Below are 57,671 nucleotides of genomic sequence, written 5' to 3'. Positions count from 1 at the left end.
CGGCGCTATTAATCGACAGTTTACGACCGACCAACTGCCGCTGAGACTCAAACTCAGATTGTCCAAGTAATTTGGCATTTTCGGCCAATGCATTACTTGATAATACCAACTGACGCGCCGCCTCTGATGCTGGTAGTGCTTTATCGTAAAGGTATTTATCGGCTTGCTGTACCCAGTGCAAACTTAAGCTGCCTAACGTCACCAGCAGCAATAACAGCAGTGCCAATAAACTAAAGGCCAGCATTAGGCGACCTATAAGGCTCTTTCTTGATAAAGATAGTCTGGGTCGCGATGATGGAGTCAAATACAAAGCACTCACTCTTTTACGTTATGCTGTTACAATATTGACTCACACATTAATACCAATTGCATTAAATAGGTAGTCAATTCAGAAACACTCAAGCTTTTCAATTCAAGACGCCTTGACCAGATAATGGTTAATCCTTTGTGAGCCGACGAAAGCAGAAGTGCAATGTCTGAACGCTCCCCATAGGCTGGATTTCAACGCTGACTTAATGCAATTGATATAACATGAATCAAGGGTATGTTAATTATGGCAAAACCATTCCAATTGTGGGTAAAAGTATTACTCGCACTATTGCTTGCCAGTCCATTTGCGGAAGCGGCCATATCGGTGCCCTCTTGGTCACTTGAACAAAGATTGCCTTTCGATAACAAAATCCAACACAGCACAGAGGTGCAATATACGCCGCTGACTAACGCTAAAAAAGACTGGCGTATTTGTGTGTTAATGCCTCATCTAAAAGACAGTTATTGGACCGGTATTAACTATGGCCTAGTACAACAAGCAAAGAAGTTAAAACTGCATGTAGAACTATTTGAAGCAGGTAGCTATTACGGCTTAGATAAACAATTAAGCCAACTCGATAACTGCATGAAGCACAATTTTGATGCCATATTACTCGGGGGAGTTCGCCCTGATCTACTTGAATTTTACAAGCCACCTATTAACAAACCTATTATTGCGCTGGTCAATCGCCTTGACCATAAACAGGTCACCACACGGGTAGGCGTTAACTGGTATCAAATGGGCTTTCAAGCAGGGCAATTTATTCGCCAGCAAACAGATAAAACCACCCAAGTCAGTTCCCAAGTCGCGCTACTTGCCGGCCCCGATAAACAAGGTGGCAGTGGTTTGGTTGAGCAAGGGTTAACAGCGGCTCTAATCGGCAGTAAAGTCAGTATATCAGCAGTACGTCACGCTGATAACAATCGCAACTTATATCGCGATGAAATGGAGGCGTTATTAAAGACACAAACGCCGCAGTATATTCTGGGTAGCGCAGTCGCTATCGAGGCGGGCGTTTCAATTTTAAAGCAGTACCAGCTTGAACATAAGGTCAAATTAGTCAGCAGCTATCTGTCCCCCGCAATACTCAGAGGGATCTATCGGGAGCGGGTTGAGTTCAGTAACGATGATTTGGTCGTCGTGCAAGGCATGCTTGCCATTGACGTTGTAGTGAGGGAACTGCAAGGTGCTAAACCCTTTGGCGATATTGGTCCCAAAATACAAAGCCAAGTCATTGGAAATATTCATCCACAGGTGTTAAAAACCAGCTTAGCTCCGGCCGACTATTACCCTATCTATCGAGTAAACCCAGAAAATTAATACCTAACGGAGCCTATAAACTGCGGCAAGTAAAACCGTGAAATATTAACAGCCCCTAGTCTTTCACCTTCGCGGCAAACAGATAACCTTCGCCATGTACGGTGACAAATAACTCTGGAGATAACTTGTTGCGCAGGCGTCTGATAATCACATCGATAGTGCGATCATTAACGTCCTGATTACGGTGACTGGTTTGCTGCATTAATCGGTCGCGCGACAACACTTGCTGTGGGTGAAGAGCAAAAGCAGTCAATAGTTCAAACTCTGCTTTAGTGAGTTTAATAATCTCACCACTGCAAATCAGTTTTCGGCTATTGAGCTCTAATACATAGTCATTAAAGGCAATAATATTGTCATTGGGATCAGCTTGTGCGCTACTCTCAGTAATCGCTTTTTGAACCAAAGAGATACGCCACAATAAGTTTTTAACCCGCACCAGCAACTCCCTTAACTCAAAGGGTTTGGTCACGTAGTCATCGGCGCCCATCTCTAAACCAACAATTTTATCGATGGTCTCATCACGGCCAGTCACCAGTATGATCCCTACATCGCCGCGACTGCGTAGTTCACGCGCCAAGCTTAGGCCATCGGTTCCGGGCAAGTTAATGTCGAGCATCACTAAATCAATATGCTGGCGATTAAATTCATACCACATCTGCTCACCATCTTGAGCTTCAAGGACTTGATAGCCCTCTTTCTCAAAATAGCCTTTTAATCTAGCCCGAATGACCGCTTCGTCATCGACAACTAGCACTCTGTAGCCCATACATCACCTCAACCAACACGCATTTATTTATCTAACAGCGGCATGCGAATAACCGCTTTATCGCTCTTAACGCCACATCATATACATAATTAGCCGCTAATACACTTACAGCGATCTCAATCTGCCGCAAGAGGTCTTGGTTTCAGCTTCAATAACAAAAAAGCCGATTCTGTAGAATCGGCTTTTCAATATAGGTTCGGTAGGCTTAGAAACTCTTACTTAAGCCAAAGACAACGCGATCATCAAAGATCTCAGTTTGTGTGCCATAGACTAAGTGTGACTTATCAACTGAACTTCCGTGGTAACGAAGATCAAAGACTAAACCGACATAGCTCGCTTCGACACCCAAGTTCCAGTGTGTCCAACCTTCAGCACCTTCACCGTCTAGGTCTTGGTAGCCCATTGATCCAGATACTTTAATGCCGTTATTAAAGTCATAACTTGGATGCACGGCGTAGTTAACCCCTTGCCAACCATCAACACCAAACCAATCATCAAGAGTGGGAGTCACTTCTAGCGTGACATTCGCTTGACCAAATTGCTTACCGACTTTAATCCATAATTCGGTGTAGTTAGAATATGATGCACCGGGATAAAGATATGAAAACACCATCACGTCGTAAGTAAAACCGCTATCACCGAAGCCACCAGCTTTACCGATGTAAGGCGCAGTGACAATCTCTAGGTTAGGATCGGCAAACTTGACGTTTGATGCAAAAACACCGGTATACCAACCCTCATCACTGCCCCAACCTAACGTGCCTTGCACTACGGGAACATCGCCATCCATCGTTTCAGACTCACCGCGGAAAACATAATCAGAGGCAAACTTAACGTTACCACTGAGCTGGCCACCAAACAGGTCATTATTGTCAGCAGCAAATGCAGTTCCCATGGTCGTAGCCGCTAAGCTTACAAACATTAAAGCGTGTGCAGTTTTCATATTCATCATCTCGTTATGTTATTTGAGACAAAGGTTACTCCCAAGTTATTAATAACTTTGGCAGTAGTTGTTAACCAAAAAATTAACTATATGAAAAAATATGAACGGCGAAGTTAGCCCGCCCTCTGCAATAGTAAGCATTTCAGCTCTTCGATTTGTACTTTAAGCTCAGCGACGTCCGCAACACTAGCAGGCTTTTCATCATCGCTTAACTCTGCTTCTTCTTCAGCGCGCATGGCTGCGGTTTCTTGCGTCATCACATCCAGCACCGCGCCCACCATCATATTCAAAAAAACAAATGCAGTCAGAAAGATAAAGCTTAAATAATAGATCCAACTCAGTGGGTAGACCGCCATGGTTTCGTACATCACCGACGTCCAAGACTCAAAAGTCGATACCCTAAACAGGGTTAACATCGCCACTGACACATCGCCCCATAAGAAGTCGTTGATATCCGCAAACAACATGCTACCGATAGCGCCGTAGATATAAAAAATCACGAACATCAAGAGTGCGATGTAACCCATTCTCGGTATAGCTTTAAACAATGCATTCACCAGCATTCTAAGCTCTGGGATCATCGACACTAAGCGTAATACTCTGAAAATACGCAGTAGTCTTGCCAGCAAGATGGCCGAACCACCAGCCGGAATTAAACTACCTATAACAATAATGGTATCGAAGATGTTCCAGCCGCTACTGAAAAAACGTTTCGGGCCATCACTGGCGAGAAAACGGATGATAATTTCAATCGCAAAGAACACCGTGATGCCAATATCTAGCAGCAGTAATCCCTTCTCCATCCAATTTGGCAGGTGATATGTGTGCGCGCCAATCGACAATGCTGACACTAAGATGACGAAAATAACAAAGCCCTGAAACGCTTTGCTGTTATCAATTAATTTTAACTTTGATTGTAAAACGGAGACATTGGCGAGCACTTACAGTTCCCTCAAGTAGAACGAAAATAGATGTGTAAAAGAAGCTGATTATCCCTTAATGCACAAGGATCGCGAAGTTTAATCAGTAACAGTTAATTTGACCTTAATTAATCGCAGTTAATTTTGCACTAGCTGTGCGCTGGCAAAACGTTAATTACCACGTATTGGTTACCGCGGTTAGTACAGAGTTGAAGTGTTAACCGTAAAATGTTGTGTGCCACTGCAGTGGTGAAATATTGAATGCTTGCTTAAAGGGCTTCCGATAAACGCTCTCCGAACCAGATAGAAAGCAAAAAAGGTACAATTCAGCGATTAATCAACCATTAATCACTGAATTGTACCTTTTGTGAGGCTTAACCAAGCCACTCAGTGTTGAGCACTGTCGCCAGCATAATTTTGAAGTAAAGTTACCCCAGTTCGGCTTCAATTAACGCCAAGTGTTCGCCAACCCAAACTCGGTTGATCGGCCCCCAGTCATTAATTCGGTAGTAGCCAGCGTTATTACGCTCACCATCTTGTACAAATTCACACTCGATACCCAGATCGGTAAAAGCCGCGATGGCATCTTGCAGGGTTCTGCGGGGCATACTTGTCAGCTTATGCAGCGACAGTAAATTGTGCTGCTCATGCTCAATCTGATAAGCGATGTAGAGCTTTCGATAAAAGGCTATTTGCTGTTTTGACGCCACTTTTTCAGTGTTCATGTATATCGCTCAAGCAGTAAGGTAATTAATTTGTATTATATGGCCTTTGATCTCTAAAACAAAATGTAGCCAAATATGTCTCAGGCTGGTGATTTATCACCGCATACTGATATAGTCGATTGAGGAACTGCGTCTTACATACGTCATATAATGAGTAATGAAATGGAAAATTCACACTTGGCTACTGATACAACATCTTCAGCAGCTAAAGCTGATACTGCAACAGCTGATCTCCAAAACCAACAAATGAGCGCTTTGAATCAACAGCACTCAGATTACCAGCAGCATAACACTGTCAGCCAAGCACAGTGGCAAGGGTTCGACCAAATCCCACTGCAGCCCATTGATGAGCGTCACTATACACAGGTGCTTTATGAGTCCTTATTTGTCGCGGTAATTATCTTTAGTGGTGCAACCTTAGGCATTATTTTACCTGCTGCATTGAGTGTCGTAATGGCTGTTGTGGTGTTAACCACGCTATTACTGTTACTTAGCAGTATTACCTACCTGAGGTATTTACAAGCAAAAAAGCTTAGCTACGCGGTTTGTGAGCATGAGTTTATTATGGAGCAAGGTTTGTGGTGGCAACAACGTACGTCCTTACCCTACTCTCGGCTGCAACACGTCAGCCTTTCTCAAGGCCCACTAGAGAGACACTTTAACCTGTTCACCTTAAAGTGCTTTAGTGCTGGCAGTGGCAGTGCTGAAATAGAACTCCCAGGTATTGAGCAACATACTGCTGAACATCTGCGCCAACACCTACTTGCTCAAGCGGCGAAGGTACATTTAGCCGATCCTCAGACCTCTGACGTTGAGACGATTACCGCTGGTTCTGAAGCGACTGATGTTGAAAATGTGAGTGTTGAGGCTGATGCTGTAACAGCAGATGCTATAAGCCCAGAGGCCACCGCTAAACAAGCAGAGGCTCATCATGACCAATAAGTTTTCACAGTGGTCATCGCTGTCGGCTTGGTCTGTTATTAGCTTTACCCTGTTTGCTATTAAACAAGTCTTTAGCAGTGGCTATGCATTAATCCCTGTGGTTTACACTGGTTGGAATCAAGGATTCAGTAGCCCCTGGGTGATTGTGGTCGCCGTACTGAGTGTTTTGAGTATTCTTATTTATAGTGTGCTGCAATGGCTAAAGTTTAGATTTAAAATTGACAAGGATAAGCTCAATATTAAACACGGTGTCATCTTTAAAAAAGTCGATGAGATCCCCTTCAATAAAATTCAAAATGTGCGCTTACAGCAGCCATTATATTTTCGCCCAATGGGGCTTTATAGCATTGTGGTTGAAACAGCAGGCTCAAAAGGCAATGAAGCTGAGCTTTCAGCACTCGATTACAAAGAGGCATTAGCGTTAAAAAAGCGCTTAATGGCAGAGCAGGATCAGCACAGCCAAACCGCTAACACAGAGGCTATCTCCAATGAAGATTCAGAGAATCAACACAATATCGTTGCTCGTAAAAGCCTAAAAGAGTTAGTGCTATTTGGCCTATATCAAAATAACGCAATTTGGTTGGCCGTTATTCTTGGGCCTATTTTTGGCCAACTAGATTGGGAGTCGATGGAAAACCTGCAATCGATGCAATCATTTTGGGCTTGGTATGATACCAATATAGCCGTTAGCATGGTGTTGCAGTTGGCATTCGCGATGTTTGCGTTGACGCTATTCTACTTACTGTTTTCATTGCTCTCTATAGCGTCCGCAGTCCTTAAATACTCTCCTTATCGCTTAACCCGCAGTGGCAATACGTTACATCGCACTGGTGGCATCATCGCCAAACAAAACGATGCATTGGCTATAAAGCGTATTCAGGTGGTTAAGTTTTATCAGCCACTAGTGGGTCGACTTTTTAAATTATGGACCGTGTATTTTCAACAAGTAAAAGGTCATGAAGTTGAGCATCGAGGCAGTAACAATATGTTAGTGCCATCAATGAATCGCAATAATATTCTTGAGCTACTCCCCAAGCTTAAAGGTATTGAAGCGACATCAACCCAGTTACCCCATCGCTATCAACATATCAACCTAGGTTGGTTTTGGCGCCGTGGCTGGTTGCCTTTATTAGTTCCGGCCATCAATACTTATTTCCACGGTTTGGATATTTTCGCTGAGATATTGTGGGTCGGTGCAAGTATTTTTTGCTTAGGGATCTACCTTAGATATCGCCAATATGGCTATGTAATAGAAGGTGATAATCTTTGGTTCCATTCTGGTCTATTGGGCCATAGCTGGCAACTTATCGCATTAACCAAAGTGCAGCATGTCGCCATTACCCAAAGCCCGAATCAAAAACGTAGTCAGCTGGCTAATTTAGAAATTGGGCTGGCCAGTGGCAATATTAAGCTACCCTATATAACAGTAGAAGATGCCCGCCATATCGCCGAGCGCTCTCTTACGCTTATTCACAATGATCACCGCAACTGGATATAATTATGAGCCCACAAAACAGTCATCCATTAGCAGAGCAGACGCCTGTGACACCCAATACCATCCTGACCTTTTGGTTTGAAGAAATTGAGCCGAAACTATGGTGGGTAAAAGACACAGAGTTTGACGCTTTGATTAAGCAGCGATTCGAAGGTGTTCTAACTCAAGCCATGGCCGGTGAACTCTACCATTGGCGAGCGACTCCAGAGGGGCGTCTTGCCGAGATTATCGTGTTAGATCAATTCTCGCGTAATATCTACCGAGACACACCGCAATCTTTTGCCGCGGACCCTATTGCTCTAGTATTAGCACAAGAGGCAGTCGCCTTAAATAGTGATAGCGAACTGAAAGCCAAGCAAGTGCCGTTTTTATTAATGCCATATATGCACAGTGAGTCACTGCCGATACATGAGGTTGCGATGCGATTATTCAGTCGTGAAGCTGCGCAAGGCAATCTCGAATTTGAGCGTCGACATAAGGCTATTATTGAGCAGTTTGGTCGCTATCCACATCGTAATGCAATTTTAGAACGCAGCTCTACTGAAGCCGAAATAGCCTTTTTAACTCAGCCAGGATCGAGCTTTTAAGCGCTAAATAGCATACGTTCTAATCCACGCAAAAGGGCTTATTTAACCACTAATACTGGGCACTTTGCTTTATAAGCTAAAGCTTCGCCGATATTGGGATTGAGCAGATGCGAAATCCCCTGTCGTCCATGACTCGCAATAACAATCATACCAATCTCGCCTTCCTCCGCTTCTGCCAGAATTTCTCTTAGTACCAGTCCACTGCGAATAACGGTTTTAACGGTCAGCCCTGCATTAAGCTCTTGCTGCACTTCGAGCTGAATTTTCATTAAGCTTTCAGTCGCAAACGAGGTTATCTGTTGCTCAAGTTCAGCAGCAGATTCTACCGCTAGCCCATAATGATGATCACTGAATGGTTCACTCACTACGTGTAACAACCGAACACCAACCCCATATAAATTAGCCATTTCCACCGCATAACTTAGCGCATGCGACGCCGTGATAGAAAAGTCTGTAGGACATAATATTTGACGAGATCGCATAGCGACTCCTTAATCGAATTTAACACCTTAGCCGCAATGCTAACCTTATTAGTTACTTCACCACCAACACCGGGCATATAGCGCCATTAGCCACCGCTTCAGCCACATTAGTATGTAGAAAGTGTGCCAGCCCTGAACGACCATGGCTAGCAATAACTATCATGCCAGCTTCTGACACATCCGCCTCTTTAAGGATCTGCTCGGACGCTACGCCATGGCGTATAACACTTTCCACTGACAGCTCACTCTTAAGATCTGACAGCAACGAATGCATTTTCGCTGCAGCAGATTCCTCCATACTTTGAGCTAGCTCTTCTGGTGTAACAGTGAGTATTTGGTAGTTCTCTAAGCCTACAGGCTGATCAATGACATGAACAAGTCGCAATCCGACATGGTAAAGGTTAGCCATTTCAATCGCATATTTAAGCGCATGAGAGGCCGTTTCAGAAAAGTCTGTTGGGCATAATATTTGACGAGTACGCATAACTAATTCCTCCAAACGTTGTTTAGTCCGTTAGCACAGATGCAGCACGCCTAACGATAACAAGGTTAATCTTAGTCTTTTAACCACTGATGTGCTTCAGTAGTGCTCTCAAAAAACTTAGCATCATAAGGGGTAAACCAATCTGCAATTTTCGCCATCCATTGTTGCAAATTTCCCTCTCCGACAATCGCTATCTTTTTAAAAGCACGTCCATGGGCCAAGCCTAGCTTAAGATCATCCCATGCCGCTCTTAATTCCCAGCCATCGAGTTCGGTCAAATCGGCGAGGACATTGATTTCAGGATGTTCAACCCCCGCTAAAGCGGATTCAAGCAGTGGCACCATATATTGATAGTCTTGATGTGTAAGCTTGCCTTTCGCAACCAAGTTCAAATAGAACTGGTTATCTAAGCGCTCAATTCCAATTGATATTCCGTGTCTTTTATCACTCACCTTAATCTCCTTAGAGGTTAGCTATTAAAGAGGGCTTTTAACGATAGCGTTAAAGAGCAATCTTCAAAACAGTCCATATTTCATTCTAGTGAAGTTTAGCGAAGCCGAGTTGATCTCGCTCACAAAGTAAACGAATATTTGACCTTTTCACAAAAGTGGATTACCATCAGACCGACTAATCAGTCGGTTAATTAACATACTCTCAGGAGCTTCGTAAATGAACATGCCTATTCAAGCCCAAACAGCATTGCCTCTGTCTCAAGTCTTAGTCAATCAGCGTACCCACTACCTTGCAGACCCTTCTCCCTCTTATGAAGCAAGAATCGAGCACCTGAAAAGTCTTAAAAAAGCAATTTTGAGCTATCAAGAGCAGCTAGTACAAGCATTGAATCGGGACTATGGTCATCGCTCAGTGGATGACAGCATTATTTCTGACATCATGCCCTGTGTTAACAATATCAATTACAGCATAAAGCATCTGAAAAAGTGGATGAAACCAAGCCGCCGTCATGCGGGATTATTACTGGCTCCAGCCAGTATTAAAGTGCAATACCAGCCACTTGGCGTTGTCGGTATTATTGTACCGTGGAATTTTCCTATCATGTTGTCTGTCGGCCCGCTTATCACTGCACTTGCTGCCGGTAACAGAGCGATGATAAAACTGTCTGAATTTACCCCAGAAACCAATACCGTTCTCACCGCAATGCTTGCCAGTATTTTTGATCAAAACCATGTTGCCTGCATTGAAGGTGAAGCCGATGTCGCCGCCGAGTTTTCATCGCTGCCGTTTGACCACCTACTATTTACCGGTTCAACCACCGTCGGCCGCCACGTAATGCGCAGTGCGGCACAACACCTGACGCCAGTGACCCTTGAACTTGGCGGAAAGTCACCGGTGATTGTTGCCGATGATATCGACATGGACACTGCGGTAGAGCGGATGATCTATGGTAAGTGTCTCAACTCTGGGCAGATATGTGTTGCGCCTGATTACGTATTGGTTCCAAGCGAAAAACTTAACGATTTTGTGCGAGCCTACAAACGTAAATTCATCAAAATGTATGGCCAAGTCAGTGACAACAAAGACTACGGCAGCATTATTAACCAACGCCAATTTGACCGGATAATGCTGGTTCTCGAAGACGCTAAAGCCAAAGGTGCTACCGTGATGAGTGCCAATGATGAAGCGATTAACATCGAACATCAAAAAGTGCCAACTCAGCTTATCACTGACGCAACCGATGACATGCTGTTACTGCAAGATGAGATATTCGGCCCACTATTACCCGTTATCCCTTATAACAATTTGCAAGAAGCAATTAGCTACATCAATCAACGTCCGCGTCCCTTAGCGCTGTACTTGATGAGTTTCGATAAAAATACCCAGCAACAAGTCATGACCCATACCCATTCGGGAGGTGTTTGTATCAATGAAACGGTATTTCATGTTGCTGCAGAAGATGCCCCCTTTGGCGGTGTTGGTCCTTCAGGTATGGGGCATTACCATGGTAAAGAAGGCTTTCAAACATTTAGCCATGCTAAAACCATCCTTAAACGCGGTAAGTATTTTAATACCGGTAAACTGATCCACCCTCCTTATGGCGGCTGGTTACAAACCCTATTAGTAAAATTCTTCTTGCGTTAAACACCAAGGTAATCGCTTTTATGAGCCGAATAGATAAAAAACAAGCCATATTAGACACTGCGCTGACACTGTTTGTCAGCCAGGGGTTTTATGCGACGTCTACCGCCTCAATAGCCAAAACGGCAGGGGTCGCTACCGGGACGCTTTTTCACCATTTTGCGTCAAAAGATGTATTGATGAACCATCTTTTTATCTCAATAAAACAAGAGTTTGCTTCTGCAATCAAGTCAAAAATGAGCAGTGAAGGGGATCTAAAGCTTGATGCAGAACACCTGTGGCAAGTTGCTATTGATTGGGCAATAGAAAACCCGCTAAAGCAGGAGTTTTTTCAGCAGTATTCAATGTCTCCCTCCATCGCTTCAGAGATAAGACAACAAGCGATGAACGGCATCCTTAGCTTTATGGGTGAGCTAATAATTCAAGGTCAAAAATTAGGCGTTTTAGCTAATTATCCACTACCATTAATGTTAGAAGGTTGTCACGGACAATACTTGGCCGCGACAAGGTACTTTCTAGACCACCCTGATAGGTGGAAAGATGTAGTCCACAAACAGGCGAGCTTTTCCATGTTTTGGAATGCCATGAGAGCCTAAATATTATGTGACAAGCTCATGGAAGAGATAAACCCTTGTTACCACCGCTGTAGATTTAAACTTAAAGACGTTATTCAAGGGAGTGAATTTATGTTAAGAATGAAGACTGAGTGCGAACACTGTAAAACCAAGCTAGCCCGAAAAGAGATCGCTTATATCTGCTCATTCGAATGTACTTACTGTAAGAGCTGTAGTGAAAAAATGCATTTCATCTGCAGTAATTGCCAAGGCGCCTTAGTCATTAGGCCGCCGAGATTAATAGAACCGTTTAAGATCCCCGCAGCCGAGCTTAAAAACACCCTCTTTAGCTAGCGAACGTTAGAAACATAAAGGTCAGCACATGCTGACCTTTATTGTATCTGGGCTTTAAAATATAAACGTTCATTTTTATGCTGTAAAAATACACACTCAAGATTAAGTATTTATTTTTAAGCTACTTATATAAAGTGCCGATATATTCATGAGTGGGCTGTTCAAGAAGGTCTTGAGGGTGATCTCCGCCGAATGTTAACCATTTACTTTTACCAGAGTAGGTCGTGTTACCAATTTCTTTTTTTGTTTTAGTATCATAAGTAATGATTTGAATTTCTACTTTATCAGCCTTCCCAGACCACTCAGTCGCTCTATCTTCCCAATGCAAAATAATGGGCTCGACATAGTAGCCATACTGACTCGAATCTATAGAATCTAAACAATTTTTCCCTTTGCAATCTGCAGTGATAGCGACTTTTCTAGTATTTTTAGAAAACGCACTTCTAATAGCATTAGCAGTCATTTGTCCCGAATGTTTATATTCAGTTTCACCGTACCAACCATTCTCAGGAGTTGAAATTAGTACAGCAAAATTTTGATCTAATTTAACTTCTGGTGATTGAAATTCATTGTGTTTATATGAAGAGCTACAACCAGCAAGAAAAACAATTGCAGCTCCAAACATCATTAAATTGCGGTTCATTTGTTTACTCCTGTAATACAGTTAACGTGACATTTTCTTCTATCGGTAGAGTATCTTCATTACTAGAATAAAAAAACTCTTTGCAGAAAGTATCGACTTCTTATGAGTAAGCTCAATTAAACATCTGAACTCTAGGAGGGGAGGCAATGCCAAATTCTGTCCGTAACATAATTGGCCTGTTTTCGAAGGCCTCAGCCGCATCTACACTGGATTAGAAAAGCGCAAACTCTCAGCATTTGTGCTTTTAATTTAAAGACACAAGCCTTAAATTAAACGATATTATCAAACAGAATAAACTGTAATCACAGAATCAAATCTCCCCCGTTGGAAATTTTGCTTTTTAAATTTCGCCGGGGCGCTGAGGGATTGCCAAGGGGCGCAAGCGCTTTGACCCTTGGCTTGGGTGTGGGCGAAGCGCCACGACTTTGACTTTTCTTACGGTAAAAAGCTAAGTCTAATAAATCGACTAGCAAGCATTGTAGCGTAAGTGAGTTAGCTTCGGCCCATAGTGGTTCCAATGACCTGCGGTCGGCGCATGTGCAGACGCAACTGAGGCTCGCTGCTGCTCTTTATAAAAGAAAGGGTCCTTGTAAGCTCAACGAAAACATCAATCAGCAAACCAAAGCCTAACTCGATAGTTAACGTTGTTTAGGTAACCACAACCTAACGCAAAGCCCTTTTTTATCGCGATTTTGCAAGCTTATACGCCCATCGTGAGCTTCTACAATTTCACGGCATAATGGCAAGCCTAAGCCCGTGCCTGATTGCTTAGTGGAATAGAAAGGGAGTAGAGCTTGGCGCAGCACTTCTGGTGGCATTCCAGAGCCTTCATCCTTTACCTCAATGTACACACCTTCGGTGCCATCCGACAGGCTAGAATCAACAATCGACAAACTGACTTTATCGACAGCAGAAGCTGATTCATGCGCATTTTTCAACAGATTAAGCAGCACTTGCTCCATCTGAATCAAATCAAGCTCCACAACTGAGTTAGGTAATTCATTTTCAAGAAAAAACGAGTAATGCTGCTTCAATTGTTCGGTTAATTTAAGCCAGTCTACGGGACTTTTCTTGGGTAACGGCAACTTGGCAAAACGAGCATAATTGAAAATAAACTGACTCAAGTGGCTGGTACGATCTTCGATGGTATCAAAAATAAGTTTGAGTTTAGGATCATCAAGATCTTTAGTTATTATCCGACCAGAATTGACCATTGAGGCTATTGGCGCCACGGAGTTATTAAGCTCATGGCTAATAATTCGGATCACTTTTTTCCATACTGCGACCTCTTGACGATTGAGTTCCCGCGTCATCTGTTTAAGTAAAACAAGATGATGAAACTGGCCGTTCAGTAGAAATTGTCCCCGCGACAGATGCCACGTTTCGAGCTCATCTTCACTGTCTTTGGCGCTCAGTGAAAACAAACCATCCTTGGGGTTTTCAAGTGCGGCCCCTAATTCATCGGCAACCTGCTCCACCAGCTCACTGAGCGGTATCCCTTCAATTCTCTGCCCATGATTAAACAAGTGCCTTGCGGCATCGTTGGCGTAGATGACGCGCTTGTCATCATCGAGCAACAACATGACATTAGGCGAACTTTGGATCACTTTATCGAGCAGTAATTCACGTTGGTAAATATATTGGCGCTCTTTTCTCAGCGCTTCTGCCGAGTCATTAAACAATACCGCCAACGCCTGCAATTGCTTATCTCCGCCCACTGGAAGAGTGACACTAAAGTCGTTGTCTTTAAAATTAAGTAGGCCAACTTCAAGCGCCATTAAACTTGTGGCTAGATGCCGAGAAGACACATAACTCACTGTAATCGTCAGGCCTATTGCAGCAAAAAAGATCATCAACAACAGATTAAACTGCTTAGCAATCGCCTGCGATAAATCCGCATCAGCAAACCATAATAGCAAGCTAAGCGACAGCATTAGCCCGATAGCCGTCGCCAATGCACTGCCAACAATCAACTTAGCTCGCAGCGAGATCCTAGCTAATACAGAGGGAAGCTTATTTTTCAATGCCATACTTTTCCATGCGTCGATACAGTGCTTGTCGACTTAGCCCTAAAGATTTAGCCACGCGGGCGATGACCCCTTTATGGTTATCTAATGCCGCTTCAATATCGGCTTTTTCATCTGTTGAGCTAACAGGCACCCGGTGGTCAAATGCTGTTTCAGCACTCACTACTGCGGGAGGAGTTTGTGGTTGCACCGTGCGACTAGACACTGTGCTGCCATAAACGGTGCCGCCATTAGTCACATTCTGGGGGCTCGGTTTTGCCGTGATATCCATCAAACCAAAATCATCCGCGGTTAAACGGCTGCTTTCAGCCAATATCACCGCACGTTTGCAGGCATTTTCAAGCTCACGCACATTGCCTGGCCAGTGATGTGCCTCTAACGTTTGTTGAGTGTGCTTATTCAAGGAATATTCAGCGCCAACGAAATGGCTGACTAAAGGCAATACATCATCTATGCGCTCATTTAATGCAGGTAAAGCCAACTCAATCACGTTAAGCCGGTAAAACAGATCTTCTCTGAAACGTCCAGCCTGGATATCTTCAATCAAATCAGCATTGGTTGCGCTTATCACCCGCACATTCACTTTATGGGTTTGATGGCTGCCTAGGCGCTCAAACTCACCCGTTTGCAGCACTCGCAGCAGTTTGACCTGTCCAGAAAGCGGAAGATTACCAATCTCGTCTAAAAACAGGGTGCCACCGTCGGCAGCCTCGAAACGACCAATGCGGGTTTTAGTCGCACCAGTAAATGCCCCTGCCTCTGCGCCAAACAGTTCAGCTTCAAGAAGCTCCATTGGCAATGCGCCAATATTAACTTTGATAAAAGGTTTATGCTTTAAATTTGAGTTAGCGTGAATAATATCGGCCAGCTTATCTTTACCCGCACCATTAGGCCCTGTCACCAATACAGACACATCGCTACGGGCTATCTGTAATGCTAAATCCACGCAACGCTGCATCGCACCGCTACTAAAAATAATGCCGCATAGATCGGCATCTTTTATTACCGCCATACGCTGATTATCGACTCTTGATAACTTAGCATTGGCTTTAGATAGGGTATGCAGAGAGATCAGGTTACCCACACTGGTCAACAGCTTGGCATCGTCCCAAGGTTTGCCCATGTAATCTACCGCGCCCTCTTTGACCAGCTCAACGGCGATCTCAAGTTGGGTCCATGCAGTGAGTAGCACAATGGGTAACTCAGGCTGTATCTTTCTGATCGCATAAAATAGGGTTTTGCCCTCTTCACCCGATGTGGTGTCTTGTGTGAAATTCATATCCTGAACCACTAAGACAATATCATGTAATGTAATCAGCTCAAGGGCGACTTCAGGAGAGAGACAGGTGAGCGTATTAAAGCCGTTAAGCTCTAACATCAGTGCCAATGCATTACACACGGCTTGGTTATCGTCGACAATGAGAATCGTATCCATGCTTTTATTCTTGTTTTATGCTGTTGAAATCTAGATGCTCGGCTGTTAAAGCTAACTGAAAAAGAAAGAGAATTAAAGGTTAATACCCATTGATATCATTCTCTTCCTTCAGGCTCAGTAACTAAACACTGCGCGTTGCGATTGCCGGAGAGATATTTGCCGCCTTCCTGGCTGGCAGAATAACCGCAATGGTCGTGAGCACCAATAGTCCTGCTATCGTCGCTATCGGGTAGATAAGCTCGAGTTTAGGCAGGCTATAAACCGTCATTAATTGTTGCCCTAATTGCACCGCAACCAGACCACCAATCACTCCACCAACCACGCAGATAATATAGTTTTCAACCAGGAAGAAGCTGATAATATCTCGCTTCTTAGCCCCTAATGCACGGCGGGTACCTATCTGCTTAGTACGACGTTCAATATTGAACATCACCATACCTGCAAGACCGAGTGATGTGATAAGTAACAAGAGGATCACCATCATCGACAGTACCGTCGCCATCAACTCATGGTTACGGTAAACGCGTTTTCGATGCTCACTAATAAGGGTAAAATTTTCAACAACACGATTACGATTGTCTTTAAGCAAGGTCGTCGTTATCTCTTGTTTCAGTTGAGCTAAAGTCCCAACCTCAGCACGCACTAATACCTTGGTAAACACATTAACCAGTTTTATGTTTAAGATGACGCTGTTATCCAGAGAGTCACTATTAACCCATGCGCCTTGAAGCTTGTCGACCACGCCGACCACCTTGATTGGCATGTTACCAAAATCCCCTGCATACATGGTTTTTCCAATCGCGGTGTCATCTCCCCAGGTCGCTTTAGCGAATGCTTTTGACACTATGCCATGAGTCGCAAGATCTGGACTTCCCGTCAGCACTTCCTCTTCATAGAAATTACGACCTTCTATCAACTCCACACCTAAGGTATTGAGCATATGTTCGTCACCATAATAGACGGCAGTATTTTCTGTATCTTTAGCCGTTTCTTCGCTGCTTCCGACGGTGTAACCCGATGACCAGCCACCGCCACTTAATGGCACCATACTGGTTGTTGAAGCGTCGATAACACCGGGCAAGTCTCGAATAGCACGCATATCACGTTGAATTTGAGACTCAAGATCGATGTTTTTATCGAAGCTATAAAGACGGAAGTCAAAAACTTGCTCTTCAGCCGTACCCGATGCTCTGTCCATCAAAGTGAGTCGTTCACTAATGATAAAGCTGGCATTTGCCACAATCGCGACCGAGAGAATTATCTGAATAAGCAGCAGTATAGGGCCACTTTTATTACGCATTAGCGTACTTAAAATTGGTTTAATCTGTAACATAATAAATTCCTTTTACTGACTCTTCAGGTGAACGCTAGGATTGGTCGAACATATTCGCCACGCTGGATATACCCCTGCAATAAGTGCGGCGGCAATAGCGATAGTCGGTGCTAACACCCACATCGTCAGATCCAACTGTGTTAGCGCAGCTTCCAGATCAAAGTGAGCCGACAACATAGACAGTGATCCCCAAGCCCATAAAAGCCCCAGCACTCCACCACCGAAGCCTATCAAACCTACCTCAACCATATGTTGAGCAAATATCTGTGCACGACTGGCGCCAATGGCGCGACGTACACCGACTTCAGGCGCTCGCTTAAGAAACTTGGCCAGCAGTAGACCTAACATGTTAACCAAACAAACCAGCAGAAATAGCCCACTGAGGCCAACCAAAATCTTGTTGTCTTCTGGTACCACTTCATTGATTTCCAGCCATTGCTCAACATTCGAAAGCTTTGCTGCAGCTTCAGGGCTATCAAAGCGTCCTAAAAGCTGTTGCTGCTCCACATAACGTTTCAACCACTGTGCATATTCATCACGCTGTGCGTCGTCTTGCACCTCTGCCCAGTACTGGATCCAATGCATCTCAGAGCTTAAACGTTGGTTGTAGGTATTAATCGGCTCTCTTTTCCAGCTTTGATTATTTCCCCAGCTCTGAAACTCCTCAATAGGCGCGAGTGAAAAGGGGACAAATATTTGCGCTGAATCTTTAAATGCACCAGTGGTGATATCATAATAGAGTGGGCTTGGGCTCCAAGTCTTAGTCACGCCGACAATTTGATAAGGCTTGCTGTCCAGATATAACGTTTTACCAATACTGTCCTCACCCGCGAATAACTGCTGATTAAGGGCTTCATTAATAACGACTTGATAAACCGCTTCGGTATCGACGCTCTTATCCCAGGCTTTACCGTAGATAAAGGGCACCGAAAACATGTCGAAAAAGTCGCTATCGGTGACGCGAACAGCCTCTAACAAAGGCACGAAATCAGGGTCTTCCGTTTGTACTGCTAAGCCGGTGACAAACATGGCCGTTTGACGCACTGGCACATCACTTTGACGCAGATTATAAGCGTCTTGATAAGTCAGTTGTGCATTGAACTCTTTCCACGCATCTTTATCTTGGCTCCAAAGCTGCACTGCAACCAATTTGTCCGTGCGCTCGCCAGCAGGATTCTCCGACATTAACTGGTATACATTTAAGGTAGTAATGGTAATCCCGATACCAATTGAGATAGCTAACACCATCAGCAGTGACAAAAATGGCGTTTTTTTAATGCTGCGCCAAGCAAGATCCAAATAATAAAAAAACATAGTGATGCTCCTTAGCTTGCCGCTTGTTCAGTTTGAGCCTGCTCAGACTCATCACTCGGCTTATCTGCATCTGTCACTAAATGCGGCTTGTCTGCTTTAGTGCCCATGCCTTGCTGCCCTGCTCCACCTTGGTACATGGTAAAATCACAGACTTGGCCATCGACAATTTGAATATTACGCTGAGCACGGCGCGCAAGCTCGGCATCGTGGGTCACCATGATAATCGTGGTGCCAGCTTTATTAATATTTTCAAGCAGCTCCATTACTTGACGCGCCATCATGCTGTCTAAGTTACCCGTTGGCTCATCGGCAAGCAGGAATCTTGGCTCACCGGCAAGTGCACGAGCAATCGCCACGCGCTGCTGCTGGCCACCTGAAAGCTGTGAAGGAAGATGTTTCATACGCGCAGCAAGGCCGACTTGCTCAAGTGCATGCTGTACTCGGCGTTTACGTTCCGCCGCGTTAAAACCGCGATAGCGTAAAGGCACTTCGACATTTTCGGCTAAATTGAGGTCTGGGATTAAATTGAAGCCCTGGAAAATAAAACCAATTTTCTCATTTCGAATTGTCGCACTCTTGTTATCGTTCAAATTAGAGATGTTCACACCATCGAGAAAGTAGTCACCGTGGGTGAAGCCCTCTAATAGGCCCGCAATATTAAGAAAGGTAGTTTTACCCGATCCTGAAGGGCCTGTTACCGCAACAAACTCGCCCTCTTGCACTTCTAAATTAAAATCACGCAGTGCATGAGTTTCGACTAGGTCTGTTTGAAAAACTTTGCTGATATTCTTCATCGATAACATATTAATATTCCCTATTTTTATCGTTTAATTTTTTATCGTTTAATTCGTTATAGCACTGAGTAGCAGCGGCTCTAGCCGAACGTACAGTCAATGAATGCGTTGAGTTGCTGCCAAATTATTTCGCTTAAGTGACCCAAGCCATTCGCAAATATGGCATCCAATTGTTCGCTTAAATGCATGCTGACATTGGAGATATCGCTAACGAGCAAATTAACGGGCTCTGCCATCTCTAATACATTCAATCCCAATACAAACCAGTCACCAGCACTCTGAGTCGAAACCTGCACCGCAATGAGCAAGAGTAATAATGCTGCTACCGTAATCACTTTTTGTACGCTAACGGCTCTTAACACACTCAAGGCTGTTGCGACGCTGAAGCTGTTCTGGTTAATATTTTTATTCAATATGTTCATCTTGCTCTCCTTAACGTACTAGCACTTGTTCTGCTTTTTTGAAGGCTTGAATGCTCGAGATAACCCAAACATCACCGGCCTTACCGCCTTGTAGCACTTCGACATGACTCATACTGCGAGCGCCAAGCTGTATACTTGTTTGCTCCGCGATATCTTCGTGCATGGCATACACCTCAATACCCGCGCCCGTTGACACAAATGCGCCACGTTTCACCATCAACACATTGGGTCTATTTTCCAGTAGTACCCGCGCTGATAGACGCTGGTTCTGACGTAGGTGAAGGCGGTCATCTTGCTTAAATCTAACTCGAGCGGTCACTTCACGGTTTCTCACCTCAGGTGAAATCGACGACAACTCACCAATCAAGGTCAAGGCACCAAAACTCAGTTCCACATTCATGCCAAGTCCTAACTCATCGGCATAAGACTCCGGCACGGCTAATTCAGCTTCAAAAGCACTCAAATCAACCACGGTTAATATAGGTTGGCTCTGACCGATCCGGGCTTTCTGCTCGGTTAACCAGTTACCGATAATGCCGCCAACCGGTGCCGTAATGTTTAATGCAGCCACTTGACGCACAAGTTCACTCACCACCAAGTTTTGACGATTGACCTCAGAGGCTTTATTTTTTATTTCGAACGCTAAGGTATCTCGCATCAGCTCAGCTTCTTGTTTTGCATGGGCAGAAAGCAGCTTGGCCTTATGCAGATCATCTTTACTTTTTTCAAAATCTATTTTTGAGATGAGTTTATTTTGAATCAACTCATCGCCACGACGACTCTCTCTGTCGGCGGCTTCAAGGTCGACCTTGGCGATATCCAATGTTTGTTGTGCTTTAAGTTGCTGACGGCGGGCATCAAGACGGGCTCGTTCCAATGAACTCTGCATACCTTCCAGTAAAGCTTCTTGCTGCTTAAGACTGTTGGTTAATTTATGGCTCTCTATGGTCGCAACCACATCACCTAACTCGACTCTGTCGCCCGGATTTGCCAGCAGAGTCACCGTGCCTTGGTCTGTGCTGTAAAGGATAGGGGCGTTGGCCGCAACAATCTTACCTGTGGTGGCGATATCCCGAGTGAGAGTGCCTTGCTCTAACGTGGCGAACCTAAGTTCAGAACGCTTGATTGACGTTGCCACAGAATCACTGTCGATACTTGACCAAACTAAACCTGACACCAATAGCGCAGCAATACCTAGCATTGCAGGGCGTTTAAACTGGTTCACCTTACTTGGCTGCTTAACTGTATCTTGTGCGCTGGTATCCTGAATCATCTGCTTTCCCTATGGTGTCCGTTATCTACAAAAACTGTTTCAATAGGCTAATTAATACAAACGCCGTGCCAGAAAACAAAAAGTCTTTAATAACATGAGCTAAGATGGGTTCAGTTAGAGATGGACAGCTGAAAGTGTCCGCGGTCACTGCTTAAAAGTGTCCGCTCATCAATTTGATTGTCCGATATGAGGAAAGTGTCCGTTTACATACGGACGGTAGCAGGCATAAAAAAACTGAAGCACTTGGCTTCAGTTTTTATATTTGAAACAAAAGGTATCAGCTTACTGAAATAAGGATCGTGAGCTTATTAAAGCCATTAGCAGCTGATCTTTGAAATAGATAAGATTCAAATAGAGAGCTTTAAATCAACAACCTTAAAATGCTTGGCAAAAAATAGTGAAGCTAGCAATAATGGCAACAAACCAAGATAAACTTCTTAATGTGCCTTTATCCTTTAAATAAAGTATTTGGTAAGCCACACGTGCAATAACATGCACAATAGCCGCAATTTCGGCGACCATATTGACTTTTCCCGTCGCTAATACTGCTAACACCGCAATGCCAAAAATAAGCAATGATTCGAAGGCATTTTGATGCCCCGCAACCGCTCTAGCACCAAATCCCGTTAACTTTGATTGCTGGTCACGCGGGTGGCTATTGTCATACCCACCGAGTTTCGCCATCGCGATAGCCACCGGCCCCTTGGCAAAGTAAGGCAACAACATGCCAATGAGTAAACAGATAAGTAAAGTGGTCATGCTTAAATCCCTTTTTTAATTTTTATTTGAACGCTAATGTTGTTGAGCGTTAATATTTGAAAGCTTAATGCCCGTATTTACAAACCCACACTTGAATGCTATTTCACGAAGATTAAAATGCAAAGTTATTATTGTATATTTTCAATCTACTCAGCACCATAACATGGGCAAGAGTATTAAACACCGCTAAGCATTAAGCCTGCCTCTTATGACAAACATCAAATTTCAATAAACAATAAACAGCTAAAGCGACTAGTTTTATTGACTTTTATTCCAAAGGATTAATAATGAGCCCCTATAAATGCCTAGCTGAATCTAGCTCAAAGTCTATAAGCAGTATAATGGCGACGAAAGCCATTTTATACGGATAAACAATATTTAAAGGACTATCGATGCCACACTGTTCTAGCCCACTTTTTATTAATGACATTTTTTGCCCAGATTGTGGTGATAAAATTGAAACTCCACCGTCGATTAAGCCGCTCACTCAGCAGATCCCTGATATCCTCGATAACTTAAAAACTCACTGCCCCTATGCCAGTGTTTATACTGGTTGGGTAGAGAAAACACACCACTACCAAAGAGTTTATCGCAGCGGAGGTAACGATAGCCAAACCTTATACTATTCATACTGGTTTTTAACGCTGAATAACGAACAAAACGAGCCAATGACCATCAGTATTAGCTCTGAAGACAGTTCATTTGATAGTGTCGCAAAGGGCGATGTCATGACGTTTTTGCAGCCCACCAGCTATAGCTTAAATTACAAGTTAGCCAATGATGCTGACCGTAATATAGTCACTCATAACGAAGCTGCCACTGCCGTTGTCTTCCATCGCGATTCAGGACAAGAGTCAATCCTTGAATCTGCCTATGATGTTGAAGAGTTTTCGACGTTTTCAATCTTACTCAGCACACTCTTCTGGAGTTGCGCAGCTGCAGCTTCTGGCATGTTTTTTGAGTTATATACTATTGAAATAGCTGCAACTCTCGCCGCCCTCGTCACGCTGGTTTGGTCTACCTACCGTATCAGCAGTAAAACTAAAACATTTAAGGCTGAAACCGCAAGGCTTGATGAAATTGAATGCACCATCAAGCGCATTCTGAGTGTCTCTGTCACCGGCATGGGTTACGACCGTAGAGACCGCCCCAGTAACCATAGCGATGTTTACTGTATTCGATGCGAACACCTGCTAGACAGCAACTACCACTATTGTCACTGCTGTGGTGAATCTCAAGTTTCAGTTATGGCTGAAGAACCCTCGCGATTAGCTCAGGATGCCTTAGAAAACCAAACAAACCTTGGGCATAATGATACAAACGTAGCTATACAATCCCATGCATTAGCAGCCAATAGCGTAAACGTCACCCCAATCACAAAAGCGAACGGTCAACGTATGACTCGACGCGACAAGATAATTCAAGTCTGTGCACCGTTCGCCACTGTTGAAAAAACAGAGCATCAACATAAGCACATCTTCGCCAAGAACTATCAATGTGTCTTATCAACCTCATCAAACATTGTTCGCGTAACAGACAAAGAGGTTGGTACTAGCGTGAGTGATGATACCAATTTCACCACAACAACAACCCGTACCGATTACAGAAATGGTTACGGCAATGTGCGCTCTGAATATAAAACAGAGACATCAAGCCATAGGCAAAGAAACTCCAATTTATACGGTGAACTTATCGTTGAAACTCCCGAAGGTGAAGTGCATAGCTTTAAAGCGGTAAGATCGCTGCTGGGCTCTACCGATGTCGGTGACTGGATACTGTTAGGCTCCAGTAAAATTGAAAGTACAACCGACAAAATTGGCTATGATGAGTTCTATTATAATATCAGCAAAGATAACCTTATCGAACCAGAGTCTCTAACCAGTTGGGGGCGAGTATCGAGTAAAAGCCAAACCATCGTCATATTGATGTTAGCGCTTGCAGTTGCTAGTACTATTTACTTCCACGATATAATGAATATTGTTGGCCCACTGGTGCCTGAGCTTATATGGAATTTGGTATTTGGTTTAACTAATTTACTCACTCTGCCCATTAACTACACACCTATGGTGCTATTTAGTCTATTTTTTGTTGTCGTGTTAGTTGTCGCAAAAATGTATGCAAACAACACCAAAAGGAAGCTGCACTCGGCGCTCAAGCCTCTACAGGCTACGCTTAAAAAGTGCCAACAAGCCCGAGAGTCTTTCAATAATATTTAAGTTCGCCCATAAAAATAGCGCCTTATAAGGCGCTATTTTTTTAAATTTAAACCACAACGCCTACAAAAAACAAAATCAACTAGCTGCATCGATTAAGGTGAATTAGCATCATCCTAAATATGATAGCAAAGCCCCTATAATTTTGTTCACGGCGCCTCGCTATTGAATCAGCAGCATTAATCACAATCGTTAATGACAACATTGAATCACAACAGTGTGTTCTTTATGGCGGCGCTCTGTTCAGCTGTAAACTATCTCACTATCTCACTTTATCAAGTGCAGCGCATAACGCTTCAACGCCCAGCAGTGCCCGTGGTGCAGCCCGGTGCAACAAGTCAGCATTGAGTTGATAGATGTGTTGGTTCTTTACCGCAGGGATCTCCGGCCATTGGCTCCAATCCACACCAATGATGTTACCTTCATCCTGGCTCTGTAAAATCACCTGCGGCATTTTAAGCAAAACGCTTTCTAAACTCACTTGAGGGTAATCATTAGCCGAGTCTACGAACACATTATCACCATGGCACACCGTAATAATCTGTTGGATCCAACTGTTTTTAGCGACCGTCATCATGGGAGTTGACCAAAGCTGATAGAAGACTTTTACTTCAGGTTTAGCAGCGTTATCACTGCGCAGTAATTTAAGCTGTTTGAGGTAATTGGTTGCCACGCTATGCGCCTGAGTTTTATGACCCGTCAGCTCACCTAACGCCTCTAATTCAGCAGCCACCGCTTCAAGAGTTTTAGGATTACTATTAAACACCTTGAAACCCAGCTCTTTGATACGCTCAATATCTTCCGCTTTATTACCGTCTTGCCACACCACAACCAAGTCAGGGTTTAGCTCAAGCACCCGCTCAATTTGAATACCATAATAGCCACCAATACGAGGGATTTGTAACGCCGCTTCTGGATAGTCGGCATGATCTGTGGTCGCCAATATCGACTCCCCAGCACCAATGGCATACAGCATCTCAACCGCATGTGGCGATAATGCCACAATGCGTTTAGCCGGCTCAGAATCCGCAGCATAGGCAACCGATACCGTTGATAACGCAGCAGTGGATACACATACTCCAGCCACAACCGCTAATAAAAATTTAGACAAGATGTTCATAAAATCCTTTTAAATATAGGTTAAAGCTAAGACGATACTAGCCAAGACGGAAGAGCCGATAACGGCAAAGATGAAAAATTCAAAGTATTTTCATCGGCTTTCTATCATCTTAGCTTTTCCGGCCTCAAATCTGCTTCTCATCGACTTTCTATCGCCTTAGCTTTTCCGGCTTCAAATCTGCTTCTAATCGACTCTTAACCGTCTTAGATTTTCCGGCTTCTAATCGGCTTCTAATCGGCTCTTAACCTGCTTCTAATCGTTTTTGCTTTTCCTGCTTCAAACCTAAATTTAGTAATCGAAGCCGGGTTGGGCTTTGATGCCTGCATCAAACGCATGCTTTATCGGCTGCACTTCGCTCACGGTATCGGCTATCTCTATAATCGCTCGGTGGCAGGCTCTGCCCGTCACGATGACATGCTGCATTTTAGGGCGGTTTTGTAACGCTTTAATCACGCGTTCCACGTCTAAATAGTGGTAGCTCACCATGTAGGTCAGTTCATCTAACATGACCAAATCTATGCTTTCATCTTGCAGTAACTTTTCAGCTTGGTCCCATGCTTTCACTGCGGCTGCGGTGTCTTTTTCTTTGTCTTGGGTTTCCCAAGTAAAGCCGGTTCCCATTACATGAAAGTCGACGCCAGCGCCTTCTAGCAAGGTACGTTCACCGCACTCCCAGTTGCCTTTAATAAACTGTACTACAGCCGCTTTTTTTCCATGACCCACGGCGCGTGCTACGGTGCCAAACCCTGAAGTCGATTTACCTTTACCGTTACCGGTTAGCACCAGAAGAATACCTTTCTCCTCTTGAGCTTTAGCTATTTTGGCATCAACACCCTCTTTAAGGCGTTGCTGACGCGCTTTGTGACGCTCTGCTTTAATCGTTTCTACGGACTTATTTTCGCCGCTTTCAGGCTCGTTTGAATCGCTCATTACATATCCTTGTGCATAGGGTTACTTGTGCATTTTCATTTGCACATTGTGTTAATTAAAAAGTGAATTTTGATGTTCAATACTGTTTATTTCTGCGGTGTTCAAATACCGCTAATGCCAAATGTCAGTCAACGCATCAACATCTAAATGTTGCTCTAGTACGTCGGCTAAACGGTTCAGCTGCTGCTCTCTTATCTGGTCAACATCAATGCTGTTGGCATCTTGCATCCCCGCCCATTGCAGTAGCAGTTGGCAAGCTGCAGGTGAATCAAATAAACCGTGCATATAGGTGCCAAGAATTTGATTATCAGCAGATAACATACCTTCACTCTGCCAACGCTGAGGCTGGGTTTGTTCAGCGTCATTGACTCGCCGCGTTAGCGTTAATGGCTGCTCCAATGTCATTAGCGGTTTAGAGCGACCACAGTGAATTTCATATCCCTTGACCTCCACTTGCTGTTCAAGCAGCGACAACACGCCTTCAACTTGCAGCAGCACTTTATCATTGGTCAGTTCAGTCACCAGCGGCAGTAAACCTAAGCCTTCAGAGCAGCCAATACTGCCTTCAACGCCATCAGGATCATCAATCAAATGCCCTAGCATTTGATAACCACCACAAATGCCCAACACCTTGCCGCCATAACGTAGGTGCTTTTCTAGTTCACTGTCCCAACCTTGCTCTCGAATAAAGTCGAGATCGGCGCGCACATTCTTACTACCTGGAATAATGATTAAATCAGCAGGCGGTAAACATGAGTGGGCCGTATGGTCATTTTTCTGCGATTGGCTTTGAGATTGAGTTTGCAGTGACACATAATTGAAATCGATCTGGGGGTTGAGTCGTAATGGGTCAAAGTCGGTGTGGTTACTGATGCGAGGCAACACTAGCACCAGTACTTTTAATCTTGTTTGAGCGCTCTTTTCTGGCGCTGCGATTAGCGCATCTTCGGCATCTAAATGCAGATCGTGCAAATATGGCAGAACTCCCAACACCGGCTTTTTGGTGTAATCTTCCAGCCAATCTAAGCCCGATTGCAACAAGCTAATATCGCCGCGAAATCGGTTGATAACAAAGCCTTTCACCCGAGCCTGTTCTGATTCACTTAATAGCGCCAATGTTCCCACTAAGTGTGCAAACACACCGCCTTTATCTATATCAGCAATAATAATCACTGGGCAATCAACTTCTTCGGCAAAGCCCATATTGGCGATATCGCCTTCGCGCAGATTGATCTCAGCCGGACTGCCAGCGCCCTCGACAAATACCACTTCGTAATCATCACATAAGCGCTGAAACGACTGCTTAACCGCAGCCATCGCTTTGACCCGATAACCGTCGGCATTTTTGCCAAAGTAATCCTGCGCCTCCATCTTCATTAAGGCTTTACCGTGCACAATCACTTGCGAACCAGTATCTGAACTGGGTTTTAACAATACCGGGTTAAAATCGATTTGAGGCTCTAGTCTACAGGCCACCGCTTGCAATGCTTGCGCGCGGCCAATTTCGCCGCCATCGATTGTCACTGCGCTATTAAGCGCCATGTTTTGCGGCTTAAATGGGGCAACCTTATGCCCAGCTCTAACAAACAAACGGCACAAACCTGCGACCAAGGTACTTTTACCCGCATCGGATGTCGTCCCTTGCACCATTAATACTTTGGCTTTTTTATTGTTATTATTGTTATCTAACGTCGCCACAACACTTCTCCTTTAGCCTTTCAGACTCAGCGGTAAACCCGCTGTTACCAAAGTGACTTTATCTGCAATAGCAGCAATATCTTGATGCAGCCAACCCGCTTCATCAACAAAGCGACGACTGATCTCGCCCATCGGCACAATACCGCAGCCCACTTCGTTACTGACTAAAATAACCTCTGCAGATAGCGCGGCAATAGCTTGTAAAAACTCAGTTTTAGTCGTTTGCCAATCGCTAGACGATTGCAGTAAATGATTCGTCAGCCACAGCGTTAAGCAGTCAACTAACACAATACTATTGACCTTTACATTGGCTGTTAATGCCGCCGAAAGCGCCAATGGCGACTCAATCGTGCGCCACGTTATGGCATGGTTATTACGCTGTGATTGATGCTGAGCGATACGTTCGCTCATCTCACTGTCGAGCGCCTCTGCGGTCGCAAAATAGAGACACTCTAACTCAGCGCCATTTTGACTCTCCGCTAGACGCCGAATCACGAGTGATTCAGCAAAGCGACTTTTGCCGCTGCGGGCACCACCCAAAACCAAATGGATCACCAAGACACTCCTAAAATTAACAGCAGCAGATAACAAGCCAGCTCAGCTATCTGCTGCGTAGCGCCGAGGGTATCGCCGGTATAACCGCCAATCTGCTTTCTAAACCATCCCGCCAAGGCAAATCGCACAATAAATAGACCGGAAACAATCACAATTGCTTGCATCAGCGTTAAGAGCAGCAGTAATACTGCGCCGCTAGCTAATAAAATCGATAACTCATTAACGCCTTGATGCATGGCCAACGGCTTGCTTTTACTGCTGGCATCTTCAGAAACGTACTGCTCTGAATATATTAAACTGGCCGCAGTGACTCGGCTCAGGGTATGACCGATAATCAACGCTAAGCTGACACTGCTAGGGGAAAATAACGCTAATTCGCTGAGCAATTGCCACTTGAGTAACAATGCTAATACCAGTGCTAACGCACCGTAACTGCCTAAGCGAGAGTCTTTCATGATGCTCAGTTTTGCTTCAACCGTCCAGCCGCCACCTAAACCATCGGCGCTATCGGCTAAACCATCTTCATGAAACCCACCCGTTAGCAAGACGCTAGCAATCATGGCAAATACAATCGCAATCGTCGGTGACACCCAATAGAGCATCACGCTATAAACTAACGCGCTCAGTCCCCCAATTAAGGTACCCACCAACCCAAAATAGCGACTGGCTTGATTGAGTTTATCTGCATCTACCTCAATCCATTTTGGCATCGGAATCCGAGTAAAGAACCCCATCGCGATAAAAAACAGATTAAGCTGTTTGAGCCAAGGCTGCATTTAGAAATATCCTTAAAGTAATAGATTAAAAGCCGATTAGAAGACGGTTGAGAGCAGAATAAGAGCCGATAAAAGCAAAGACGAGGAAGAGCCGAGAAAAGACCTAAAAAGCTTGAATCGTCTCAGCTTGTACCGTCTCAGCCTGTACCATCTCAGCCTGTACCATCTCAGCTTGTACCATCTCAGCTTGTACCATCTCAGCCTGTACCGTCTCAGCACTATCCGGCTCTTAATCGACTCTTAATCCGGCTCTTAATCGACTTTTAAATCTCTATCCCTGCTTCTTCAAAGCTGGCCATTTCGTTGTAAAAATTTGCAGCCGCTTGGATCAATGGGAACGCTAATGCTGCGCCGGTGCCTTCGCCCAATTTCATGCCCAATTTGAGCAAGGGTTTGGCCTGCATACACTCCAGCATTAAGTAGTGGCCCTTCTCGTCTGATTGATGAGAGAAGATCATATAATCGCGGCAAGCAGCATTGATATTAATCGCCACTAATGCCGCCGCAGAGGCTATAAAGCCGTCAATAACCACCAGCATACTCCGCTCGGCTGCGGCCAAAATCGCCCCCGTCATCTGCACAATTTCAAAGCCACCGATACAAGCCAACACCTGCATTGGATCGTCAAGCTCGCTGTGATGTAATAGCATCGCTTGCTCAACGAGCATCTGCTTGCGTTTAAATGTCGACGCATCAATCCCAGTACCACGCCCTACACATTCAGCCGCCGGAATTCCGGTTAACACCGACATAATCGCGGCTGCAGAAGAGGTGTTACCTATCCCCATCTCGCCCAGCGCAATTAAGTTACAGCCATTTTCATGGTGCAGCTGAATACGCGCCGTCGCCATGTCAAAGCCTTGCTTCACGGCGCCAAGCGTCATGGCTGCACGTTTATGGATAGGCCCAGTTCCCGCGCCTAAACGTTGATCAATAACACCGCTGTCGCGATCAAATGGCTGTAAAACACCACAGTCAATCACCTCAAGATCTAGGCCCACTTGGCGAGTAAATACATTTATCGCGGCGCCGCCGGCCATAAAGTTTCTCACCATTTGGCAGGTCACTTCACTTGGCGCTATCGATACACCAGAATTAGCAATACCGTGGTCGGCTGCAAATACAATCAACTTAGGATTAGTGATGCTGGGACTATCTTTACCGAGCACTTTTGCAATCTGTAATGCAAGCGCCTCTAGATCACCAAGCGCGCCAAGGGGCTTGGTTTTCGTGTCAATCTTGTGTTGAATTTCGGCATCAAATTCTGCACTCAATGGCTTAATATTAAACATCTAATCTTATACTCCCATCATCCCGAACAAGGACAAATTAATACAACGGCTCAGCTTAAATCCGCTTTGCACTGCGGCCGCCTAAAATAAATAGGAAAAATACGCTACCCATCACCGAGGTTATAATGCCCACTGGTAGCTCTTGGTAACTCAATAAAGTCCGCGCCAATACATCAACCCACACCATAAATAATCCGCCAACAGCGGCGGTAAGCAATAGCGGATATCTTCCTGGAAACAGTAATCGTACTGTGTGTGGCACCATCAAACCGATAAAACCAATGCCACCACAATTGGCGACTAAAATGGCGGTGATGAGTGAACACAGTAGCAACATCGATAAACGCAATCGTCCTACGTTAATCCCTAACGTATGCGCGGTTTCATCCCCCGCACGCATCGCCACAATTTGACGTTTAAAAAGCAGAATAATCACAGTACATACCGACACGATAATCGCCGGTAATATCAATCCAAACCAACTGGCTTTAGCAAAGCTGCCTAAGCTCCAAAACAGCACCGAAGCGGCAGCTTGAGGGCTTGAAAAATACAGCAACAGACTCGCCATCGCGCCAAACATAAAGGATATCGCCACCCCAGAGAGCAGCATACGCTCAACCTGAGTCGTTAAATTGCGGCCACATAAACTGAGCACCATTAATACCGACAGGCTAGCGCCGATAAATGCGCCCAACGGCAAGCTCAGCCACAATATGCTCTGACTAAAAAGGGTTAGTACCACTACCGCGCCAAATGATGCGCCAGAAGAGATGCCAAATAGATAGGGGTCGGCTAACGGATTACGGGTCACGGTTTGCAGTACGCTGCCGGCAATCGACAATCCTGCCCCCGCAATAAACGCCAATATTACTCGCGGTAATCTCAGTTCCCACACAATGCGTTCGGTCACGCCCATGGAGCCACCCATTCCAAAAATCTTATGGCTGAAGACCTGCAACACATCGCCACTGGTAATACTTGCGGCGCCAAAACTGGTTGCCGCGAACGGGGTGATTAACCCCAGCAACAGCAAGCCAGACAGCAGCAATACATCAAGTGGCTGTTTCCAACCCGTCGCTTGCGGAGCCACTCCTAATGACCTAGGCATCAGTTGTTCCTTTATCTACGGTCACTGAATGAGTCACTGCACTCGCAACGGCTTTTGCTTCAGCGGCCGATATAACGTCACTGCGGGTATAACCATAAAAGTAACTAATCAAAGGATTACCATGTTGCGGATGGGCTTTAACTTCGCAGCACACATCAAATACCTCACCAATACGTTGTTCAGTCAACACCGCTTTGGGCGTCCCTTTTGCCAAGCAGCGGCCCTTATCAAGCAGCAATAACTCATCGCAAAGCGCACTCGCTAAATTGAGATCATGAATAGAGGTGATCACGGTAATATTAAGCGTGTGCAGTAGCTCTAATGTTTGGATTTGATAACGAATATCGAGGTGATTGGTGGGCTCATCTAATATAAGCAGTTGTGGTCGCTGTACTATTGCACGAGCAATTAATGCACGCTGCTTTTCACCGCCAGATAGGCTTTCATACGCTTGATGCGCTTTATGCGTTAAGCCGACTTTAACCAGCGCCTGCGTCACCACTTGGCGATCGCTGGCATTGGTAAATTCAAAGGCGCCCTTATGCGGTGTTAACCCGAGGCTAACCAACTGAGTGGTTGTCATCTCAAAGTGATGTGGCGTGTCTTGCAGCACCACGGCAATTTGCTTGGCAAATGCTTTGGCAGATAACACCGAGATATCTTCACCAAACAGCTGAATGTGGCCAGTGGTCGGTTTAATAAAACGATATAGGCAGCGCAGCAGACTCGACTTACCCGCGCCATTAGGGCCAATAATGCCCAGCATCTGCCCTTTCGCTAAACTAAAATTGATGTCAGACAAAATGGCTTGGCCATTTAACTGCCAGCCTAAACCGCTCACTGCCAGTACTGTTTCTAATGCCTGCTTAGACATTGAATAAACCATAAAACATTATTGAATAAACTCCCTTGAGACGCCCGCTCAAGTTGTTATCTAGTGTGAAGTGCTTATCTATCAAAAGTTAGGCTGGTATCTGACTTGAGGGCTAAAATATTGCTCTAGCGCTCATACAGTTGCGGGTACAGTCCGGACTATTAGCTTGTATTGCTTAAGCTACCGGTTCCCAATTGATGCGGTTAAGCACCTAACTTGATGACTCGTTCTTAATGACCCACTTAATAAGTGTGTTCTCTAGCGTATTTTTACGCGAGTATCACGCAGTTTACCACGCTCACCCAAATAGTAATTGAACTTAATCAATTACTATTTGGCTGATGGCTCAATTTCCATGCTATTGCATCAAACTTATCCCATATAAGTCGCTATTCCAGCCCCCAATTAAGGCTTAAGTGCTGTTGCTCGCCATCATGCAATACATCAATCACCACGGTTGCGGCATAGGGCAGTTTCAACGCGCTGTAGATCCCCGCGCACTGTTTTAATTGCAACGATTTTGCCATTAAGTGCCTGATCACGCCGCCATGAGTCACTAATACAATCACCTTACCTTGGTGCAGCTCAACGAGTGACCGCCACGCAGTATCAATTCTAGCTTCAAAGACCTGCATCGTCTCGCCATTGGGCGGAGTATGTTGCCAAGGGTTAGCCCAATAAGCATCAAGCTCGCTACTATACTGCTGATAAAGTGCGCTAAAAGATTGGCCATCCCAATCGCCAAAATTGAGCTCCATAAAAGCGGCCTGCTCAATAAAATCGATACCGTACTGCTGTGCAAATATCTTCGCGGGTAAAGCACAACGCAATAGCGGCGAACTGACCACCAGATCCGCTATCTTGTTTTGCGCCGCGACCCCGGTTTTGCTTGTTAACAGCCTCGATATAGCCCTATTTAGCTGCTCTTTTCCGGCTAAATTCAGCATGACGTCGGTATGACCGCGTAAAATATTACCACCTTCACAAGCACCGTGCCGCAGTAAAACCACTCTAGTATTTTGCATTGCAACATTCCACATATTATATTTATCAGTGACTTACATAAAAATTATCATCAATTCACACTGAAAAATTATCAACTTTTAGTACTTGCACTTCTGACATCGACTCACGTATTATGGACGTCTATACGTATAAATGTCCAAACAAAATAATGTCACGCAAGTATCGCAAATACTTAACTGATAAACACGGACAACGTTTACTGAAATTTATATTTTGCGACTCTGTAATTGGTAGGAATATTCTATGGCAACACGTACCCCAACAACTGCCCCGCATACTCAAGACACGGCTAAAAAAGTGCTAGCGGTGCTAACCCAAAAATTACAGCAAGAGATCCTGCTGCTTGATGGTGCAATGGGCACCATGATCCAAGATCGCAAATTTGAAGAGGAAGACTTTCGCGGCGAACCATTTAAAGACTGGCATTGCGATGTAAAGGGCAACAATGACATGCTGGTGCTCACTCAGTCAGCTGCGATTAAGCAGATCCATAAAGATTATTTATTGGCTGGCTCCGACATCATTGAAACCAATACCTTCAATGCAACCCGTATTGCCATGGCTGACTACGACATGCAGGAGCATTCAGCCGCGATAAACTTAGCCGGAGCGCGCCTTGCCCGAGAAGCGGCCAATGAAGTTGAAGCAGAAACAGGTCGCCAATGTTTTGTGGCGGGTGTACTCGGCCCAACCAACCGCACTTGTTCAATCAGCCCCGATGTCAACGATCCCGGCTACCGTAACGTCAGTTTTGACGAGCTGGTTGAAGCCTATGTTGAATCGATAGATGCCCTCATCGCTGGCGGCGCGGATATCATTATGGTTGAGACCATTTTCGATACCCTTAACGCCAAAGCCGCACTGTTTGCCATTGAAACCGTATACGACACTCAAGGTTTCCGCCTGCCAATCATGATCTCAGGCACCATCACCGATGCATCAGGGCGTACCTTAACCGGACAAACCACCGAAGCCTTTTACAACTCACTGCGCCATGTTAAGCCACTATCGATTGGTCTTAACTGTGCATTAGGGCCAAAAGAGCTGCGCGCTTATGTCGAAGAGCTATCAAAAATCTCTGAATGCTATGTGTCGGCGCACCCTAATGCCGGTCTACCCAACGAATTTGGCGGCTACGATGAAACCCCAGAGCAGATGGCAGAAGTCATTGAAGAGTGGGCTGAAGAGGGCTTTTTAAACATTATTGGCGGTTGCTGCGGCAGCACGCCAGAGCATATCCGCGCTATCCGTGATGCCGTGATTAGGCATGACGCCCGCGTACTACCAGACATCGCAGTGGCTTGCCGTTTATCAGGGCTTGAGCCGCTGACCATTGATGAAAACTCGCTGTTTTTAAACGTCGGTGAGCGTACCAACGTCACTGGTTCTGCCAAATTTTTGCGGCTGATTAAAACTGGCGAATATGAAGAAGCCCTCAGTGTTGCCCGCGAGCAAGTCGAGAGCGGCGCGCAGATCATCGATATCAACATGGATGAAGGCATGCTCGATGGTGCCGAGATGATGCACAAATTCCTCAACCTTATCGCCTCTGAGCCCGACATATCACGGGTGCCGATCATGATCGACTCCTCTAAGTGGGAAGTGATTGAAGCCGGGCTTAAGTGTATTCAGGGTAAAGGCATCGTTAATTCCATCTCCCTTAAAGAGGGCGAAGCCAAGTTTATCCAGCAAGCCACCTTAGTCAAACGCTATGGCGCCGCGGCAATTATCATGGCGTTCGATGAACAGGGCCAAGCCGACACTAAAGCACGTAAAATTGAAATTTGTACCCGCGCCTATCGCGTGCTGGTCGATAAAGTGGGCTTTCCGCCAGAAGATATTATCTTCGACCCCAACATTTTTGCCATCGCCACCGGGATTGAAGAGCACGACAACTACGCCGTCGACTTTATTGAAGCGACAGCCGAAATCAAACGCACCCTGCCCCATGCCATGATCTCCGGCGGTGTGTCGAATGTGTCATTCTCGTTCAGGGGTAACAACCCAGTGCGCGAAGCCATTCACGCCGTGTTCCTCTATCACGCTATTCAAGCGGGCATGGACATGGGGATTGTTAACGCCGGTCAGCTGGCAATTTATGATGATATTGATCCCGAGTTAAAGGAGAGAGTCGAGGCCATAGTGCAAAACCTACCTTGCACTGCACTCGATGCCAACGGTGAACTGACCAACAACACCGAACTGCTGTTAGAAGTTGCCGAAAAGTTTCGTGGTGACGGTAGCCAAGTCGCTAAGAAAGAAGATTTAGAGTGGCGTAGCTGGGACGTGAACAAACGTCTGTCTCATGCGCTGGTTAAAGGCATTACTGACTTTATCGATGAAGACACCGAAGAGGCTCGAGCCGCTGCCACGCGCCCACTGGATGTCATTGAAGGTGCCTTGATGGACGGCATGAACGTGGTTGGCGACCTGTTTGGCTCCGGCAAGATGTTCCTGCCACAAGTGGTCAAATCTGCCCGCGTAATGAAAAAAGCAGTCGCGTACCTTAACCCCTATATCGAACTCGAGAAAACCCCTGGGCAGTCAAACGGTAAGATTTTAATGGTCACCGTAAAAGGTGATGTGCACGATATCGGCAAGAACATTGTCGGCGTGGTATTAGCCTGTAACGGCTATGAAGTCATTGATTTAGGCGTAATGGTGCCGGTTGAGAAGATCATCGATGTCGCCGTGCGTGAAAACGTCGACATCATCGGCATGTCAGGGCTCATTACCCCGAGTCTCGACGAAATGGTGCATAACGTTAAAGCTTTCCATAAAGCCGGCTTAACCATACCGTCGATTATTGGCGGCGCAACCTGCTCTAAAATCCATACCGCGGTGAAGATCGCGCCGCACTCGCCAACAGGCGCAATTTATATTGCCGATGCCTCCCGCGCAGTGCCTATGGTGTCAAAGCTGATTAATAACCAAACGCGACAAGCGACTATCGACGCAGCTTATGCAGAATATGACATGATGCGCGAAAAGCGCCTGTCACAAACCAAACGTAAAATAATCACCTCCATTGAAGCCGCGCGTGACAACCGCTGTCAGCATGACTGGGAAAACTACAGCCCATTTGTGCCTAACGTACTCGGTCGTCAGGTGTTTGATGACTATCCGTTAGAAGATTTAGTGGCACGTATCGACTGGACGCCGTTTTTCCGCAGCTGGGAGTTACACGGTCACTTCCCACAGATCTTAACCGATAAGGTCGTCGGGGAAGAGGCGACTAAGCTATTTGCCGATGGCAAAGCCATGCTGAAAAAGATCATCAATGAAAAGTGGCTCACCGCCAAAGCCGTTATCGGTCTGTTCCCAGCCAATACCGTCAACCATGATGATATTGAACTGTACACCGATGAGACACGCACCGAGCTTGAGCTGACCACGCATCACCTGCGGATGCAGATAGAACGCGTCGGCAACGACAACTTCTGCCTAGCTGACTTTGTGGCGCCAAAAGATTCAGGCGTAGCCGATTACATGGGCGGCTTTGCCGTCACGACAGGTCATGGCATTGACGAGCATGTCGCCCGTTTTGAAGCAGATCACGATGACTACAGCGCCATCATGCTCAAATGCTTGGCTGACCGTTTAGCCGAAGCCTTTGCCGAGCGTATGCATGAGCGAGTACGTAAAGAGTTTTGGGGTTATGCAAGCGACGAGGTACTCGATAACGAGTCGCTTATTCGTGAAAAGTACAAAGGTATTCGTCCTGCACCAGGCTACCCCGCTTGCCCAGATCACACTGAGAAAGGCTTGCTGTGGGATTTACTCAAGCCTGACGAGACTATCAACCTTAACATCACCGAAAGCTATGCCATGTTCCCAACCGCAGCGGTATCGGGTTGGTACTTTGCCCATCCTAAGTCGCGTTACTTTGGCGTGACCAATATTGGCCGCGATCAGGTTGAGGATTATGCTGAGCGTAAGGGAATGAGTATTGAGGATACGGAGAGGTGGTTGGCACCAGTGTTGGATTATGATCCAGAGTAATTTCGGAGCGAGTCTAGAACCTCAAAGCAACCCGTTTGCTATGGGGCTCTAGGCTAGCAATAAACGCCCTCACATCATCACTTCTCCTGCATACGAAATCCACTAAGGAAAAACCTAGCTATGCACTCCTGCGCCATAAACTAAGAAAAGTTACTCATGCAAGAGTCAATTTTCAAAGAGGTATTATTAGTTAATAGTAGTGCCTTATATTGATTAATATTTCTTTCAACTTGATGCAGTAATCCTTCGGCTCCTTTGGCTGCCGAACTCTCATAAACCAAAGGTACCATCGTGAGTTCATGAGCCTGCGTCTGTGCATCGATGAACTGCAGCTGAGACCAAAATAAATTCGAAATAAGGTGAAAAAGGCAGCTACCGATACCAAGATGACGGAACTCCGGTACGACGTAGGCATACAATAAATAGCAGCAAACACCAACATGCCTCTCATCACTGGGTTGACCATCCGTATACCAAGAGTCGAGCAAGCCAACATTAAAGGTCACAAATGCCACTGGTGTTTGCTTCTTCTCCTCTAAAAAAGCCACTAATTGATATTGTCTTTGATGCCTATTTCGCGATATAGGGTTAACAGATACAAGATTTTTAAATATCTCATGGCTGACTAATTGGTTATCTTTACTTTTGGCACAAAAATACCGTTGTAAGTCAGCAATATCGGTATGAAGTGGAGCATCATAAACACTCACACAAGGGATATTTGATAATTCATCACCCCTAGCTGAGGGCGGAGCCTGAAGGCGTAAGTCTTTTTCAGCTAATGTTTGGACGAAGCCACCCTGTAGCTGAAATTGGCTAAAATCATCAAGTAAATGAAGTAAGGGGAATAGCTCTACCTTACTTTTGTTAGAAGTCATATACAGCTCCAATTAATAAACTTGTTGTTTGTATCAGGCTTATCAGTTGATAAATTAACTATCGTCTTTATTCGTTATAAAAACGTCAGGTTAAACACAAACAACACACTTCATAAACTGCTTATTCAATAACTATAGGTACAATTTAATTTCCTGTAAAACCCTTCACCCCTTATTGGATAGGGGCTGCGAGTTCAAATATCATCAAGCTATTGTAAATAAAGATGACTATCACCTTTAGTGTTCTGCTGTATAAATAAAATAAAATATCAGTAGCATAATATTTCGCCGTAAACTCCTCAGTTCAAATTATCAAGCCGTGTTGTGATACCAATTATCATAAAAGACAGAAAAGACAGGACAGCCATATCTTTTGTACTTTAAACCATCCTCTACTAGGCTTTAATGACCGAACAGGTACTGCCTAGTGAAGGATTGTCATTATGACCTCCTCAAGAAGAACCCTAATAGATGCTGAAATTAAAAAAGACAGGACAGCCATATCTTTTGTACTTTAAACCATCCTCTACTAGGCTTTAATGACCGAACTGGTACTGCCTAGTGAAGGATTGTCATTATGACCTCCGCAAGAAGAACCCTAATAGATGCTGAAACGACGCCTTTTTATCACATCATTAATCGTTGTGTCAGACGAGCCTATCTCTGCGGTGAAGATAAAGTCTCGGGTAAGAGCTTCGAGCATAGGCGGGGTTGGATTGTTGATAAAATTAAAGCGCTTTCAAACATCTTTTGTATTGATATATGCGCTTATGCCGTAATGAACAATCACTACCATTTAGTGCTTAAGATTGACGTTGATAAAGCCAAGTCTTTGAGTCACCGTGAAGTCATTACTCGGTGGTGTCAGGTGACCAAAGGTCATGATGTAGCGACTAAGTATTTGAATGGTGACACCTTGATTGAAGGGGAACGTATGCTCCTTGATGGCTTACTTGCTGAGTGGCATGAGCGTTTATCTAGCATTTCTTGGTTTATGAGGTGCCTAAATGAAGAGATAGCCCGCAGGGCAAATCGAGAAGATGAGTGTAAAGGCGCTTTCTGGGAGGGACGTTTCAAATCTCAAGCCTTACTCGATGATCAAGCACTGCTAGCATGCATGATGTATGTTGATTTAAACCCCATCAGAGCAGGGATTGCTGATAGCCTGCAAACCTCTGACTTCACCTCAATCCAAGAGCGAATGACTGAACTTAATACGACCGAGACAGACTCTGCAAAGCACTCAGAACATTCAAATGAGCAATCATTAAAGCCCCTCGCCGAATTTAATGGTTCAACCCACCTTACAACTCAATCAGGTATTCCATTTCACTTTTGTGATTATCTGGAACTTATCGATTGGACTGGCAAAGCTATCAGACCAGATAAGAGAGGGTTTATAGACTCAAGTCGCCCTAAACTACTCGATTGTCTAGGTATCTCACCTGATACCTGGATAACGTCAGCGAAAGAGTTTCGTCGTCAATACAGTGGTATTAGCGGTCGTTGGGACGCGATGTGTGAGTTTAAAAGGCAGCATCAAAACGGGAAGTGGTGTAAAGGAAAGGCCTATAGCAATGCACTACATCCATTACCCTGAATTACAATCAAAGTGAAAGACGAACAGTCATATCTTCTGCCTTTGTCACATGCTCTTCCTAGCGAATCGCTTTTGCATGATGTGTAACAAAGAGAAAGAATATTCTTACCACGAAGCACTGTCCTTTCGAAAAGGCAAGATGGCATTCGAGCCGTTTACTCCTCCCCTATCCATATCTTTAATGGTTGATGATTCAGCCTGCTTCATCAACCATTAATATACTTCAATAGCACTCTAACGATGTTACTTCATCACTGCTTGTTGGAAACGGTTGCCAGCGATAGCACCACCAATCATTACCAGTAAATACACCCATCCAGATAATGAGAAGTTAGCAATAGGGGTGAACAATGCTCCGACATTACAGCCATTGGCAAAACGAGTACCAAATCCCATTAATAATCCACCTAAAGCAAAAAGCGCCAGCTGTTTAGCGGAGTGGTTTAGAGTAAATGAAAACTTAAATTTTCCCATAAACAACACCGCAATTAAGGTGCCTAATAAAATCGCAAAGTTTTGCACTGACACGCCATGTTCAAAAAAGGGCGTGGTAAACATCGCCTCTGGTCGCTGGCTTATCTCAGTAATGGTGTTTAATTCAACCCCAAATAACATCAATCCCTTTGCAAACCAAATACCAAAGGGTGTCGATGCTCCCCAGCCTGCGCCGGTACTTGCCATCATGATGCCAAAGATAACCGCGATGACTAACGCGGTGGTGCGCATTTGCCAGAGGTTAGCGAACCAGTTTTGATATGTTTCACGGCTGAATAATGTGAATGAGTTATCTTCGCCATTTTGATTACTTTGGCGTTGAATATTCTGTCGCTCAATTTCACCCGACACACCTAAATATGAGCCATTGCGACGGCGATAGTTTTCATACTTTTTGGCAATAACCACCACGCTTAATGCTAAAAATAGGGTCACTAATATAGACATAAAATAACCATTCAGCGGTGTACCAGCAAACAAGTCCGGTAAAAACACGCCTTTACCTTGATAGCTTGCTGACGAAAACCACGAATCGGTTATCCAGCTTTGGCTGCTTTGTAATGGAAAACCAAAGAAGACGCCGGCACCAAAAAACACCAGTGTCGTTGCAGCTCTTGGGACATCACTGACAAACTCCACCATCATGCCGGTTGCGCAGCAGCTTGATAAGCTCATGCCTGCGCCAAACATGATGCCGCCAATAAGCAGCCCTGCATTGATAGGATTAATCCATAAATCATAGTGCTGGCTGCCAGCATTAAGCAGTAAACCGGCATTGATGATTGCTGTGATGACAAACATAAACATTAGGGTTTGCAGTAACTGCGTTGAACCACGGCGGTAAGCTCGGTTAATACTACCGGCAAAACCAACGGCGCCTTTGGCTAAGGCAAAGCCTAAACTGAGCCCTAATAACAAGCGTAAAAAGAGCCCGTCATTGGCTAATTGAGTCGCGCCAACCACTAACGTCAACAGTAAAATTGTTACGGCCATCACCGCTTGATTCTTATTTATAACCACAACACTAACCAACTATATTTAATAACAAATCTCAAACAAAAAACAAACAAAACGTTATGTTTTTCAAACGCTTTGGCATTCCTGCCATTTAGGTTGCAGATTGTGGTGAATATAGCTGTTTCTGTCTATCGCTATAGCGTGTTTTAGATAGACCCCTTTGTAATAACTCATGCGCTTGTATTAAGTGGAGTGAGAGTAAACTTAGATATTGGGAGTCGAATTAGCCATTAACCTATCTGCCGTCGCTTTTATAGTCCCAATATTGTTGTGGGGATGGAATTGCCAAAGTTCAGCCAAGGCGGCTCACTCACTATAGAATGAGCGCCAACAATCCTGACTCTTGGGCTACTTCTGTTTTTTAACGTCTATTTCACTCGCTTTAAGTCGGTCTAAAATTGAGTTGCCGATATATTGATGAGCGTTTAACAGAATAGAAAAATGATTTTCGTTAGTCACTTTTTGTAATGTATGAGCGGCATATTGTGGAGGGTTGGCCTCGGCAAAGGCGATGACTTTATTAGCGTCAAAGGCTTCGTCTTTATCACCAATCCATAAATCGTATCGTTGAAGCTGTGCTAGCTGTTCATCGGGCGCTTCGGGAGTCAGGGCATTAGACATATTAACGGTATTAAACGATACGATCTTAGGGTTGTCATCTAAGACCTGTTGCGGGAAATGATATTGAACCGCCTTTGAATGCCCCATCAATAAACCGCCACTCATCGCATTAGTCACAAAAGAGGAAACGCTGACAGTGCTAAACGAAAACGGCTTTGGTTCATCATGATCCGTTTCTGAACGGAAACCAAAATACGGTGCAATAAAGAAGTAGCCATCGACAGAGGCGTGTTGATCCCAGCTTGAGTAATTGAGTATTAGCCCAGATCCCGATGAATGACCAGCCATATAGAGTGGCAAGCTTGGGTAGCGTTGGCGTGCATATTCAATGACACTATTAATGTCTTGCCACACTTGTTCCTTATCGGGGGCATCGCCCCTAGGACCAGATGATGAGCCGTGACCACGAAGATCAGGTGTGAATACCGCAATGTTAAATTCATCACGTAAGCCTGCACCAACATGGGGATAAATAAGGCCACTGTGGGCGCCTGCACCATGATAAAAGATCACCACCGCTTTGGGGTCGCTAGGTAAGTAAGCGCGTAGTGCCAGTTTTTCATCATCGCTGGCGGCAACATAGTCGAGCGAGGGGATGGTTGTCTGCGGTGCGGTTTTTATTTCACTCAGAGAGAAAAAATCACTGGGGGTGTTTTCGCCTACAGCTACATCCTTGTCTAATAAAACTGCACTGTCGCCTGCTAAAGCGGGAGTCGCGGCATATAGGAGGCTAGCGACGATTAAGTTGAAGGCTATTTTTTTCATATCGTTCTCTCTAAAAAAGAAATCATTAGGCCACTCAGTCCAATTCTATCCTTGTTAGCCTAGCAATAAGTGCCCCTAAAACGCGGCGCTTTTTTGATTGACGGCGGATGGTCTAAAAGACATGCCATTTTAGTCTCTCGATAAGGCACTTTCTGTCTTTAAACACTACTTGGTCGTTGAGCATCTATGTTAATGTGACTACACACTTAATAGCAACAAAATAACAACATGAAAATCAAGCGTGTCTCGGCATTAATCTTGCTCTGGATAATGGTTTTTTTTAGCTCTTTTTCAAACTCTGCTGAGTTTGAAACCCAGCTAACAAACACCACAGACATTGTCATTCAAGATACTGCGATTTGGCGCAAAATTAACACAGTGCCTGACTCTTTCCCTGTATCACTTGAAACGCTTAAACATTTATACCAAGCATCAACTCCCATCAAAACCTCATTGGTTAACCAATCGGGTACCTATGTCGCCCGGCTAAAGCTGAATAATCAGGCTGCATTACCAGCAAACTGGTTCGTCAGGATCAATGCTAATTTTGTCGACCAGGGGCTTGGATTTTGGGAGTCTGAACAATACCTAAATACTGCTGTGATTAACTTTTCACAACATGGGGATAACAACACCCCTGTGCTAATGCACACTCAGGCGTTTGAATTACCTTTAAGTCAGCAAGAGAGTGGTGACCTTTGGCTCTACATTAACGCTGAGCATTTTGCGTTGCCACTGTCGGTTGATATCACTAACAGCGCCAGTTTTTACCACAAGCAATTTATCACTAACACGGTGACACTCTTTTCTATTGCCACCATGCTCACGCTGGCCACCATTGCTTTAATTCTGTATGTCAAAACACGCTTAATCGTCACCCTTGCCTGTTCGGCTTATATTGGGTTACACGGTTTAGGTTGGGCTGCAGCCTCAGGCTTAATCGATGATATATTTAACATCCAAACTATTAATACCAGCTATCTTGGTATCGTGATATTTCCTTTTGCCATCGCTTCGGCCAGTCAATTTACTAAGTTATTATTTAACTTTGACTCTCTGCATAAGCGTCTGGAAAAAATTTTTAATGGCCTGTCTATCGTTTGCCTGATTATTGGCTTTATCTTGCCGTTGTTAAGCTTTTCAATCGCATTTACTATTTCCCATATCATCGCGCTAATCTGGGTGCCGCTTGCCATTGTTATTGGCATAAAAATGCTGGCTTCTAATGATTTCAGAGCCAAATACTATCTACTGGGTAACCTCATGTATGGCCTGTCCATGCTTTACTATATCTTGTCTCATAGCGATGTATTAACCGGACAACGACATGCCGAACTCATCGTTATGCTGGCCTTAACTGGCGATTGTTTTTGTATACTGCTCTCTCTAGCGGCTTGGTTACAACAGAAAAAACAAGATTACTCCCGCACCTATTATCAAGCCAGAATCGACCCCTTAACGCATATAGGCAACCGCTACGCCCTGAGCGAAGCATTAGCTAAGGTCGATGACAACTACATTATTACCTTTATCGATTACGATGGAATGAAATTGGTTAATGACGAGATCGGCCACAACCAGGGCGATGCCTTATTACGCTATGGTGCTAAAACCATGACAAATGCCCTTGATAGTAAAGGTGAAGTATTTCGTACTGGCGGTGATGAGTTTGTGTGGTTACTCAATGCTCAATTGTTTAGCGATATGCCGTCAGCGGTAGAGGACATTGGCCGGATGATGATGTATTGTCAAAGCGCAATGCAGTCGAAATGGCCACACTCTGGGATCAGTTATGGAATAGCGCACGCGCGGGAAAGTAGCAATCAATCTGAATGCCTCGCCCTTGCCGATGCACGTATGTACCAACACAAGCGCAGCAAAAATACCCCTCCGCTCGCTGAGAACGTCAACGGATAGATGTTTAGAACACCATTCTCAGCGGCCAACCACAATCCCCAAAGCCATCTGAAGCAAGGATGGCGGTAAAAAAACCTTTAGTGTTAATTTACAGCAAAACACCCACAAACCATTTTATGTGCTCTTTTTCTCTTTAGCGACGGCTGAATAGATAAATAGCGTTACCATAATGTTGCCCACGTAACTACTTGAATGCCATTAGGTAAAACTAATTAATAGTAATTGTTTTTAACATGTCAGCTTAAGGTTGAGGTTTGCGTTCTAAAAGTGGGATCTATTTCACAAATATGCCCCTAGTTATCAGTCTTAAGGCCTACTTTTGCCTCTCAATTATGATTTAATTACTGTTCAATTTGGAAACACTGAATTCTGTATTATGAAAAGACTATTATTGTTAACCGCCTTTCTCTCTGTCAGCTCAGCCTATGCAGCGAAAGGGGATATCTGTACCAATTGCCCTGATATTACTCCTATTGCTAATCGTGCCGATTTTGATATAACAACTTATTATGCGTCAGCTAATGCCGCTGATAACACTGATATGGTTGAATTTAAAAAGGCCATTAACAAGGATATTTCTGCCCGTCATAAGCAGTTAAGTTATGCTGAAGTGTGGACGGCATTGACCTTCACCGATGAAGATCCTGCTAATGCCAATAACGTTATTTTGCTTTACAAAGGCAACTCTATTCCTAAAAATCAAAATGCATCAGGTGTTAATAATCCAGATTACTGGAACCGTGAGCACGTATGGGCTAAGAGTCATGGTTTTCCTAAGAGTTCTCAGCATGGCTATACCGACATTCATCACCTGCGCCCTTCTGATACGTCGATGAATTCTCAGCGTAGTAACAATGATTTTGATAACGGTGGCAGTGCGGTCGCTGAAGCGCCTGATAATCTTAAAAATGGCTCTATTTCGTGGGAACCAAGAGAAGCGGTTAAAGGTGATGTCGCACGCATGATGTTCTATATGGACACTCGTTATGAAGTCGGCAGTGATACAGATATGCCTGACCTTGTCTTGGTCGATAGAACGGGGACTGCCACAAACAGTGACAACTCCAAACCTGGCGAAATGGGTAAACTATGTACCTTGCTTGAGTGGCATGCTAACGATCCTGTTGATAATTTTGAGCGCAATCGTAATGATGTAGTATTTGAATATCAAGGTAACCGTAACCCTTATGTCGACCATCCAGAATGGACTGACTTTGTTTATAAGAACAAGTGTAGTGACATTCCAGCTGTGACTCCGAGTGTGAGTATTGCAGCAACAGAACCTGTGATTGAAGGTGATAGCGTGACCTTAACGGCGACGGCAAATATTACTGATGCCATCTTCCTTTGGGAGCAAACATCAGGCGCTGATGTTAAGCCTGTAGATACCGACAGTGCTACGCTGACTTTTATTGCACCTAAAGTGACAATGGATACGGATTTCGGATTTAAAGTCACGATTAACGATAGTCAGGAGGCTAAAGCAAATAATGAAATTAGTATTACCGTAAAAGACAAGTTTATAGCCTCTCCATTTAGATTAGATATTGCAGCCGTTTCGGTTGTGAGTGAAGCACAGCAAGTGAGTCTTATTGGCTCAAGTAACGGCGATAAGCCCACTTATCAATGGGCTCAGACTGCTGGACCTAAAGTGAATTTGGCAAGTACCACTCAAGCAGAGTTAGTTTTTACAGCACCAAGTGTGAGCCTTGATTCAATGGTGAGCTTTAGCCTTACCGTTAAAGACTCTCTCGATCAAACGATCACTAAAACAGTGAATCTCACCGTGAGAAATACTGATTTAACCACGCCAACAGAACCCACTAAGCCTACCACTGAGTCATCAGGCGGGGCGCTGGGATCATTATGGATTGGGGTATTGGTGTTACTGGGGCTAAGAAGACGTATTCGTTAAAAGATGATATTAAGATATGGTTAGCTTGAAACTGCCATAACTTGAATTAATCTATAAAAAAAGCCAGTCGGTCTCTCCGTCTGGCTTTTTTAATAGCTGCTAATAAGCCAAAACTCGTTATTTCAACTTAATATTTAGGCTTATCAGTAATGCACCACACGTTGCTTCTCAGCTTACTCTGCAGACGTTATGAAGATAGTATATTGTACATGTTTTAGTATATATACCCGCTCACTATATTAGCAATTAATACATTACGTATGTATGAATAAAAATCTCGAATGTTAGAGATATTACCAAATGTTCACCTAGCTCTAATATCATCGCCGCTACGCTAAAATTTCCTATAAGCACTAAATATCAGTTACCCAATATTCAACTGTGTGCTTTTACAACTTAGATGTCTCTTTTTGTAACGTATTATGTGTGAACCTGATCACGACCATTAATATTGAAGCCGATACAATTCAGTTCAGTTAATTAAAAGTTATTAAAAAGTAGCTAATTAACCATTTAGTAATTTACTGAAATACTGAGGCGTTTTATTAAAATATTTGGAACAACATAGTGTAATGATTTATTTAGACACTTTTATCTTATAGATGGGTTATCTATAAATAGTTTAAATAATTTTATTATGGGTTGGTTATCGAATATTTTATATCACTTATTGAGATTGATTATTAATACTAGTCACCACTCGCCTCAGTCAATAGATGTGTAAATAATGCACAATTAAAATAATACGGGGTTGAATATGAAAAAAACTACTCGCAGTGTACTGTGTTTAGCGGTACTTGCTGCTTTAGCTGGCTGTAGCGATGATGAGACAATAATTAATACCGACAGTGGTTATGCGCCAGTAGCCACACAAGGTAAAACACTCACGAATACACCCGACATCATTGTAAAGAGCCAAAACGAAGTCGACGAAGTCACCATCACTATTGGTGCAACATCGGATCTCCACGGCCGTATTTTTGGCTATGATTATGCGCTCGATGCGGTAGATTCTGATGCTGGTTTAACCCGTATTTCTACCTTGCTTGAGACGGCAAAAGCACAAAACCCAAATATGATATTGATCGATATCGGTGATACCGTTCAAGGCAACTCAGCTCAACTGTTCAACGATGATCCAACGCATCCTGTCGTGTCGACCTTAAACTCACTTGGTTACGATCTCTGGGTTCCTGGTAACCATGAATTTAACTTCGAACGCAGCTTCATCGACCGTAACCTGAATCACTTCAATGGTGCCGTGGTATCGAACAACATTAAATGGGAAGAAAACGATGTTAACTACATTCGTGCTTTCCAAATCTTCGAAGTCGATGGTGCTAAAGTCGCTATCGTGGGTGTGAGCCCATCAAATATCCCTAACTGGGAAGCGTCTGCACCTGGACACTTTGCAGGTCTTAAATTTGATGAAGAGCTGGCATCCACACGCGCTGCAGTTGATAAGTTAATCGCAAAATTCAATCCTGATGTCATCGTTGGTGCCTTCCATATCGGACGTAGCTCTGAAGGTGGAGCCGGTGTCCATAAGATTGCGGCTGAAATGGCTGATAAGTTCGATGTCATTATTGCCGGACACGAACACGCAACGTATATCGAAAGCATCCAAAAAGCGGCAGCAGGCGAAGAGATCACTGCAACCGATATCTCTGTTGAAGGCGGTGATACCGCTGAAGATAAGACACTGTCTGGCACTTATGACGAAACAAACCGCGGCCAGAGTGTGAAGATCATCGAACCGGGCAAGTGGGGTTGGGCTCTGGCTAAGGCTGACATTAAGCTTAAGAAGAACACCGATGGCAAGTGGGAGATGGTGGATACAACTCTGAGCAATATCACCTCTAAAAATATCGAAGAAAGTCAGATAACAAGTTCGCAGTTCCAGTATGTTCATGACATGTCTAAGGCCGATGCTCAATTGGTTCTGGGTCTAGTCGGTGGTGACTTTACCCCAGGTACTGGCGCCGATGAAGCCGTGCATGAAGATTACGACCATGAAGCGGGTCGTCTATATTCAACGATTCATACTGCTAAAGTCATGGATACGCCGTTGATGGACTTCATTAACCAAATCCAGATTAAAAAATCTAAAGCCGTGGTCTCTGCAGCATCTCTATTCTCTGATAGCTCTAACCTGATTGACGGTCAAGAGTACGCGAAGAAAGACTCCACTAATCTGTACAAATATGACAATACCCTTATCGGTATAAACATGACGGGTGCAAACCTGAAGCGTTATATGGAGTGGTCTTACACTTACTTTAATACCTATGAAGACGGCGACATTACCGTATCGTTTAAGAAAGGTGCTAAAGCTTACATGTATGATCAGTTCGACGGTAAGATTGACTTCGTTGTCGACCTCGCTGGCGATGCATTAACCATGGATGAAAACAATACAGTCACCAATGAAGGTAACCGTATCGAGATCATCGAAATCGATGGTAAGCCATTCGATGCGACTGCGACATACAAGGTTGCTTTAAACAGCTATCGTTGGGGCTCAAACATCAAGAAGTTTGGTTGGGCAACGGGTGACGATGTTTATTATGACTCAGTCAACGAGTCTGTTTACGCTATCCGTGACATGCTAACTGAATATGTTGAGGACAATAAAGGCGTTGATGCCAGCGACTTCACCAATCCTAACTGGGAAATTAAACAGTATCAGGATAATGGCGCTATCACCTTACTACGCACAGACAAGGCCGAAGGCCAGGCACTGTGGAATAGACTGATTAGCAAAGAAATCTGTGTCAACATTGACCCAGACAACCCTAAATATCCAGGGATTTTGGACGCGGTCAATGTTAATGACGTGAACTCATACTTTGTCAATCCGACTCAAGATTATGCAGGTTGTGTCACTGATTAAATCGCACTCAACAAAGGCCTGGTAACAGGCCTTTTTTCTGTTCAGGCTAATCTGTCATTATCGGTAATGACTGGTGTGTTAGACGGCCTTAAGATATTTTTGCTCACTTAGTTACTGACAATCTATATTAAAAAACTTATGTTAAAAGACTATCGATTCACCCTATTCATCGCCATTGTTTCAACCTTAATTTTCTATATTTCTCCCAGTTTGAGCGACAGCTTGAAACCTAAGACGCCGCTGCAGCAAGAATTTGTAGAAGCTCGCGTTGTCGCTGTGATCTCAAACAATCTGGCTCCTGATGCCAGAGTGCCCTCCATATTGACGGGCCTACAGGTGATCACCGCCGAAATATTAGAGGGAGAAGAAAGCGGTAAAGTGGTCGAAGTGCAAAACCCCCTTAGCAGGCAACATAATGTACTGGTCGCTGAAGGCGACGTCTTTATCATGATGATAAGAGATACCTCTAACGGCACCGTATATTGGGCCTACAACCACAAGCGATCGACGGCTATCTACTGGATGTGTTTTGCCTTCCTGCTGTTGCTGCTCTCTTTCGGCAAGAAAGAGGGATTAAATTCTGTGGTGTCGCTCTACTTTACCGCGGCACTGATCATCGGAGTCTTGATCCCGGCTATTTTTGCCGGGTGGAATCCAGTACTTATCACCATCATCCTGATGGGATTGAAGATTGTAGTTAATTTCATTCTGGTATCTGGTTATAACAAAAAGAGCTTTTGCGCCATGGGTGGCACCTTGCTTGGCGTCATTGCGGCCGGCATTATGGCGCAGGTATTTGGCGAGTTTGCTCACCTTTCCGGCATCTATTTAGATAAAGGCGAAGATGTTATCTATTTGGCCACTCAACCAATTCAGATCCGCTGGTTAATGTTTGTCGCCATCATGATTTCAGCCCTTGGCGCAGTGATGGATGTGGCCATTTCTATTGCCTCCGCCTATAACGAACTGAAAATTGCCGATCCAAAGCTCAGCCCAAAGCAGCTGATGAAAGCCAGTATGAATATCGGACGAGATATCATGGGCACCATGACCAACACCTTGATACTCGCCTTTGCGGGTAGCTCTTTAACCACCATTATGATGGTTTGGGGTTTGGATATGCCACTGACTCAGTTTATCAATACCCCCATTATCGCGTTGAGTATCATTCATGCGTTGGCTGGCAGTGTCGGCATTGTATTAACGATTCCTCTTACGGCTTGGCTCGCTAGGTATATGCTCAGTGAACCAGCCCCCGTTGCCGAAACATCTCAACCGATGTTAGAGAATGAAGTTATTGAACAAGTTGTTACGCCTCGGCCAACCACAGCAGAAGCTCAATAGCAGAGTCTATTATCCGTGAGCGCAGCGTTCCGTTATCCGTCAGCGCAGCGTTCCGTTATCCGTCAGCGCAGCGCTCCGTTATCCGTCAGCGCAGCGTTCCGTTATCCGTCAGCGCAGCGCTCCGTTATCCGTCAGCGCAGCGTTCCGTTATCCGTCAGCGCAGCGCTCCGTTATCCGTCAGCACAGCGTTCCGTTATCCGTCAGCGCAGCGCTCCGTTATCCGTCAGCACAGCGTTCCGTTATCCGTCAGCGCAGCGTTCTGTTATCCGTCAGCGCAGCGTTCCGTTATCCGTCAGCGCAGCGTTCTATTATCCGTCGCTTTCTTTAAAGGCTTAGCTTTAATGATACGTACCAGAAAATGATGAGTAATCCAAATAGCCAAAGAAGTGCAGACTACCGCCATCAAAATGGAGCTAAAGCGGTAGCAGATAGAGAAGAATGCATCTTTTTGCTCGGGAACAAACGATGTTGTCAGTGGCACCGTTAAGGCTGACATGGCTGAAAAACCGATACCCGCTTTGATGTCCCCTAACGCTAGCCATCGACAAAAAATCCCGGCGGCAATGGCATAGGCTAACAAAAACAATAGCGCATTATTAGACCAGGTATATAGCGTCAGTTGGATCAACATTCCCGCAAAGCAGCCGAGAAACGTGCCAATAATACGGATCTTTGCGACCGCTAATGATCCAATCAACGTCATAGGCGTTAGCACGATAAAGATTGATGCCTGTGCTGACAGCGAATCATTTAAATCTGCAACTTGAAACAGAATGAATGCCGCCATTGCAATCAACCAACCTAATAACGCCTGACGCACCAAACCATTGTGATCTTTACGCTGGGTATCAACATGTGCCCTGCTCTTTGCTGCTGTAGGTTCAGCAGTGAACGCCGAAGCGGGCAATATATTTTGCTCAGGAAACAGATAAAACGCCAAGCCAACAATGGGCGCTGTGACTAATGTTGACGCAATCAGCCCCATAACGAACTCTTCAAGATCAAATCCATTGTAGCTAGCAAAATTCAGTAAAATAGAGCCGATTAATAGCCCGATATAACCGAACAGATAAGTGCTTTTATGGGTCATCGCGATACATTTAAACATCAGCACCAGCCCTACGGCGAGCGTCATAAGCAGAGGATAAGGTTGTAAAAAACCAACGATTAACGTCACTTGAATACAGATCCAAACAACGCTAATGATCAATTGCATGATAATGCCGCTATTCCATCGATCAATTTTAGTCAGGACGAACATTGGCAACAATGCGGCAAAAAGACCATACCACCAACCAAAAACCAGCGTCACGGCTAAGCCTGTCACACTGCCAAACCATATACGCTGGGTTTTTCTTAAAGTATCTACTTTCAAAAGAGGGTTCCTTGGCGCTAGATAGATTAATAGATGTAATGCAGAAAACTCACCGTCTTAATTTGAGCTTGGCCTAACAATGCCCATAGCCAGTTGTCTCTGGGATACAGCACGACAGTGGCGCGCGAACCGATAAACAGTTGCTTAGGCAATGCAATATTACTGACTAAATTGACCCGCACTCTTTGCGCATCACGCACCCAGCGGTTGTTGGTTTCTATGTTGGTCAATTGACCATTCGGGCTTTGCTGCGCTGCTGCGACCCCAAAATCACGGCTCTGTATTTTCAACGAATAAACTTCACCAGGAAAAGCATCGAAAGCCACTAATGCAGCGGTTCCCTCATCTAATAGTGCCACCGCTTTTTCGCGAAAATCAGCCGCTATCCACAATGAACCCGTCGGGATAAAGGTCATTAAGGGCTGGTTAGTACTGGCTGTGCTGCCGACTTCTAGCTGTAGATTGGTAATAACGCCATCACTGGGGGCCATTATTTGTGTATGTGATAGATTGAGCTCTGCTTGCTCTAAGCTGTTATTCGCTGCGCGTACCATACTGCTTTGCCCAGGTGACGTGCCTAACTGCACGCGCAGTGCTCGTCGTTCTTGCTGAGCGGCATGCAGGTTAGATAACGACACATTGTTATTCGCCAGAGAACTATCAAGCAGCGAGGCTGATACCAGTTTTTTACCAGCAAGCTGCCGAATACGTTGATATTCACTGCTGGCATTATCAAATGCCGCTTGGGTGGTAGCCACATTGGCGTCACCCGCTTCAACTTTGGCGTATAAAGCACTTTCTTGCTCGTGGGCCTGCTCTAGCGCCACATTGGCCTTATTGACTGCCAGTTGGTATTTACGCTTATCAATCGTAAAGAGGCTATCTCCCTTACTGACCTGCTGATTATTTTCAACCTGTACACCGATGACGTTGCCACTGACTTCAGATGCTATCTGAATGACATACCCTTGTACTCGGCTCTCGGTCGTTAACGGGGCATAACGATCGGCAATCACAATGTAGCCAAGAAGAACAATAAAAAGAATAATAAGACTTTGCATCCAACGGCGAAAAGCATGTTCGGCAGTTTGCATTAAACGGTCCACAGTAACCTGAAAGGGACGCTATTATAGAAACAGTGGATTAGATTAAGTAGAATGACAAACAAGACACTTACAACCTATAGGCAGGACAATGAAGCTAAGTATGGATGATCTATACCTGTTTGTACTCACGGTTCGACATGGTGGGATCAGCGCGGCGGCCAAACACCACTGCCTTCAACGTTCTAAAGTGAGTCGACGCTTACAAGAACTTGAAAAAGCGTTAGGTTGTCAATTATTGATCCGCACCACACGCAAAATTGAATTAACTGAAGATGGTCGATTGCTATACGAACAAGTTAATCAGCCACTCAGCAGTGTGGCACAGGCTGCGAACTTACTGACAAATCAACATAAGTCATTACAAGGTGCGTTACGCATAGCCGTTCCTGCTGCACTCATCACCTCCAATCTGTTTACCTCTTTATTGGAAGATTATCTCGAACGCTTTCCCGATGTATTGCTCGATGTGGTTAATAGTCAGGAAAGTCTCGATTTAAGGCGTGAAAACATCGATATGCAGTTATTACCTAAAGGGGTAAAAGTGACCAATGAGGATTATGTTCAACAAAATTTGTTGCGGTTTCCGAGCTGCTTAGTCGCCTCTGCCGATTACCTCAATAGTCATGCTGCAATTACAGAGCTATCTCATCTGTATGACCATCCCATTATGGTGAGCCGATATAACATGACAGCGTTACCAGACAATCTGAAGATCCGACTCTGCTCCGATGATTTAGGATTGATACAGCACATGGCAACCTCTGGTAAAGGGGTGGCCTTGTTGCCAATATCTTTACTCCAAGATGCGTTCAAAGCCGGTGAACTGGTGACGATTCTACCTCGGGAAAAATTCACTGATATAAAATTGACTTTGATCTATCCATCACGTGAATTTTTGCCAGAGAAAACCCGTGTATTAGTACAGTTATTACGAGAAACGTTTACCGAAGCGAATATCAAACTTTCGGTTTAACGAGTGTTAGATTATCCGTTACCTAAGTCATTTATCAATAGTCTATGATCGAGTGCAGTCCCCCTGATAAGTCCTTGTGACGAGAATGCCAATAATCTACTTTTTGGTGCAGTCCTATTCATCCAACAAATTAGTGACCGCATCAGCCAACCACATTAAAGCAGGGCCTCTGGCCTTTTGTTTTGCCATCACACGATCAATCGGCACTCGCCATGGCTTATGATCAAAGCTTAAATTCATGCGCACCATTTCTCCCTGATGCTCATATCGCTCTGCCATATAAGCTGGAATATAACTCCATCCCAGCCCTTCCTTTACCATGCTGTTAATCGCATTAAAGCTATTGCCCCACCAGATATGTGCAGAAATCTCAGGACTGTGTGCCAAGGCTTGTCCTTCAAGGCCACGGATCAATAATTGACGTTGTGGGATCAAATCTGCCGCAGTGATGATATCCATTTTTGCCAGTGGATGCGCTGGGTTCACTACGCCATTGAACGGCAAGCTACCGACGTAACACAAATCCACCTCTTGAGGAAAATCGTTACTGGCAAACATCAAACCTAAATCAGCTCGTTCCGTATGCACTAGCGTTAACACATCGGGGGTTGAAACGGCATAAAGCTCCAAGATGGTACCTGGGAAACGCGTTGCAAAAGTGTTCAACAAACTCGTCACCACCGGCAGTAACGCATCATCTACTGCCATTTTTATCTGTGTTTCATGTGATGAATTTAAGGCGCTAGTCACAGAGTCGAGTTCATAAGTTTGTTGCAGGATAGCTTGAGCAAACGGCAATAGCCTCTCACCATGAGCCGTTAATGAGGGTTTGCGGCTGCTACGATCAAACAGCGTGGTATTGAGCTCAATTTCAAGGTTTGCGACCCCCTGACTCACCGCTGACTGCACTTTACCCAGCTTACGAGCACATGCTGAGAATGACCCTGATTGTGCCGTTTCAACAAACATTCTTAGCTGTTCTAAATTATACATATCACTTTTCCTGATAGTAACTGACTTTATTCTTACGCAATAATTGATGATTATAGCAACCAAGAAGCATTGAACAACCTAAATGAGACTGACTATGAACACAAAAGAGCGTATTTTCCACAGCATATTATTTGAAGCGATTGCCTTAGTATTTGTGATCACTGCCGCCAGCATTTTTACCGATGCAGGGGTAACATCGGTGACCGGTTTAGCTATCGGCCTGTCGTTAATAGCCATGTGTTGGAATTATGTTTACAACTTAGGATTTGACCGCATATTCGGAAACAATCGTATTGAGCGTACATTTAAAATGCGCATAGGCCATGGGCTTGGTTTTGAGTTAGGCATGATTGTTGTCACCCTCCCCTTGATGATGTGGGTGCTACAGCTAGATTTTTGGACCGTATTTATCATGGATATCGGCGTTGTCATTTTCTTCTTGGTATACGCAATTGTCTACAACTGGTGTTATGACCTGCTGCGTGAGCGTTTCTTCGGCAGCAGCGCAGAAGTGAGCAATGCCCTCCCTAGATAAGCATCTGGTGGAAGTAATCATCAATTGCTAACGCTAATACGCTTCATCATAAGCGGCAATAGGTGAATTCAGCGTAAAATACTGAGCTCACCTAGCCTCCATACCTTGCTAATCTAGGACTTTCCCCCAAGAGATACAGGTAAGCGGCTTCTCTGGCCGCGAGTCCTATTGCCATATAAAGAGTAACGAGTGCAGAACGCTATATTGTGCAGTTATGGATTTATACCAATTGGATTAACTATTAGCTTCAGTCCCCCATCTCGCCTACAGGGCTTTTAATTCCCGCTGAATGGTCAAACTTTTAATGCAACGGGTATTATATAAGTGACTTTTTAGCTCTCGATTGCTAAACATCCGCGGCTAACTCTGCATCTCAAATCGTCATCTGCCATTAATAATCAGTGCATCCCTACAATTTGCTAATATTGGTCGCCGACTAGCTTCCTTTAAAGCAATAGAATAGAGTTTACTTTCACTCCCGTTATGGGTGTTCTATAAGAGTATCAATACCACTGCCTGCTCTTTCAGAAAGCAACGCTTTTACACTGATACCACAGAACGACTTAGGCCGTTAACAAACCAAGGAAGAGAAACAAATGAGTCAATTACTTGCGCATTCATTAGCGGTTTTCATGGCCTTTTTTGCCATTATGAATCCGATTGCAAATACAACCGTCTTTGCTGGATTAACTGCCAGTATGAGCAAATCTGAGCAAACTAAAACCGCAATAAAGTCGTTAACCATCACTTTTATTATCATTGTACTTTTTTCGCTTTTAGGTAAATCAATCTTCAACCTGTTTGGAATTACCCTGCCAGCATTGCGGATCGCGGGCGGTATTCTGGTATTTCTAGTCGGATACCATATGCTGCATGGAAAAAGCTCAAAGCTGCATACCGCTGCAGCAGATAGCGAATCAGATATCGCGGTATCACCGCTGGCAGTGCCGTTGCTTGCAGGGCCAGGAACCATTGCTACCGCAATGAACTATTCGGCGGCTGGAGGATGGGGAGAAATTACGGTTACAGTTCTCGCGTTTGCAGCCCTGTGTATTATCACTTTTATCTGTTTTGTTTTTTCCTCTAAGATCATAGCTGCAATCGGTGAGAATGGACTGAGCATAGTGACTCGCCTGATGGGGCTAATTCTGTCAGTAATAGGAGTTCAAATGCTAATAGATGGAATAACAGCTGTTGTTAGTAGCATAGGTTAGCCAAATACAAGTAAACCTTGTCCTTGTCCTAACCTTAAGCCCTAAGCCTAGGACAAGGTTTACTCTAAAAATCCTAATCTATAGTTGTCCATTTTGATTTAGGTTTACCGGTGATAAATAATTAGCTTCATCCCTATTCTGAGTCTAATAATTGCATTCAATATAATTAATCCATCCCTGCTATAATTAATTTATGTGAATGTTATCACTTAGTCAATAGTCTTTTTATTGACACTTTTTAATTAATTGTCACGTGCTATTTTTTTGACTTTTAAAAGGTAAATGTTACGAGTCGACTAAAATCGAATTTTTGTATGTGTAAATTAATATCGTATTGTTTATTAGTGGTTTAGGGTTGTATTTTACTGTAGAGAGTAAACACTCTATTTTTGTGTAGGTTAATTGACAATTAACAGTGTCAAAAATAATACTGTTAAAATTCATCATAAATTAATTATAG

Annotated in this window: 49 protein-coding genes and 1 riboswitch (1 of these 50 running past the window's edge); of the genes, 17 read left to right on the top strand and 32 right to left on the bottom strand. The window is 44.5% G+C overall.

The genetic code is table 11. The features are described 5' to 3' along the window. Nucleotides 1–319, bottom strand: partial view of a TMAO reductase system sensor histidine kinase/response regulator TorS gene (gene torS / locus CXF82_RS11960; RefSeq protein ID WP_308304384.1) — the 5' portion only. The gene continues 2,720 nt to the left of window position 1, outside the view; 319 of the gene's 3,039 nt are visible here — the first part of the coding sequence; the start codon lies at nucleotides 317–319; its stop codon lies off the left edge, out of view. Nucleotides 320–553: 234 nt separating this feature from the next. Here torS and torT point away from each other — a divergent pair, with 234 nt between their 5' ends. Beyond that, nucleotides 554–1,630 (top strand): TMAO reductase system periplasmic protein TorT, encoded by a 1,077-nt coding sequence (gene torT, locus CXF82_RS11955; RefSeq protein WP_101093057.1) that lies wholly within the window; start codon nucleotides 554–556, stop codon nucleotides 1,628–1,630. Nucleotides 1,631–1,685: 55 nt separating this feature from the next. Here torT and torR read toward each other — a convergent pair whose 3' ends face one another. The 4 genes from torR to CXF82_RS11935 form a co-directional block, all read right to left on the bottom strand. After that, nucleotides 1,686–2,396: a two-component system response regulator TorR gene (gene torR, locus CXF82_RS11950; RefSeq protein ID WP_101093059.1), complete on the bottom strand. Its 711-nt coding sequence runs from the start codon at nucleotides 2,394–2,396 to the stop codon at nucleotides 1,686–1,688. 205 nt (nucleotides 2,397–2,601) lie between these two features. Next, nucleotides 2,602–3,339, bottom strand: coding sequence for a TorF family putative porin (locus CXF82_RS11945; protein WP_101093061.1), 738 nt, complete (start codon nucleotides 3,337–3,339; stop codon nucleotides 2,602–2,604). Between the two features lie 113 nt (nucleotides 3,340–3,452). Next, nucleotides 3,453–4,280 (bottom strand): ion transporter, encoded by an 828-nt coding sequence (locus CXF82_RS11940; RefSeq protein ID WP_101093063.1) that lies wholly within the window; start codon nucleotides 4,278–4,280, stop codon nucleotides 3,453–3,455. Nucleotides 4,281–4,687: 407 nt separating this feature from the next. Further along, the gene (locus tag CXF82_RS11935) at nucleotides 4,688–4,984 is read right to left on the bottom strand and encodes a winged helix-turn-helix domain-containing protein (protein ID WP_101093064.1); all 297 of its coding nucleotides are present in this window, start codon (nucleotides 4,982–4,984) and stop codon (nucleotides 4,688–4,690) included. Between the two features lie 162 nt (nucleotides 4,985–5,146). On the opposite strand from CXF82_RS11935, the gene CXF82_RS11930 reads away from it, so the two are divergent. Genes CXF82_RS11930 through CXF82_RS11920 form a run of 3 tightly spaced genes read left to right on the top strand, consistent with a single transcriptional unit; the run spans nucleotide 5,147 to nucleotide 8,008 of the window. Next, entirely contained in the window at nucleotides 5,147–5,926 is a 780-nt protein-coding gene (locus tag CXF82_RS11930; protein WP_232775147.1) for a PH domain-containing protein, read from the top strand. Then, a complete protein-coding gene (locus tag CXF82_RS11925; RefSeq protein WP_101093066.1) occupies nucleotides 5,916–7,424 on the top strand; it encodes a PH domain-containing protein in 1,509 nt (502 codons plus the stop codon). Before CXF82_RS11930 ends, CXF82_RS11925 begins: the two co-directional genes overlap by 11 nt. Nucleotides 7,425–7,426: 2 nt before the next feature. Beyond that, nucleotides 7,427–8,008, top strand: a complete 582-nt coding sequence (locus CXF82_RS11920) for a DUF924 family protein (protein ID WP_101093068.1) — start codon at nucleotides 7,427–7,429, stop codon at nucleotides 8,006–8,008. A gap of 38 nt (nucleotides 8,009–8,046) precedes the next feature. On the opposite strand, the gene CXF82_RS11915 is transcribed toward CXF82_RS11920, so the two are convergent. The 3 genes from CXF82_RS11915 to CXF82_RS11905 all read right to left on the bottom strand — a co-directional run bounded on the left by CXF82_RS11915 (nucleotide 8,047) and on the right by CXF82_RS11905 (nucleotide 9,426). Continuing rightward, nucleotides 8,047–8,490 carry a universal stress protein gene (locus tag CXF82_RS11915; RefSeq protein WP_101093070.1) on the bottom strand — a complete coding sequence of 148 codons (444 nt, stop codon included), beginning with the start codon at nucleotides 8,488–8,490 and terminating at the stop codon, nucleotides 8,047–8,049. Between the two features lie 52 nt (nucleotides 8,491–8,542). Continuing rightward, the gene (locus CXF82_RS11910; RefSeq protein ID WP_101093072.1) at nucleotides 8,543–8,974 is read right to left on the bottom strand and encodes a universal stress protein; all 432 of its coding nucleotides are present in this window, start codon (nucleotides 8,972–8,974) and stop codon (nucleotides 8,543–8,545) included. 71 nt (nucleotides 8,975–9,045) lie between these two features. Next, complete coding sequence (locus CXF82_RS11905) at nucleotides 9,046–9,426, bottom strand: SpoIIAA family protein (protein ID WP_101093074.1); 381 nt, start codon at nucleotides 9,424–9,426, stop codon at nucleotides 9,046–9,048. A gap of 217 nt (nucleotides 9,427–9,643) precedes the next feature. Here CXF82_RS11905 and CXF82_RS11900 point away from each other — a divergent pair, with 217 nt between their 5' ends. The 3 genes from CXF82_RS11900 (at nucleotide 9,644) to CXF82_RS11890 (ending at nucleotide 11,976) form a co-directional block, all read left to right on the top strand. Beyond that, the gene (locus tag CXF82_RS11900) at nucleotides 9,644–11,071 is read left to right on the top strand and encodes a coniferyl aldehyde dehydrogenase (RefSeq protein ID WP_101093076.1); all 1,428 of its coding nucleotides are present in this window, start codon (nucleotides 9,644–9,646) and stop codon (nucleotides 11,069–11,071) included. A gap of 20 nt (nucleotides 11,072–11,091) precedes the next feature. Next, nucleotides 11,092–11,664, top strand: coding sequence for a TetR/AcrR family transcriptional regulator (locus tag CXF82_RS11895; RefSeq protein WP_102044242.1), 573 nt, complete (start codon nucleotides 11,092–11,094; stop codon nucleotides 11,662–11,664). Between the two features lie 90 nt (nucleotides 11,665–11,754). Beyond that, a complete protein-coding gene (locus CXF82_RS11890) occupies nucleotides 11,755–11,976 on the top strand; it encodes a DUF1272 domain-containing protein (protein WP_101093080.1) in 222 nt (73 codons plus the stop codon). 121 nt (nucleotides 11,977–12,097) lie between these two features. Here the strand turns inward: CXF82_RS11890 and CXF82_RS11885 are convergent, their stop codons facing one another. The 9 genes from CXF82_RS11885 to CXF82_RS11845 form a co-directional block, all read right to left on the bottom strand. Further along, nucleotides 12,098–12,619 carry a DUF4823 domain-containing protein gene (locus tag CXF82_RS11885; RefSeq protein ID WP_101093082.1) on the bottom strand — a complete coding sequence of 174 codons (522 nt, stop codon included), beginning with the start codon at nucleotides 12,617–12,619 and terminating at the stop codon, nucleotides 12,098–12,100. A gap of 638 nt (nucleotides 12,620–13,257) precedes the next feature. Beyond that, entirely contained in the window at nucleotides 13,258–14,649 is a 1,392-nt protein-coding gene (locus CXF82_RS11880) for a sensor histidine kinase (RefSeq protein WP_102038131.1), read from the bottom strand. Continuing rightward, nucleotides 14,633–16,081, bottom strand: a complete 1,449-nt coding sequence (locus tag CXF82_RS11875; RefSeq protein ID WP_102038130.1) for a sigma-54-dependent transcriptional regulator — start codon at nucleotides 16,079–16,081, stop codon at nucleotides 14,633–14,635. Before CXF82_RS11875 ends, CXF82_RS11880 begins: the two co-directional genes overlap by 17 nt. A gap of 121 nt (nucleotides 16,082–16,202) precedes the next feature. After that, nucleotides 16,203–17,414 (bottom strand): ABC transporter permease, encoded by a 1,212-nt coding sequence (locus tag CXF82_RS11870; RefSeq protein ID WP_101093088.1) that lies wholly within the window; start codon nucleotides 17,412–17,414, stop codon nucleotides 16,203–16,205. 12 nt (nucleotides 17,415–17,426) lie between these two features. Next, nucleotides 17,427–18,728 (bottom strand): ABC transporter permease, encoded by a 1,302-nt coding sequence (locus CXF82_RS11865; RefSeq protein ID WP_101093090.1) that lies wholly within the window; start codon nucleotides 18,726–18,728, stop codon nucleotides 17,427–17,429. 11 nt (nucleotides 18,729–18,739) lie between these two features. Next, nucleotides 18,740–19,531 (bottom strand): ABC transporter ATP-binding protein, encoded by a 792-nt coding sequence (locus tag CXF82_RS11860; protein ID WP_101093092.1) that lies wholly within the window; start codon nucleotides 19,529–19,531, stop codon nucleotides 18,740–18,742. 71 nt (nucleotides 19,532–19,602) lie between these two features. Next, the gene (locus tag CXF82_RS11855) at nucleotides 19,603–19,944 is read right to left on the bottom strand and encodes a hypothetical protein (protein ID WP_102044241.1); all 342 of its coding nucleotides are present in this window, start codon (nucleotides 19,942–19,944) and stop codon (nucleotides 19,603–19,605) included. A 10-nt stretch (nucleotides 19,945–19,954) separates the two neighbouring features. Further along, complete coding sequence (locus CXF82_RS11850) at nucleotides 19,955–21,217, bottom strand: efflux RND transporter periplasmic adaptor subunit (RefSeq protein ID WP_101093097.1); 1,263 nt, start codon at nucleotides 21,215–21,217, stop codon at nucleotides 19,955–19,957. Nucleotides 21,218–21,592: 375 nt separating this feature from the next. Then, nucleotides 21,593–21,976, bottom strand: a complete 384-nt coding sequence (locus CXF82_RS11845; protein WP_101093099.1) for an MAPEG family protein — start codon at nucleotides 21,974–21,976, stop codon at nucleotides 21,593–21,595. A 392-nt stretch (nucleotides 21,977–22,368) separates the two neighbouring features. On the opposite strand from CXF82_RS11845, the gene CXF82_RS11840 reads away from it, so the two are divergent. Next, nucleotides 22,369–24,192, top strand: a complete 1,824-nt coding sequence (locus CXF82_RS11840; RefSeq protein WP_102044240.1) for a hypothetical protein — start codon at nucleotides 22,369–22,371, stop codon at nucleotides 24,190–24,192. 259 nt (nucleotides 24,193–24,451) lie between these two features. Here CXF82_RS11840 and CXF82_RS11835 read toward each other — a convergent pair whose 3' ends face one another. From CXF82_RS11835 to CXF82_RS11795, 9 genes are all read right to left on the bottom strand, one after another. Next, nucleotides 24,452–25,195 carry a cobalamin-binding protein gene (locus CXF82_RS11835; protein ID WP_257982777.1) on the bottom strand — a complete coding sequence of 248 codons (744 nt, stop codon included), beginning with the start codon at nucleotides 25,193–25,195 and terminating at the stop codon, nucleotides 24,452–24,454. A 402-nt stretch (nucleotides 25,196–25,597) separates the two neighbouring features. Beyond that, nucleotides 25,598–26,239, bottom strand: a complete 642-nt coding sequence (gene cobO / locus CXF82_RS11830; RefSeq protein WP_102044239.1) for a cob(I)yrinic acid a,c-diamide adenosyltransferase — start codon at nucleotides 26,237–26,239, stop codon at nucleotides 25,598–25,600. 111 nt (nucleotides 26,240–26,350) lie between these two features. Further along, nucleotides 26,351–27,889: a cobyric acid synthase gene (locus tag CXF82_RS11825; RefSeq protein WP_102038199.1), complete on the bottom strand. Its 1,539-nt coding sequence runs from the start codon at nucleotides 27,887–27,889 to the stop codon at nucleotides 26,351–26,353. A 60-nt stretch (nucleotides 27,890–27,949) separates the two neighbouring features. Further along, a complete protein-coding gene (gene cobU, locus CXF82_RS11820; protein ID WP_101093107.1) occupies nucleotides 27,950–28,492 on the bottom strand; it encodes a bifunctional adenosylcobinamide kinase/adenosylcobinamide-phosphate guanylyltransferase in 543 nt (180 codons plus the stop codon). Then, entirely contained in the window at nucleotides 28,489–29,268 is a 780-nt protein-coding gene (locus CXF82_RS11815; protein ID WP_101093109.1) for an adenosylcobinamide-GDP ribazoletransferase, read from the bottom strand. Before CXF82_RS11815 ends, cobU begins: the two co-directional genes overlap by 4 nt. A 263-nt stretch (nucleotides 29,269–29,531) precedes the next feature. Further along, a complete protein-coding gene (gene cobT, locus CXF82_RS11810) occupies nucleotides 29,532–30,560 on the bottom strand; it encodes a nicotinate-nucleotide--dimethylbenzimidazole phosphoribosyltransferase (RefSeq protein WP_101093112.1) in 1,029 nt (342 codons plus the stop codon). A gap of 55 nt (nucleotides 30,561–30,615) precedes the next feature. Continuing rightward, the gene (locus CXF82_RS11805; protein ID WP_101093114.1) at nucleotides 30,616–31,668 is read right to left on the bottom strand and encodes a FecCD family ABC transporter permease; all 1,053 of its coding nucleotides are present in this window, start codon (nucleotides 31,666–31,668) and stop codon (nucleotides 30,616–30,618) included. Next, the gene (locus CXF82_RS11800) at nucleotides 31,661–32,542 is read right to left on the bottom strand and encodes an ABC transporter ATP-binding protein (protein WP_232775148.1); all 882 of its coding nucleotides are present in this window, start codon (nucleotides 32,540–32,542) and stop codon (nucleotides 31,661–31,663) included. Before CXF82_RS11800 ends, CXF82_RS11805 begins: the two co-directional genes overlap by 8 nt. A gap of 73 nt (nucleotides 32,543–32,615) precedes the next feature. Next, nucleotides 32,616–32,772: riboswitch (cobalamin riboswitch) on the bottom strand. A 159-nt stretch (nucleotides 32,773–32,931) separates the two neighbouring features. Then, nucleotides 32,932–33,567: a histidine phosphatase family protein gene (locus CXF82_RS11795; RefSeq protein ID WP_101093118.1), complete on the bottom strand. Its 636-nt coding sequence runs from the start codon at nucleotides 33,565–33,567 to the stop codon at nucleotides 32,932–32,934. 244 nt (nucleotides 33,568–33,811) lie between these two features. Here CXF82_RS11795 and metH point away from each other — a divergent pair, with 244 nt between their 5' ends. After that, nucleotides 33,812–37,570 carry a methionine synthase gene (gene metH, locus CXF82_RS11790; protein WP_102044238.1) on the top strand — a complete coding sequence of 1,253 codons (3,759 nt, stop codon included), beginning with the start codon at nucleotides 33,812–33,814 and terminating at the stop codon, nucleotides 37,568–37,570. A gap of 140 nt (nucleotides 37,571–37,710) precedes the next feature. On the opposite strand, the gene CXF82_RS11785 is transcribed toward metH, so the two are convergent. Continuing rightward, entirely contained in the window at nucleotides 37,711–38,448 is a 738-nt protein-coding gene (locus CXF82_RS11785) for a hypothetical protein (RefSeq protein ID WP_101093121.1), read from the bottom strand. Nucleotides 38,449–39,025: 577 nt separating this feature from the next. Between CXF82_RS11785 and CXF82_RS11780 the strand changes: the two genes are divergently transcribed. Beyond that, complete coding sequence (locus CXF82_RS11780) at nucleotides 39,026–40,048, top strand: transposase (RefSeq protein WP_102044237.1); 1,023 nt, start codon at nucleotides 39,026–39,028, stop codon at nucleotides 40,046–40,048. A gap of 243 nt (nucleotides 40,049–40,291) precedes the next feature. Here CXF82_RS11780 and CXF82_RS11775 read toward each other — a convergent pair whose 3' ends face one another. Both CXF82_RS11775 and CXF82_RS11770 read right to left on the bottom strand, forming a co-directional pair. Next, on the bottom strand, nucleotides 40,292–41,563 hold the full coding sequence (locus CXF82_RS11775; protein ID WP_102044236.1) for a YeeE/YedE family protein: 1,272 nt from the start codon (nucleotides 41,561–41,563) through the stop codon (nucleotides 40,292–40,294). Nucleotides 41,564–41,908: 345 nt separating this feature from the next. Then, complete coding sequence (locus CXF82_RS11770; RefSeq protein WP_101093127.1) at nucleotides 41,909–42,946, bottom strand: alpha/beta hydrolase; 1,038 nt, start codon at nucleotides 42,944–42,946, stop codon at nucleotides 41,909–41,911. Nucleotides 42,947–43,174: 228 nt separating this feature from the next. Between CXF82_RS11770 and CXF82_RS11765 the strand changes: the two genes are divergently transcribed. The 4 genes from CXF82_RS11765 to CXF82_RS11750 all read left to right on the top strand — a co-directional run bounded on the left by CXF82_RS11765 (nucleotide 43,175) and on the right by CXF82_RS11750 (nucleotide 51,015). Further along, entirely contained in the window at nucleotides 43,175–44,863 is a 1,689-nt protein-coding gene (locus CXF82_RS11765; protein WP_102044235.1) for a sensor domain-containing diguanylate cyclase, read from the top strand. A gap of 376 nt (nucleotides 44,864–45,239) precedes the next feature. Next, nucleotides 45,240–46,778, top strand: coding sequence for an endonuclease (locus tag CXF82_RS11760; RefSeq protein WP_102044234.1), 1,539 nt, complete (start codon nucleotides 45,240–45,242; stop codon nucleotides 46,776–46,778). Nucleotides 46,779–47,535: 757 nt separating this feature from the next. Further along, nucleotides 47,536–49,671, top strand: a complete 2,136-nt coding sequence (locus CXF82_RS11755; protein ID WP_102038118.1) for a bifunctional metallophosphatase/5'-nucleotidase — start codon at nucleotides 47,536–47,538, stop codon at nucleotides 49,669–49,671. A 138-nt stretch (nucleotides 49,672–49,809) separates the two neighbouring features. Further along, complete coding sequence (locus CXF82_RS11750; protein WP_102044233.1) at nucleotides 49,810–51,015, top strand: YibE/F family protein; 1,206 nt, start codon at nucleotides 49,810–49,812, stop codon at nucleotides 51,013–51,015. A 292-nt stretch (nucleotides 51,016–51,307) separates the two neighbouring features. On the opposite strand, the gene CXF82_RS11745 is transcribed toward CXF82_RS11750, so the two are convergent. Both CXF82_RS11745 and CXF82_RS11740 read right to left on the bottom strand, forming a co-directional pair. Further along, nucleotides 51,308–52,390 (bottom strand): DUF2955 domain-containing protein, encoded by a 1,083-nt coding sequence (locus tag CXF82_RS11745; RefSeq protein ID WP_102044232.1) that lies wholly within the window; start codon nucleotides 52,388–52,390, stop codon nucleotides 51,308–51,310. A 26-nt stretch (nucleotides 52,391–52,416) separates the two neighbouring features. Then, on the bottom strand, nucleotides 52,417–53,484 hold the full coding sequence (locus CXF82_RS11740; protein ID WP_101093139.1) for an HlyD family secretion protein: 1,068 nt from the start codon (nucleotides 53,482–53,484) through the stop codon (nucleotides 52,417–52,419). Between the two features lie 100 nt (nucleotides 53,485–53,584). Between CXF82_RS11740 and CXF82_RS11735 the strand changes: the two genes are divergently transcribed. After that, nucleotides 53,585–54,469 carry a LysR family transcriptional regulator gene (locus tag CXF82_RS11735; protein WP_101093141.1) on the top strand — a complete coding sequence of 295 codons (885 nt, stop codon included), beginning with the start codon at nucleotides 53,585–53,587 and terminating at the stop codon, nucleotides 54,467–54,469. Nucleotides 54,470–54,583: 114 nt separating this feature from the next. On the opposite strand, the gene CXF82_RS11730 is transcribed toward CXF82_RS11735, so the two are convergent. Beyond that, nucleotides 54,584–55,462 carry a LysR family transcriptional regulator gene (locus tag CXF82_RS11730; protein ID WP_102044231.1) on the bottom strand — a complete coding sequence of 293 codons (879 nt, stop codon included), beginning with the start codon at nucleotides 55,460–55,462 and terminating at the stop codon, nucleotides 54,584–54,586. 94 nt (nucleotides 55,463–55,556) lie between these two features. On the opposite strand from CXF82_RS11730, the gene CXF82_RS11725 reads away from it, so the two are divergent. Both CXF82_RS11725 and CXF82_RS11720 read left to right on the top strand, forming a co-directional pair. Then, nucleotides 55,557–55,997 (top strand): PACE efflux transporter, encoded by a 441-nt coding sequence (locus CXF82_RS11725; protein WP_101093144.1) that lies wholly within the window; start codon nucleotides 55,557–55,559, stop codon nucleotides 55,995–55,997. Nucleotides 55,998–56,593: 596 nt separating this feature from the next. Continuing rightward, entirely contained in the window at nucleotides 56,594–57,211 is a 618-nt protein-coding gene (locus CXF82_RS11720) for a MarC family protein (protein WP_101093146.1), read from the top strand. Nucleotides 57,212–57,671 lie beyond the last annotated feature (460 nt).

The sequence above is a fragment of the Shewanella sp. GutDb-MelDb genome, from assembly GCF_002836075.1.
Lineage (GTDB): Bacteria > Pseudomonadota > Gammaproteobacteria > Enterobacterales > Shewanellaceae > Shewanella.
Note: the sequence above shows the minus strand (reverse complement) of the source record. Positions and strands in the feature narration are given on the sequence as shown.

Coding starts and splice junctions, on each gene's coding strand:
- CXF82_RS11785 (WP_101093121.1), bottom strand. CDS start 38,448: ATGACTTCTAACAAAAGTAAGGTAGAGCTATTCCCCTTACTTCATTTA.
- CXF82_RS11795 (WP_101093118.1), bottom strand. CDS start 33,567: ATGCAAAATACTAGAGTGGTTTTACTGCGGCACGGTGCTTGTGAAGGT.
- CXF82_RS11725 (WP_101093144.1), top strand. CDS start 55,557: ATGAACACAAAAGAGCGTATTTTCCACAGCATATTATTTGAAGCGATT.
- CXF82_RS11760 (WP_102044234.1), top strand. CDS start 45,240: ATGAAAAGACTATTATTGTTAACCGCCTTTCTCTCTGTCAGCTCAGCC.
- CXF82_RS11780 (WP_102044237.1), top strand. CDS start 39,026: ATGACCTCCGCAAGAAGAACCCTAATAGATGCTGAAACGACGCCTTTT.
- CXF82_RS11750 (WP_102044233.1), top strand. CDS start 49,810: ATGTTAAAAGACTATCGATTCACCCTATTCATCGCCATTGTTTCAACC.
- torT (WP_101093057.1), top strand. CDS start 554: ATGGCAAAACCATTCCAATTGTGGGTAAAAGTATTACTCGCACTATTG.
- CXF82_RS11815 (WP_101093109.1), bottom strand. CDS start 29,268: ATGCAGCCTTGGCTCAAACAGCTTAATCTGTTTTTTATCGCGATGGGG.
- CXF82_RS11765 (WP_102044235.1), top strand. CDS start 43,175: ATGAAAATCAAGCGTGTCTCGGCATTAATCTTGCTCTGGATAATGGTT.
- CXF82_RS11930 (WP_232775147.1), top strand. CDS start 5,147: ATGGAAAATTCACACTTGGCTACTGATACAACATCTTCAGCAGCTAAA.
- CXF82_RS11805 (WP_101093114.1), bottom strand. CDS start 31,668: ATGCCTAGGTCATTAGGAGTGGCTCCGCAAGCGACGGGTTGGAAACAG.
- CXF82_RS11935 (WP_101093064.1), bottom strand. CDS start 4,984: ATGAACACTGAAAAAGTGGCGTCAAAACAGCAAATAGCCTTTTATCGA.
- CXF82_RS11920 (WP_101093068.1), top strand. CDS start 7,427: ATGAGCCCACAAAACAGTCATCCATTAGCAGAGCAGACGCCTGTGACA.
- CXF82_RS11865 (WP_101093090.1), bottom strand. CDS start 18,728: ATGTTTTTTTATTATTTGGATCTTGCTTGGCGCAGCATTAAAAAAACG.
- CXF82_RS11850 (WP_101093097.1), bottom strand. CDS start 21,217: ATGATTCAGGATACCAGCGCACAAGATACAGTTAAGCAGCCAAGTAAG.
- CXF82_RS11800 (WP_232775148.1), bottom strand. CDS start 32,542: ATGTCTAAGCAGGCATTAGAAACAGTACTGGCAGTGAGCGGTTTAGGC.
- CXF82_RS11945 (WP_101093061.1), bottom strand. CDS start 3,339: ATGAAAACTGCACACGCTTTAATGTTTGTAAGCTTAGCGGCTACGACC.
- CXF82_RS11870 (WP_101093088.1), bottom strand. CDS start 17,414: ATGTTACAGATTAAACCAATTTTAAGTACGCTAATGCGTAATAAAAGT.
- CXF82_RS11755 (WP_102038118.1), top strand. CDS start 47,536: ATGAAAAAAACTACTCGCAGTGTACTGTGTTTAGCGGTACTTGCTGCT.
- cobT (WP_101093112.1), bottom strand. CDS start 30,560: ATGTTTAATATTAAGCCATTGAGTGCAGAATTTGATGCCGAAATTCAA.
- CXF82_RS11855 (WP_102044241.1), bottom strand. CDS start 19,944: ATGAACATATTGAATAAAAATATTAACCAGAACAGCTTCAGCGTCGCA.
- CXF82_RS11875 (WP_102038130.1), bottom strand. CDS start 16,081: ATGGATACGATTCTCATTGTCGACGATAACCAAGCCGTGTGTAATGCA.
- CXF82_RS11910 (WP_101093072.1), bottom strand. CDS start 8,974: ATGCGTACTCGTCAAATATTATGCCCAACAGACTTTTCTGAAACGGCC.
- CXF82_RS11840 (WP_102044240.1), top strand. CDS start 22,369: ATGCCACACTGTTCTAGCCCACTTTTTATTAATGACATTTTTTGCCCA.
- CXF82_RS11915 (WP_101093070.1), bottom strand. CDS start 8,490: ATGCGATCTCGTCAAATATTATGTCCTACAGACTTTTCTATCACGGCG.
- CXF82_RS11890 (WP_101093080.1), top strand. CDS start 11,755: ATGTTAAGAATGAAGACTGAGTGCGAACACTGTAAAACCAAGCTAGCC.
- cobO (WP_102044239.1), bottom strand. CDS start 26,239: ATGAGCGATTCAAACGAGCCTGAAAGCGGCGAAAATAAGTCCGTAGAA.
- CXF82_RS11730 (WP_102044231.1), bottom strand. CDS start 55,462: ATGTATAATTTAGAACAGCTAAGAATGTTTGTTGAAACGGCACAATCA.
- CXF82_RS11925 (WP_101093066.1), top strand. CDS start 5,916: ATGACCAATAAGTTTTCACAGTGGTCATCGCTGTCGGCTTGGTCTGTT.
- CXF82_RS11720 (WP_101093146.1), top strand. CDS start 56,594: ATGAGTCAATTACTTGCGCATTCATTAGCGGTTTTCATGGCCTTTTTT.
- CXF82_RS11880 (WP_102038131.1), bottom strand. CDS start 14,649: ATGGCATTGAAAAATAAGCTTCCCTCTGTATTAGCTAGGATCTCGCTG.
- CXF82_RS11740 (WP_101093139.1), bottom strand. CDS start 53,484: ATGCAAACTGCCGAACATGCTTTTCGCCGTTGGATGCAAAGTCTTATT.
- CXF82_RS11845 (WP_101093099.1), bottom strand. CDS start 21,976: ATGACCACTTTACTTATCTGTTTACTCATTGGCATGTTGTTGCCTTAC.
- metH (WP_102044238.1), top strand. CDS start 33,812: ATGGCAACACGTACCCCAACAACTGCCCCGCATACTCAAGACACGGCT.
- torR (WP_101093059.1), bottom strand. CDS start 2,396: ATGGGCTACAGAGTGCTAGTTGTCGATGACGAAGCGGTCATTCGGGCT.
- CXF82_RS11825 (WP_102038199.1), bottom strand. CDS start 27,889: ATGGTGCAAGGGACGACATCCGATGCGGGTAAAAGTACCTTGGTCGCA.
- CXF82_RS11860 (WP_101093092.1), bottom strand. CDS start 19,531: ATGTTATCGATGAAGAATATCAGCAAAGTTTTTCAAACAGACCTAGTC.
- CXF82_RS11900 (WP_101093076.1), top strand. CDS start 9,644: ATGAACATGCCTATTCAAGCCCAAACAGCATTGCCTCTGTCTCAAGTC.
- CXF82_RS11895 (WP_102044242.1), top strand. CDS start 11,092: ATGAGCCGAATAGATAAAAAACAAGCCATATTAGACACTGCGCTGACA.
- CXF82_RS11735 (WP_101093141.1), top strand. CDS start 53,585: ATGAAGCTAAGTATGGATGATCTATACCTGTTTGTACTCACGGTTCGA.
- CXF82_RS11885 (WP_101093082.1), bottom strand. CDS start 12,619: ATGAACCGCAATTTAATGATGTTTGGAGCTGCAATTGTTTTTCTTGCT.
- CXF82_RS11770 (WP_101093127.1), bottom strand. CDS start 42,946: ATGAAAAAAATAGCCTTCAACTTAATCGTCGCTAGCCTCCTATATGCC.